55 protein-coding genes, 1 other RNA gene and 1 riboswitch (2 of these 57 cut by a window edge) are annotated in these 56,360 nt (G+C 58.3%); of the genes, 31 read left to right on the top strand and 25 right to left on the bottom strand.

The genetic code is table 11. The features are described 5' to 3' along the window. The 7 genes from AC2FFP_RS15260 to rarD all read left to right on the top strand — a co-directional run. Positions 1-1,493: the 3' portion of a GcvT family protein gene (locus AC2FFP_RS15260; RefSeq protein WP_496768521.1), read on the top strand. Its footprint begins 958 nt before the window's first position; 1,493 of the gene's 2,451 nt are visible here — the last part of the coding sequence; its start codon lies off the left edge, out of view; its stop codon occupies positions 1,491-1,493. Positions 1,494-1,511: 18 nt separating this feature from the next. After that, a complete protein-coding gene (locus AC2FFP_RS15265; RefSeq protein WP_496768517.1) occupies positions 1,512-1,988 on the top strand; it encodes a cupin domain-containing protein in 477 nt (158 codons plus the stop codon). A gap of 2 nt (positions 1,989-1,990) precedes the next feature. Further along, the gene (locus AC2FFP_RS15270) at positions 1,991-3,043 is read left to right on the top strand and encodes a zinc-binding dehydrogenase (protein WP_496768515.1); all 1,053 of its coding nucleotides are present in this window, start codon (positions 1,991-1,993) and stop codon (positions 3,041-3,043) included. Positions 3,044-3,055: 12 nt separating this feature from the next. After that, positions 3,056-3,949, top strand: coding sequence for a homocysteine S-methyltransferase family protein (locus AC2FFP_RS15275; protein ID WP_496768513.1), 894 nt, complete (start codon positions 3,056-3,058; stop codon positions 3,947-3,949). Positions 3,950-3,959: 10 nt separating this feature from the next. After that, on the top strand, positions 3,960-4,934 hold the full coding sequence (locus AC2FFP_RS15280; RefSeq protein WP_496768511.1) for a GlxA family transcriptional regulator: 975 nt from the start codon (positions 3,960-3,962) through the stop codon (positions 4,932-4,934). An 89-nt stretch (positions 4,935-5,023) separates the two neighbouring features. Then, positions 5,024-7,477, top strand: coding sequence for a GcvT family protein (locus AC2FFP_RS15285; protein ID WP_496881218.1), 2,454 nt, complete (start codon positions 5,024-5,026; stop codon positions 7,475-7,477). Between the two features lie 145 nt (positions 7,478-7,622). Further along, on the top strand, positions 7,623-8,528 hold the full coding sequence (gene rarD, locus AC2FFP_RS15290; protein ID WP_496881219.1) for an EamA family transporter RarD: 906 nt from the start codon (positions 7,623-7,625) through the stop codon (positions 8,526-8,528). On the opposite strand, the gene AC2FFP_RS15295 is transcribed toward rarD, so the two are convergent. Then, positions 8,519-9,229, bottom strand: coding sequence for an SGNH/GDSL hydrolase family protein (locus tag AC2FFP_RS15295; protein ID WP_496768505.1), 711 nt, complete (start codon positions 9,227-9,229; stop codon positions 8,519-8,521). The genes rarD and AC2FFP_RS15295 overlap by 10 nt on opposite strands. Positions 9,230-9,231: 2 nt before the next feature. Next, positions 9,232-9,642 carry a nuclear transport factor 2 family protein gene (locus AC2FFP_RS15300; RefSeq protein ID WP_058279776.1) on the bottom strand — a complete coding sequence of 137 codons (411 nt, stop codon included), beginning with the start codon at positions 9,640-9,642 and terminating at the stop codon, positions 9,232-9,234. A 97-nt stretch (positions 9,643-9,739) separates the two neighbouring features. On the opposite strand from AC2FFP_RS15300, the gene AC2FFP_RS15305 reads away from it, so the two are divergent. Then, a complete protein-coding gene (locus AC2FFP_RS15305; RefSeq protein ID WP_496768502.1) occupies positions 9,740-10,387 on the top strand; it encodes an RluA family pseudouridine synthase in 648 nt (215 codons plus the stop codon). A 2-nt stretch (positions 10,388-10,389) separates the two neighbouring features. Here AC2FFP_RS15305 and AC2FFP_RS15310 read toward each other — a convergent pair whose 3' ends face one another. Continuing rightward, positions 10,390-10,575: a hypothetical protein gene (locus AC2FFP_RS15310; protein WP_058272537.1), complete on the bottom strand. Its 186-nt coding sequence runs from the start codon at positions 10,573-10,575 to the stop codon at positions 10,390-10,392. 103 nt (positions 10,576-10,678) lie between these two features. On the opposite strand from AC2FFP_RS15310, the gene AC2FFP_RS15315 reads away from it, so the two are divergent. From AC2FFP_RS15315 to AC2FFP_RS15330, 4 genes are all read left to right on the top strand, one after another. After that, positions 10,679-11,368 (top strand): helix-turn-helix transcriptional regulator, encoded by a 690-nt coding sequence (locus AC2FFP_RS15315; RefSeq protein ID WP_282152998.1) that lies wholly within the window; start codon positions 10,679-10,681, stop codon positions 11,366-11,368. A gap of 108 nt (positions 11,369-11,476) precedes the next feature. Next, positions 11,477-12,148: a YiaD family glycine zipper/OmpA-like lipoprotein gene (locus AC2FFP_RS15320; RefSeq protein WP_058272535.1), complete on the top strand. Its 672-nt coding sequence runs from the start codon at positions 11,477-11,479 to the stop codon at positions 12,146-12,148. A gap of 114 nt (positions 12,149-12,262) precedes the next feature. Further along, positions 12,263-12,805, top strand: coding sequence for an NADPH-dependent FMN reductase (locus tag AC2FFP_RS15325; RefSeq protein ID WP_496768498.1), 543 nt, complete (start codon positions 12,263-12,265; stop codon positions 12,803-12,805). 49 nt (positions 12,806-12,854) lie between these two features. Then, entirely contained in the window at positions 12,855-13,655 is an 801-nt protein-coding gene (locus AC2FFP_RS15330) for an HTD2 family dehydratase (RefSeq protein ID WP_496881220.1), read from the top strand. Here AC2FFP_RS15330 and AC2FFP_RS15335 read toward each other — a convergent pair. Continuing rightward, positions 13,647-14,687 (bottom strand): NAD(P)/FAD-dependent oxidoreductase, encoded by a 1,041-nt coding sequence (locus tag AC2FFP_RS15335; RefSeq protein WP_496768495.1) that lies wholly within the window; start codon positions 14,685-14,687, stop codon positions 13,647-13,649. The genes AC2FFP_RS15330 and AC2FFP_RS15335 overlap by 9 nt on opposite strands. Positions 14,688-14,736: 49 nt before the next feature. Here AC2FFP_RS15335 and mnmC2 point away from each other — a divergent pair, with 49 nt between their 5' ends. Further along, positions 14,737-15,399: a tRNA (5-methylaminomethyl-2-thiouridine)(34)-methyltransferase MnmC2 gene (mnmC2, locus tag AC2FFP_RS15340; protein ID WP_496768493.1), complete on the top strand. Its 663-nt coding sequence runs from the start codon at positions 14,737-14,739 to the stop codon at positions 15,397-15,399. Continuing rightward, entirely contained in the window at positions 15,399-16,268 is an 870-nt protein-coding gene (locus tag AC2FFP_RS15345; protein WP_496768491.1) for a DMT family transporter, read from the top strand. The genes mnmC2 and AC2FFP_RS15345 overlap by 1 nt, the downstream gene beginning before the upstream one ends. Here the strand turns inward: AC2FFP_RS15345 and AC2FFP_RS15350 are convergent. Beyond that, a complete protein-coding gene (locus AC2FFP_RS15350) occupies positions 16,242-18,206 on the bottom strand; it encodes a lytic transglycosylase domain-containing protein (RefSeq protein WP_496782802.1) in 1,965 nt (654 codons plus the stop codon). The two genes, AC2FFP_RS15345 and AC2FFP_RS15350, sit on opposite strands and share 27 nt — an antisense overlap. A gap of 133 nt (positions 18,207-18,339) precedes the next feature. Here AC2FFP_RS15350 and dapA point away from each other — a divergent pair, with 133 nt between their 5' ends. Further along, the gene (dapA, locus tag AC2FFP_RS15355) at positions 18,340-19,212 is read left to right on the top strand and encodes a 4-hydroxy-tetrahydrodipicolinate synthase (RefSeq protein ID WP_496782800.1); all 873 of its coding nucleotides are present in this window, start codon (positions 18,340-18,342) and stop codon (positions 19,210-19,212) included. A gap of 131 nt (positions 19,213-19,343) precedes the next feature. Here dapA and AC2FFP_RS15360 read toward each other — a convergent pair whose 3' ends face one another. From AC2FFP_RS15360 to pdxR, 6 genes are all read right to left on the bottom strand, one after another. Beyond that, complete coding sequence (locus AC2FFP_RS15360) at positions 19,344-20,216, bottom strand: dimethyl sulfoxide reductase anchor subunit family protein (protein ID WP_496782798.1); 873 nt, start codon at positions 20,214-20,216, stop codon at positions 19,344-19,346. After that, positions 20,216-20,965 carry a 4Fe-4S dicluster domain-containing protein gene (locus AC2FFP_RS15365; RefSeq protein ID WP_058279787.1) on the bottom strand — a complete coding sequence of 250 codons (750 nt, stop codon included), beginning with the start codon at positions 20,963-20,965 and terminating at the stop codon, positions 20,216-20,218. Before AC2FFP_RS15365 ends, AC2FFP_RS15360 begins: the two co-directional genes overlap by 1 nt. Before the next feature lie 91 nt (positions 20,966-21,056). Continuing rightward, entirely contained in the window at positions 21,057-23,870 is a 2,814-nt protein-coding gene (locus tag AC2FFP_RS15370; RefSeq protein WP_496881221.1) for a molybdopterin oxidoreductase family protein, read from the bottom strand. Between the two features lie 78 nt (positions 23,871-23,948). Further along, positions 23,949-24,971, bottom strand: a complete 1,023-nt coding sequence (gene pta, locus AC2FFP_RS15375) for a phosphate acetyltransferase (RefSeq protein ID WP_496844643.1) — start codon at positions 24,969-24,971, stop codon at positions 23,949-23,951. A gap of 4 nt (positions 24,972-24,975) precedes the next feature. Next, entirely contained in the window at positions 24,976-26,751 is a 1,776-nt protein-coding gene (gene xsc / locus AC2FFP_RS15380) for a sulfoacetaldehyde acetyltransferase (protein ID WP_496768485.1), read from the bottom strand. A 124-nt stretch (positions 26,752-26,875) separates the two neighbouring features. Beyond that, a complete protein-coding gene (pdxR, locus tag AC2FFP_RS15385) occupies positions 26,876-28,336 on the bottom strand; it encodes a MocR-like pyridoxine biosynthesis transcription factor PdxR (RefSeq protein WP_496726604.1) in 1,461 nt (486 codons plus the stop codon). A gap of 134 nt (positions 28,337-28,470) precedes the next feature. Between pdxR and AC2FFP_RS15390 the strand changes: the two genes are divergently transcribed. Beyond that, complete coding sequence (locus tag AC2FFP_RS15390) at positions 28,471-28,779, top strand: ArsR/SmtB family transcription factor (RefSeq protein ID WP_058272522.1); 309 nt, start codon at positions 28,471-28,473, stop codon at positions 28,777-28,779. Then, positions 28,772-29,800, top strand: coding sequence for a permease (locus tag AC2FFP_RS15395; protein WP_496844642.1), 1,029 nt, complete (start codon positions 28,772-28,774; stop codon positions 29,798-29,800). The genes AC2FFP_RS15390 and AC2FFP_RS15395 overlap by 8 nt, the downstream gene beginning before the upstream one ends. A 38-nt stretch (positions 29,801-29,838) precedes the next feature. Here the strand turns inward: AC2FFP_RS15395 and AC2FFP_RS15400 are convergent, their stop codons facing one another. After that, positions 29,839-30,228, bottom strand: a complete 390-nt coding sequence (locus tag AC2FFP_RS15400) for a hypothetical protein (protein ID WP_496768480.1) — start codon at positions 30,226-30,228, stop codon at positions 29,839-29,841. Positions 30,229-30,279: 51 nt separating this feature from the next. After that, positions 30,280-31,041 carry a DUF1013 domain-containing protein gene (locus tag AC2FFP_RS15405; protein ID WP_496844641.1) on the bottom strand — a complete coding sequence of 254 codons (762 nt, stop codon included), beginning with the start codon at positions 31,039-31,041 and terminating at the stop codon, positions 30,280-30,282. A 129-nt stretch (positions 31,042-31,170) separates the two neighbouring features. Between AC2FFP_RS15405 and AC2FFP_RS15410 the strand changes: the two genes are divergently transcribed. Continuing rightward, a complete protein-coding gene (locus tag AC2FFP_RS15410; protein WP_496881222.1) occupies positions 31,171-31,812 on the top strand; it encodes a ribonuclease T2 family protein in 642 nt (213 codons plus the stop codon). On the opposite strand, the gene AC2FFP_RS15415 is transcribed toward AC2FFP_RS15410, so the two are convergent. After that, positions 31,809-32,297 (bottom strand): hypothetical protein, encoded by a 489-nt coding sequence (locus tag AC2FFP_RS15415; RefSeq protein ID WP_496768476.1) that lies wholly within the window; start codon positions 32,295-32,297, stop codon positions 31,809-31,811. The genes AC2FFP_RS15410 and AC2FFP_RS15415 overlap by 4 nt on opposite strands. A 198-nt stretch (positions 32,298-32,495) precedes the next feature. On the opposite strand from AC2FFP_RS15415, the gene AC2FFP_RS15420 reads away from it, so the two are divergent. Continuing rightward, positions 32,496-32,993 (top strand): lactoylglutathione lyase family protein, encoded by a 498-nt coding sequence (locus tag AC2FFP_RS15420; protein WP_496726608.1) that lies wholly within the window; start codon positions 32,496-32,498, stop codon positions 32,991-32,993. A 70-nt stretch (positions 32,994-33,063) separates the two neighbouring features. On the opposite strand, the gene recR is transcribed toward AC2FFP_RS15420, so the two are convergent. From recR to AC2FFP_RS15435, 3 genes are all read right to left on the bottom strand, one after another. Beyond that, positions 33,064-33,657, bottom strand: coding sequence for a recombination mediator RecR (recR, locus tag AC2FFP_RS15425; RefSeq protein ID WP_496726609.1), 594 nt, complete (start codon positions 33,655-33,657; stop codon positions 33,064-33,066). A gap of 64 nt (positions 33,658-33,721) precedes the next feature. Further along, positions 33,722-34,066 (bottom strand): YbaB/EbfC family nucleoid-associated protein, encoded by a 345-nt coding sequence (locus tag AC2FFP_RS15430; RefSeq protein WP_496726610.1) that lies wholly within the window; start codon positions 34,064-34,066, stop codon positions 33,722-33,724. Positions 34,067-34,453: 387 nt separating this feature from the next. Beyond that, a complete protein-coding gene (locus tag AC2FFP_RS15435; RefSeq protein ID WP_496768474.1) occupies positions 34,454-36,205 on the bottom strand; it encodes a DNA polymerase III subunit gamma/tau in 1,752 nt (583 codons plus the stop codon). Positions 36,206-36,362: 157 nt separating this feature from the next. On the opposite strand from AC2FFP_RS15435, the gene AC2FFP_RS15440 reads away from it, so the two are divergent. Continuing rightward, positions 36,363-36,860: a protein-tyrosine phosphatase family protein gene (locus AC2FFP_RS15440; protein ID WP_496838296.1), complete on the top strand. Its 498-nt coding sequence runs from the start codon at positions 36,363-36,365 to the stop codon at positions 36,858-36,860. A gap of 7 nt (positions 36,861-36,867) precedes the next feature. On the opposite strand, the gene AC2FFP_RS15445 is transcribed toward AC2FFP_RS15440, so the two are convergent. Beyond that, positions 36,868-37,275: a hypothetical protein gene (locus tag AC2FFP_RS15445; protein ID WP_496881223.1), complete on the bottom strand. Its 408-nt coding sequence runs from the start codon at positions 37,273-37,275 to the stop codon at positions 36,868-36,870. A gap of 84 nt (positions 37,276-37,359) precedes the next feature. Further along, positions 37,360-37,579, bottom strand: a riboswitch (cobalamin riboswitch). A 144-nt stretch (positions 37,580-37,723) separates the two neighbouring features. Here AC2FFP_RS15445 and AC2FFP_RS15450 point away from each other — a divergent pair. After that, a complete protein-coding gene (locus AC2FFP_RS15450) occupies positions 37,724-38,581 on the top strand; it encodes an alpha/beta hydrolase family protein (protein ID WP_496881224.1) in 858 nt (285 codons plus the stop codon). 8 nt (positions 38,582-38,589) lie between these two features. Here AC2FFP_RS15450 and rsgA read toward each other — a convergent pair whose 3' ends face one another. The 3 genes from rsgA to AC2FFP_RS15465 form a co-directional block, all read right to left on the bottom strand. Further along, positions 38,590-39,618 carry a ribosome small subunit-dependent GTPase A gene (gene rsgA, locus AC2FFP_RS15455; protein WP_496881225.1) on the bottom strand — a complete coding sequence of 343 codons (1,029 nt, stop codon included), beginning with the start codon at positions 39,616-39,618 and terminating at the stop codon, positions 38,590-38,592. 158 nt (positions 39,619-39,776) lie between these two features. After that, an RNA gene (ffs, locus tag AC2FFP_RS15460) (signal recognition particle sRNA small type) lies at positions 39,777-39,875 on the bottom strand. A gap of 39 nt (positions 39,876-39,914) precedes the next feature. After that, positions 39,915-41,744: a bifunctional 2',3'-cyclic-nucleotide 2'-phosphodiesterase/3'-nucleotidase gene (locus AC2FFP_RS15465; RefSeq protein ID WP_496768464.1), complete on the bottom strand. Its 1,830-nt coding sequence runs from the start codon at positions 41,742-41,744 to the stop codon at positions 39,915-39,917. Positions 41,745-41,952: 208 nt separating this feature from the next. Between AC2FFP_RS15465 and nudC the strand changes: the two genes are divergently transcribed. From nudC to AC2FFP_RS15480, 3 genes are read left to right on the top strand one after another with little or no spacing between them, the layout of a single operon-like run. Further along, on the top strand, positions 41,953-42,933 hold the full coding sequence (gene nudC, locus AC2FFP_RS15470; protein WP_496768462.1) for an NAD(+) diphosphatase: 981 nt from the start codon (positions 41,953-41,955) through the stop codon (positions 42,931-42,933). Positions 42,934-42,973: 40 nt separating this feature from the next. Further along, positions 42,974-43,441 (top strand): SRPBCC family protein, encoded by a 468-nt coding sequence (locus AC2FFP_RS15475; RefSeq protein ID WP_496726619.1) that lies wholly within the window; start codon positions 42,974-42,976, stop codon positions 43,439-43,441. A gap of 26 nt (positions 43,442-43,467) precedes the next feature. Then, on the top strand, positions 43,468-43,935 hold the full coding sequence (locus AC2FFP_RS15480) for a GNAT family N-acetyltransferase (protein ID WP_496768460.1): 468 nt from the start codon (positions 43,468-43,470) through the stop codon (positions 43,933-43,935). 12 nt (positions 43,936-43,947) lie between these two features. Here AC2FFP_RS15480 and AC2FFP_RS15485 read toward each other — a convergent pair whose 3' ends face one another. Further along, the gene (locus AC2FFP_RS15485) at positions 43,948-44,781 is read right to left on the bottom strand and encodes a prephenate dehydratase (protein ID WP_058279807.1); all 834 of its coding nucleotides are present in this window, start codon (positions 44,779-44,781) and stop codon (positions 43,948-43,950) included. 119 nt (positions 44,782-44,900) lie between these two features. On the opposite strand from AC2FFP_RS15485, the gene AC2FFP_RS15490 reads away from it, so the two are divergent. The 5 genes from AC2FFP_RS15490 to AC2FFP_RS15510 all read left to right on the top strand — a co-directional run bounded on the left by AC2FFP_RS15490 (position 44,901) and on the right by AC2FFP_RS15510 (position 51,262). Beyond that, a complete protein-coding gene (locus AC2FFP_RS15490) occupies positions 44,901-45,407 on the top strand; it encodes a c-type cytochrome (RefSeq protein ID WP_058272647.1) in 507 nt (168 codons plus the stop codon). Positions 45,408-45,581: 174 nt separating this feature from the next. Next, entirely contained in the window at positions 45,582-47,486 is a 1,905-nt protein-coding gene (locus AC2FFP_RS15495; protein ID WP_496768458.1) for an extracellular solute-binding protein, read from the top strand. A gap of 9 nt (positions 47,487-47,495) precedes the next feature. Next, on the top strand, positions 47,496-48,581 hold the full coding sequence (locus tag AC2FFP_RS15500) for a microcin C ABC transporter permease YejB (protein ID WP_496881226.1): 1,086 nt from the start codon (positions 47,496-47,498) through the stop codon (positions 48,579-48,581). After that, positions 48,582-49,688, top strand: a complete 1,107-nt coding sequence (locus AC2FFP_RS15505; RefSeq protein ID WP_108861177.1) for an ABC transporter permease — start codon at positions 48,582-48,584, stop codon at positions 49,686-49,688. Next, a complete protein-coding gene (locus AC2FFP_RS15510; protein WP_496768455.1) occupies positions 49,685-51,262 on the top strand; it encodes an ABC transporter ATP-binding protein in 1,578 nt (525 codons plus the stop codon). The genes AC2FFP_RS15505 and AC2FFP_RS15510 overlap by 4 nt, the downstream gene beginning before the upstream one ends. 20 nt (positions 51,263-51,282) lie before the next feature. On the opposite strand, the gene AC2FFP_RS15515 is transcribed toward AC2FFP_RS15510, so the two are convergent. Next, on the bottom strand, positions 51,283-53,211 hold the full coding sequence (locus AC2FFP_RS15515; protein WP_496768453.1) for an elongation factor G: 1,929 nt from the start codon (positions 53,209-53,211) through the stop codon (positions 51,283-51,285). Between the two features lie 177 nt (positions 53,212-53,388). After that, positions 53,389-54,744: an oxygen-independent coproporphyrinogen III oxidase gene (gene hemN, locus AC2FFP_RS15520; RefSeq protein ID WP_496768451.1), complete on the bottom strand. Its 1,356-nt coding sequence runs from the start codon at positions 54,742-54,744 to the stop codon at positions 53,389-53,391. A gap of 64 nt (positions 54,745-54,808) precedes the next feature. On the opposite strand from hemN, the gene fnrL reads away from it, so the two are divergent. Next, on the top strand, positions 54,809-55,549 hold the full coding sequence (gene fnrL / locus AC2FFP_RS15525; protein ID WP_496739441.1) for a transcriptional regulator FnrL: 741 nt from the start codon (positions 54,809-54,811) through the stop codon (positions 55,547-55,549). Between the two features lie 64 nt (positions 55,550-55,613). Next, the gene (locus AC2FFP_RS15530; RefSeq protein ID WP_496768449.1) at positions 55,614-55,868 is read left to right on the top strand and encodes a GlsB/YeaQ/YmgE family stress response membrane protein; all 255 of its coding nucleotides are present in this window, start codon (positions 55,614-55,616) and stop codon (positions 55,866-55,868) included. 46 nt (positions 55,869-55,914) lie between these two features. Here the strand turns inward: AC2FFP_RS15530 and AC2FFP_RS15535 are convergent, their stop codons facing one another. After that, positions 55,915-56,360, bottom strand: the 3' portion of a protein-coding gene (locus AC2FFP_RS15535) for a universal stress protein (RefSeq protein ID WP_496768447.1). Its footprint extends 394 nt past the window's final position; only the last 446 of its 840 coding nucleotides appear in the window; the start codon falls outside the window, past its right edge — the gene reads right to left on this strand; the stop codon is at positions 55,915-55,917.

Here is a 56,360-nt window from a genome sequence, read left to right on the forward strand (position 1 = left end):
GGGTGCCGTTGATGGCGACCTCCGGCGTTGGCCGTGTGATCAACGGCCCGATCCCCTATGCGCCGGACGGGCTGCCGCTGATCGGCCCAATGCCCGGTGTGAAAAACGCGTTCGAGGCACACACATTCACCTTCGGCATCGCTCAGGGCGGTGGTGCAGGCAAGGTGCTGGCCGAATGGATCGTCGATGGCGCGACCGAATGGGATATGTGGGCCGTCGACCCGCGTCGCTACACCGATTACACAGATCAGGACTACTGCAACCAGAAAGGTCTGGAAGTTTACGGCAACGAATACGCCATGCATTTCCCTCATCATGAATGGCCCGCGGCGCGCGACAAGAAACTGTCACCGGTGCATGACAAGGTCAAAGCGCTGGGCGGCGTGATGGGTGCCTATAACGGATGGGAGCGGGCCAACTGGTTCGCGAAGCCGGGCGATGACACGTCGCTTGATGCAACCCATACCTGGGGTCGGTCCGGCCCGTGGGAGCAACGAATCCAAGAAGAATGCGAGGCCGTGCGAGACCATTGTGGCGTACTAGATCTGCCAGGCTTCTCGCGCTTCATGGTCAAGGGAGAGGGCGCCGCTGAGGCGCTGCGCGGCCTCGCAACCGGTGGGTTGCCAAAGGTCGGCCGGATGAACCTCATCTATATCTCTGACGACCGTGGCCGCATTCTGACCGAGATGTCCTGTATCCGTCTTGGTGAGGATGAGTTCATCATGATCACCGCCGCAACTGCACAGTGGCATGATCGGGACATCCTGATGAACGCGATGCCTGCGAGTGTTTCGATTGAAGACGTGACCACGACACGGGATACACTGATCGTCACTGGTCCGAAGTCGCGCGATATACTGTCGACTATGACGGATGCGGATCTGACCTCGGGGTGGCTGACTCATCAGTCTGCGACCGTTGCAGGCCAGCCCGCCTATCTGATCCGCGTCTCCTTCGCGGGTGAGCTAGGATGGGAAGTCCACGCTCTGAACGAGCATATGCCCGCGATCTATGATGCGATCATCGATGCCGGTGCCAAACCGTTCGGCATGTATGCCCTGAACTCGCTGCGTATCGAAAAGGGATACCGTGCATGGAAGGGGGACCTATCGACCGACTACTCTCTGCTGGAAGGCGGTCTTGGGCGGTTCGTCAAACTCGACAAGCCGCAGGATTTCCCCGGCAAGGCTGCAATCCTGAACGAAAAGCAGCAGGGCGTGAAGAAGTCGTTTGTCACGCTGACAGTGGATGCGGGCGATTGCGACGCGCCGTATATGTCGTGTATCTGGCAGGGCGATCAAATCGTGGGCGAAACCACGTCAGGCGCATGGGGATACCGCGTTGGCAAATCCATCGCGCTGGGCATGATCAAGGCCGAGCTTGCCAACCCCGGCACCGAGCTTGAGGTCGAAATCTACGGCCAAAAGTGCCGCGCTGTGGTAGAGCAGGATCAGCCGCTCTGGGATCCCGAGAACGAGCGGTTACGCGCTTAACTTCTCACGGAGACCGCCATGAGCAAACGATACGCCAAACTGGGACCCGGCGAGGGCCCCAACTATGACTGGGAAAATGACCACACCTTTGTGAAGGTGTCTGGTCAGGATACAGATGGCGCATACACGCTCATGGAAGACAATCTGAAGGCCAGCTTCGCGCTTGGTCTTCATCGCCATGATACCCACGCCGAGACTTTTTACTTTCTGGAAGGCGCAGTGGATTTCTACGTTGATGGCAACTGGCATCGATGTACTCCGGGCACAACCATGCATGTCCCGCCGGGAGTACCCCACGCGTGTCGCGTCGCCGATGGCACACCCGCCAGAATGCTGATGATCTTTCAACCCTCGGGGTTCGACGGGTTTCTGGCCGAACTGGCGACAATGACCGAGGCTGACTTTGCAGATGAGGCGAAAATGGCCGAACTGAACGCGCGTTACGACATTGTGCCGATGGGACCGGTTCCAGCCCATCCGGAAGACAGGGTCTGAAGATGACCACGCCCACAAAAATGTCTGGTGTTTACCTGACGCGCCACGGCGGCCCCGAAGCGCTGGAATGGCGCGAGGATATTCCGGTTCCAACGCCTGGACCGAGGCAGGTTCTGGTTCGGGTCGCGGCCGCAGGGGTAAACAACACGGACATAAATACACGGGTCGGTTGGTATTCCTCGGACGTGACCGGGGCAACGGACGCCGTTGATCAGGATGTTGATGCCGGAGGCTGGGGAGGCGCGTTGGCGTTTCCGCGCATTCAGGGTGGCGATCTGTGTGGGATAGTCGAATTGGCAGGGCAAGAGACCGGGTTTCAAGCCGGGCAACGGGTGACCTGCCCGATCAACTTGCCGCGCCCACGTCCCGGCAATCCGACTGGCTTTATCGCATTAGGCTCTGAAATCGACGGAGCATTTGCGCAATACTGTCTAGTTCAGGCCGACGACCTGTATGACGTGACGGCCTCACCCCAGTCAGATGTCGAAATCGCCGCCATCCCCTGTGCATTTGGCACGGCCGAGAACCTGTTAACCCGTGCTGGCGTGGCCGCTGGGCATAAGGTGCTGATTACCGGTGCCTCGGGTGGCGTGGGCCTTGCCGCTGTGCAACTGGCGTCTCTACGCGGGGCGACAGTTTGGGGCGTTACGGGTTCAGCCAAAGCCGAGGTGGTCAAAGCGCAGGGGGCCATGGACACCTTTGACCGCAACGCGCCGCTGCCCAAGGACATGTTCGACGTCGTGATCGACGTTGTCGGAGGCCGGGCTTGGCCCGGCCTGATCCTGGCCCTGAAACCCGGCGGTCATTATGCCGTTTCCGGGGCAATCGCAGGACCAATCGTTTCGGCTGACCTGCGTGAGATCTACCTGCGCGACATCACGATTCACGGCTGCACACATCAGGCATTTGAAGTCTTTGGCCGCCTTGTCGAGATGATGAATGCAGGCCGCATCAAGCCTTTGGTTTCCAAGACCTATCCACTAAGAGACATCGCCAAGGCGCAAGAGGACTTCCAGTCCAAGGTGCTGCCGGGAAAACTCGTTCTGATTCCTTAGGAAGGTTGGCAAATGGCAGAAATCACGCTTCTGGATGGCTCGATTGGGCAAGAACTGGTCAAACGCAGTGGGGACAAACCCACTCCGCTGTGGTCGACGCGCGTTATGATCGACCATCCCGAATTGGTGCAAGAGGTCCACGCCGAATATTTCCGCCGTGGCGCGACGGTTGCAACGACCAACACCTACGCGGTCCATCGTTCTCGGCTGGAGCGTCTGGATATGGAGGATCAACTGCCCGACCTGGTCCATGCTGCGGTTGCTCAGGCGAACCGTGCGCGCACGGGCGGTTCCGGGCGCATCGCCGGGGCGCTGGGTCCTTTGCTGGCGTCTTATCGCCCCGATCTGAATCCTGATGTGGAAGACGCCGCCGAAAAGTTTGCCGAGTTGGTTAACCTCATGTCCGATGACGTCGACCTTTTCCTGATCGAAACCGTTTCCTCGGTGCAAGAGGCCGAAGGGGCCCTGCGTGGTACGGCGGAGGCAGGCAAACCGGTTTGGCTGGCGCTTTCTGTGATGGATGATGACGGAACACGGCTGCGATCCGGTGAACCGCTTGCCGATATTGCGCCTCTTGTGGATCGGTTTAACCCTGACGCTGTTCTGATAAACTGTTCGCGCCCCGAGGCCGTCCCCGCCGCGCTGAAGGTCATCGCCACGATGGGGCGGCCATTTGGGGCCTATGCAAATGGGTTCACCGGGATTGCACAGGATTTCCTGAAAGACGCGCCGACTGTCGACGTGTTGACACAGCGCCACGATCTTGGACCCGAGGCTTATGCCGATCATGCGATGGAATGGGTAGCACAGGGGGCAACAATAGTTGGCGGATGCTGCGAAGTCGGGCCGGACCACATTGAGGTCCTTGCCGATCGATTGCGGTCCGCCGGGCACCGGATTGTCTGAAAGGAAAGTGATGCCATCGCCGTCGAACATCCCGGCTTCTAACGCGCAGCGACATTTCGACATCGTTGTCGCACCGGGCTATGTGCTGCTGGAACTGGCGTCATTGGTTGAGGTGCTGCGGCTGGCCAACCGCGTATGCCCGAGCCCGCCATTCACCTATGCCTATCGCTCTCTGAGGGGTGGCCCGGTCGCCAGCAGCAGCGAGGCGACGATCCAGACTGAGCGCATTCCGTCGCAGCCCAACGCGGACTATTTGTTCGTCATCGGAAATTCCGACCCCGATCATCCTGATCTATCGCTGGGGCGTGTTGTGTCGGATTATACTTTCCGCGGTGCACAGGTCTTTTTGTTGTCCGAAGCTGCAAGCCGGTATATCGACGAGCAGGGGACCGAGGACATGTCGACCCACTGGGAAAACGCGTCCTTCCTGCGTGAACGTCGCGCCCAGTTCGAGGCCAAACTGTCGATTGCAACAGAACAGGGCGCCGTGGTGACCTGCGCCGGGATGGAGGCCACTACCGATGTCGCGCTGGCTGTGATCGGGCGTCATGTTTCCGGGCCAACAAGAATGACCGTGGCCGACATCATGCTGCACGAAAACATTCGGGATTTCTCGTCTCTCCAGCCATTTTCCGGATCAAAGACCACCGCTACAGGTGACGCCAAACTGGACCAGTGCATCAAGGTGATGCAGGCCAATATCGAAGACCCGCTGCCGATTAACGAAATCGTCGAAGCGCTAAAGCTTTCGAACCGATCGCTGGAACGGAAGTTCAAGAACTATTTCGGAACCACACCAAACGGCTTTTACCGCGAAATGCGGCTGGCCAAGGCCAATAACCTGCTGCTGAACACAACGATGAGTGTTCGCGAAATTGGTCTTGCCTGCGGGTTTCCCAACGGTTTCTCGTCAGTCTACAAAAGCTTTTTCGGCGTAACCCCCTTTGTGCTGAGACGTGAAAAACGGCAAGTCAAACAACGTTGATTTTTGCAAATGGTCTGACGTTTTTCGTGCATTCTGTGTCGCTCTTCCGTGTCATTTTGGGTGGAAACTCATAAAGCGGAATCATGAGAATGGCTGATCTTCCAAACAAGGCCCGTGTTGTCATTATCGGTGGTGGTGTCATCGGATGTTCGGTGGCGTATCACCTGACCAAGAAAGGCTGGAAAGACGTTGTCCTGCTGGAGCGTAAGCAGCTGACCAGCGGCACGACCTGGCATGCGGCGGGTCTGATCGCCCAGCTGCGCGCAACGGCGAACATGACAAAGCTGGCGAAGTACAGCCAGGAACTCTATGGTTCGCTCGAAGAAGAAACCGGTGTGGCCACAGGCTTTAAACGCTGTGGATCAATCACTGTTGCGCTAACCGAAGAGCGCAAAGAAGAGATCTACCGTCAGGCGGCCATGGCGCGCGCTTTCGGCGTCGAGGTCGAAGAAATCGAGAATGAACGTGTTCAGGAGCTGTATCCCCACATCAACCTCGAAGGCGTGAAGGGTGCTGTTTACTTACCGCTGGACGGTCAGGGTGACCCGGCCAACATCGCCTTGGCATTGGCCAAGGGCGCCCGTCAGCGTGGCGGTATCGTCAAGGAACGCGTGAAGGTCACCGACATCGTCAAACAAGACCGCAAGGTGAGCGGTGTTGACTGGGTCGCAGATGACGGCAGCGCATCTGGTCATATCGAATGCGACATGGTGGTGAACTGTGCCGGTATGTGGGGGCATGAGGTCGGCAAGATGGCTGGCGTCAATGTTCCGTTGCACGCTTGCGAACACTTCTACATCGTTACCGAAAATATCGACGGTTTAACTCAGTTGCCGGTTCTGCGCGTTCCCGATGAATGCGCGTATTACAAAGAGGACGCAGGCAAAATCCTGTTGGGTGCATTTGAACCGAATGCCAAGCCCTGGGCGATGGACGGTATTCCTGACACCTTTGAATTCGACCAGCTGCCCGAGGATTTCGACCATTTCGAACCGATTCTCGAAGCCGCGTGTGAACGTATGCCGATGCTGGCCGAGGCCGGTATCCATACCTTCTTCAACGGGCCCGAATCGTTTACCCCTGATGACGCCTATCATCTGGGTCTGGCACCCGAGATGGACAACGTCTGGGTCGCAGCGGGCTTCAACTCGATCGGCATCCAGTCCGCCGGTGGCGCTGGCATGGCGCTGGCCGAATGGATGGACAGCGGTGAAAAGCCTTTCGATCTGGGCGACGTGGACATCAGCCGGATGCAGCCGTTCCAGGGCAATAAGCAGTACCTTTTCGAGCGCTCGAAAGAGACGTTAGGCTTGCTCTACGCCGACCATTATCCCTATCGCCAAAAGGCCACCGCACGTGGCGTGCGCCGGACGCCGTTCCACCATCACCTGCTGGAACAGGGCGCGGTCATGGGCGAGTTGGCGGGTTGGGAACGTGCCAACTGGTTCGCGAACGAGGGGCAGGAGCGCGAGTACCAGTACAGCTGGAAACGCCAGAACTGGTTCGAGAACTCGGCTGCCGAGCATAAAGCCGTGCGCGAGAATGTCGGCATGTATGACATGTCGTCCTTTGGCAAAATCCGCGTTGACGGCCCGGATGCCGAAGCATTCATGAACTATATCGGTGGCGGCGATTACTCGGTCCCGAATGGCAAGATCGTCTATACTCAGTTCCTTAACCGCGCAGGCGGGATTGAGGCGGACGTGACCGTTACCCGCCTGACCGAGACCGCTTATCTGGTGGTGACCCCGGCAGCGACCCGCTTGGCTGACCAGACCTGGATGCAGCGCCATGCGGGCAACTTCAACGTCGTTGTCACCGATGTTACTGCGGGTGAGGGCGTTCTGGCCATTATGGGTCCAAATGCGCGTACGCTGCTTGAAAAGGTCTCGCCCAACGATTTCACCAACGCGACCAACCCGTTTGGCACCGCGCAGGATATCGAGATCGGCATGGGTCTGGCTCGAGCCCACCGTGTGACCTATGTCGGTGAGCTTGGTTGGGAAATCTATGTCTCGTCCGACATGGCGGGACATGTGTTCGAAACCCTGCACGAGGCCGGACGGGACATGGGGCTAAAACTATGCGGCATGCATATGATGGACAGCGCCCGGATAGAAAAAGGCTTCCGCCACTTCGGCCACGACATCACTTGCGAGGACCACGTCGTCGATGCCGGTCTTGGTTTTGCGGTCAAGGTCGATAAGGGCAGCGATTTCATCGGGCGCGAAGCGGTGATTACGCGTAAGGAAAGCGGACCGCATAACCGCTTGGTTCAGTTCAAGCTGACCGATCCGGAACCGCTGCTGTTCCACAATGAGCCGATCATTCGGGATGGCGAGTATGTGGGATACCTCTCCTCGGGCAACTATGGCCACACGCTGGGCGGTGCGATCGGTCTGGGTTATGTGCCCTGCGAAGGCGAAAAAGCGGCTGACGTTTTGGCTTCGACCTACGAGATCGATGTCTGCGGTGTGAAGGTGAAAGCCGAGGCATCACTCAAGCCGATGTACGATCCAAAATCCGAGCGCGTTAAAGTTTAGCGCCAAGGTTCGACACACGGGGCGCTGCGGCGCCCCGTTTTCTTGGTACATATCAATTTTCTTGATGCGACCGTTCACGGTTTTCGCAGTTTCCAAACCCTCCGGAACAGCCGTATAGACAAACGGTATCACCCGGAGATCCATGATGGCGGACGTCGCAACATCACCCCACAATGAGGACACGCCAAAAGGATTGGCTCTGGCGGCGACCGCCTACGTTCTATGGGGTTTCCTGCCGCTGTACATGAAAGCTCTGGCGCATATCGGGCCGGTCGAGATCGTGGCGCATCGGATTGTATGGTCGGTGCCTGTGGCCGGGCTGTTGCTGGTGGCGCTAGGGCGAACCGGGGATTTGAAGGCTGCCTTACAAAACCCGAAGATGCTGGGCATGGCCTGTCTAACAGCGGCTTTGATCTCGGTGAATTGGGCCATTTACGTCTGGGCGATTGCCAGCGGTAACGCATTGGACGCAGCGTTGGGCTATTACATCAACCCGCTGTTCAGCATTGCGCTAGGGGCGATCCTGTTACGTGAGCCTTTGAATCGTACGCAATTGGCGGCAGTGGGGTTAGCTGCTTTGGGTGTGCTGGTATTGATCGTCGAAGCGGGTCGGCTGCCGTGGGCCGCGCTGGCCCTGACGGTCAGTTGGGGGTTTTATGCTTTCTTCAAACGCTCGCTGCCCATCGGCCCCAATCAGGGCTTTCTGCTAGAGGTTCTGATCCTGCTGATCCCAGCCTTGGTCTACATCACCTGGTTGGGGGCAAAAGGAACCGGCCACTTTGGCGCAGCCGCTGGGGACACCATGCTGCTGGCCTGTGCCGGCATTGTCACCGCTGTTCCGCTGCTGGTCTATGCCAACGGGGCCAAATTGGTGCGGTTGTCCACAATGGGAATCCTGCAGTACATCGCGCCGACGATGATCTTTATCACTGCGATTACCGTGTTCGGGGAACAGATCGATCGGGGCCGGATGATCGCCTTCCCACTGATCTGGGCGGCTTTGGTGGTCTATACGATCCCGATGATTCGTCAGATGCGGGGTCAGCGCTGATGCAATAAGTCGGCCGCGGCCTCTGCCCACAAGCGATAGGCTTTGGGGCTTGGGTGATATCCGTCCGGAGCAGCCAGCGCCGGGTCATCCGGAAACTCCAATGACAGGTGCCGGGCTTGCGGGAATGTCGCAGCGGCCTTTTGCAAACCCCGATCCAGCCGGGCCGCCTGTCGCCCCAGTGCCCAGGCCAGCGGTTGGGGCAGGGCCGGAAAACGGTTCATTTGTGGCACGGCGGTAACCACGACACGTCGAACACCCAGATTGCTCGTCAGATGATCCAGAAGCTGGGTCTGCAAACCCGTGAACTTTTGCCGGGATACTCCACGCGTGACGTCGTTTACACCCAAGGCAGTCACGGCGGCGTCATAGCTGCCTTCAAGGCGGTTCAATCGTTCCAGCGTATCCTGTGTTGTGTGACCCGTCGTCGCTTCCAGCCGCCACTCCACGCTGTAATGGCGGGCCAACCGCGCCACGAGAAACCCCGATAGTGCCTGTTGCTGTCGCCCAGCCCCCACACCCGCGGCCGAGCTGTCACCAGCGATGAGCAGCCGCAATCGGGGGCCGCGCCCTTCGCGCCCTTGGCGCGGGCCGGACGGTTCGGGCAGCAGCTGAGCGTTACGACGCACGGAAATCGCCTGTGCTGCCAGAACCGGCAACAGCGGGACGCGCAATATCTGATCGGCGGCAATCGGGGCAGTCATGGTTAGCTGAGCGCGTTTTTGTATTCGAGGAAGCGGGCGTCCGTCATAACCCGAGCCATCATCGCCTCGCGCAGGGCACCGATGGTCTTGTAAGGGCGCATGACGACCTCGAATTCCTGTATCAAACCCTCATCGTTCAACGTGATCAGATCGACGCCGACCGCGTCCAGATCCCCGACCTTGCATTGAAACTCCAGCGCCCAATCCTTGCCTTCACCCATAATCCGGCGATAGCGGAAGTCGGAAAACACCTGTCCCACGTGACCCAGAACAGCCGCCACCGGTTCGCGTCCGGTCCAGGTGCTGTAGTAAGTTGGCGGGGAAAACCGTACGTCTTCGGCCAGCAATTCGTGGATCAGGGTTTCATCGCCCTTGGCGACAACGTCTTGCATGCGCGCGATTGTGGGGTGCATGGGTTCTCCTCCGCTTTGGGTCTGAGAGTTGCTGAACCGTTTCGTTCAGGCAAGCCCGACGTTGCGGGAACCTACGCGGTGCGATAGGCAGGCGCGCATGAGCGAGACCTATGATCCCCCGAATACGCCGTTGGATGTGCTGCATGAGGATGCGCAGCTTATCGTGGTCAACAAGCCCTCGGGTCTGCTGTCCGTGCCTGGGAGGGGAGAGCATCTAGCCGATTGCCTGCTGACCCGCGTGCAGGCGGCATTTCCGCAAGCTTTGCTGGTGCATCGGTTGGATCGGGATACGTCGGGTGTCATGGTGTTTGCCCAGTCACCGCACGCACAGCGGCATCTGAGCATGCAGTTTGAAAAACGCCAGACCCGCAAGACCTATGTTGCGCGTGTTTGGGGGCGCATCGAGCAAAAGTCCGGAACCGTCGATCTGCCGTTGATCGTGGATTGGCCCAACCGCCCTCGCCAGATGGTCTGTCACGAGACTGGCAAACCCGCCGTCACTGATTGGCGGTTTGTAAAACACGAGGGTGAGACGACGCGCGTCCGATTGTTCCCCAAAACAGGTAGGTCTCATCAGCTACGCGTTCATATGCAAGCGCTGGGCCACCCGATTCTGGGCGATCCGTTCTACGCCGACGGACCTGCGCTCGAATTCCCGCGTCTGATGCTGCATTCTGAGGAACTGCGCCTAAAAAGCCCCGAGGGCGGAGTTTCAATGAAATTCCGCGCCCCGGCTGATTTCTGACCTCAGGCCGTGCTTGTCCACAGCATCTTGAGGTTGCCCAACGAGAACCGCTTGGTCCGTTTGCGCGGTGCGCAGGGCTGACGGGCAGCCATAATTTCACGTTCGATCTCGAACGCGCGCAAAGTGTGATCCTGCGCCCAGCGGTCCAGTTTCAATGTCATCATCACGTGATTGTCGAGGTATGGCATGGTCGACCTCCTTTGGTTTGTTTCCCAAAGATCGCAGATCACTCCTGACACCACCCTGTCAGTGGGGTGTGCTAGGATGTCAGCAGACCGCCCGGAGAACCTTATGCGCCGCTCAACCCGCCTTTTTGAAATCATCCAGATCCTGCGTTCGGCCGAAATGCCTGTGACGGCGGAGGCACTGGCAGAAAAGCTGGAAGTGTCAGCGCGTACCGTCTATCGCGATATCGCCGCTTTGCAGGCACAGCGAACCCCGATCGAGGGTGAAGCCGGCGTGGGATACTTGATGCGGCGGGGATATGACCTGCCACCGTTGAATTTCGACGCTGAAGAGGTCGAGGCGCTGTGGGTCGGGTTGTCGATGCTGGCGCGCACCGGGGATAGCACCCTGCAACAAGCTGCGGACCGTGTTTGCCGCAAGATCGACGCTTTGCGCGCGCCTGCAGATTGGCTGCAAGTCGCCCCATGGGGTGCACCGATGGATGATCCGGCCAAGGGGTGCGTGCCTGTCGTAAACTATCGCGAGGCTATCCGCTCTGAACGCAAAATTCGCATCACCTATGTGAATGCCGAAGGTGAGCGAACCGAGCGGATCGTCAGGCCCGTCGCCCTTATCTACCACATTGAATGCACGATGTTGGCGGCGTGGTGTGAGCTGAGGAATGGGTTTCGCCATTTTCGTACGGATCGCATTTGGGCCTGCGACGTTACAGACGATCATTTCTGCGGGCAGGGGGAGCCTCTGCGAGCGATCTGGCAAGACCAGAACCAATTGGATCCTGTTGAACGGCGGTAATTTGCCGACTTCACCCGATTGTTGCTTGAGCCTAAGATAAGGTAACGCGATATACTGCGCCAAACAAAGCGGGTTCGGTGAACGGGCCCCAGAGCAGAAGGTGATTACATGACGATTTCCAAGAGTGTTCTTGCCGCAGGGCTGTGTTCGGCCATGTTTTTGGGGGCCTGTACGGACCCTGGCACATTGAACCTGCCCTCGGACCCGAACCAGAACGCCAAGCAGGGTGCACTCCTTGGCGGTCTGATCGGCGCAGGTGTCGGCGCGATTGCCAATGGATCTGATCCGCTTTTGGGGGCCGTAGCAGGCGGAGCAATCGGTGCAGCAGGAGGCGGCCTGATAGGCAACCAACTAGACAAACAAGCAGCAGAACTGCGTCAGCAACTGGCCAATCAGGGCATCATCGTTACCAACGCGGGCGACCGACTGATTGTGACCGTCCCGAATGATATCACCTTTGACACCGACAGCGCGACCGTGCGCCCGGCACTGCGGGCCGATCTGGTCCGGGTGGGGCAGAATCTGGTGAATTACCCCAACTCGAACGTGCAGGTCATCGGCAATACCGATAGCGACGGCGACGCTGCGTATAATCAGGGCCTGTCCGAACGCCGGGCGCGCTCTGTCGCCGATATTCTTCAAGCCAATGGTGTAAGTGGTGCACGCATCTCGACCATCGGCCAGGGCGAAAACCGCCCGATTGCCTCTAACCTGACGCCCGAGGGGAAGGCCCAGAACCGCCGGGTCGACATCGAGATCATTCCGAACGGAAACACATAATGATATGGGCACTTTCGGGTGCCCATTTTTCGCACATTGACTGCGCGTCATCCGGTCTTTGGTGCGCGCGAAAGTTACGCTAGCTATTGGGCAACACCAAAGCGGAGTTTCCCAATGTCTGAACCCATCCTTCTGAGCCTGTCCGGCTCATTGCGCCAAAGCGCGACCAACCGCAAACTGCTGCGCGAAGCGGCCCGGTTGTTCGAGCCGGGAACGCATATCGAAGCTGATCTGAACCTGCCGCTTTATGATGGTGATCTTGAAGATGGCGAGGGCATCCCCGAAGCCGTACAAACCCTTTCCGATCAGATCGCCCAAGCCCATGCCGTGATCATTTCGACCCCGGAATACAACAAAGGCCCGTCGGGTGTTCTGAAAAACGCTTTGGACTGGGTCAGCCGAACAGATGACCGCCCCTGGGCCGACAAACCGGTTGCCGTGATGTCCGCCGCCGCAGGGCGTGCGGGTGGTGAGCGGGCGCAGATGGTTCTGCGCGGCTATATGGTTCCCTTCCAACCGCGCATCCTGCAGGGGCCAGAGATTCATCTCGCCAGCAGTTCGAACGAGTTTGACGAGCACGGCAAATTGCTGAGCGACCGTTACGAAAGTTCTCTGCGGACACTCATGCAGAAACTGCGTGCTGAGGCTGGGTTCTAAGATCGAGAGGCTGCTTGCCGGGTCTGGTCGGTCTGCATAGTCTGCCGCCATGACTGACGAAATACTGACCGATGTGATGGACCCGGCCCGCGCCTCTGCGCTATTGGTAGCGCTTGGATCCAACGACAGGGTCGCAGCAGGCGATCAACTGCCGCTGTTCTTTCACCAGCTGTATTTTTGGTCGCCTCAGCCGTCTGCCAATTTGGGGCGGGACGGGCATCCAAAGGTTGGGGACGGTCTGATTCCCGATATGGGCTTGCAACGTCGGATGTGGGCCGGGGGACGGTTGCAGTTTCACGCGCCGCTGGTCGCGGGCTCAAAAGCCGTGCGCCGGTCTGTTCTTGAAAGTGAGGCGGCAAAAAACGGACGGACGGGACCGCTGGGGTTTGTTACACTGCGACACGAGATTTCTCAGGACGGTCAATTGTGTCTGAGCGAATGGCAGGATCTGGTTTATCGACCAGACCCTTCGAGTTCCGACATAAAGCCCAAGCCACCTATGGCCCGTACCGATGAAACCGACAGGCGAGACGTCACCTTCGACAGCACATTGCTGTTTCGATACTCGGCGCTGACCTTCAATGGGCACCGTATCCATTACGATCTGGACTACGCGCGGGATGTCGAAGGGTATGACGGTCTGGTCGTTCATGGCCCGCTGCTGGCACAACTATTGATGCTGTTTGCTGAGGATCTGGCAGGTCCATTGGCTCAGTTCTCCTTTCGCGCGTCATCGCCGCTGATGCACTTTGAGACGGCAACCTTGTGCCGGTATGGCCAGGCGATGTGGGTGCGCGGACCCGATGGGCGGCAATGCATGTCCGCCGAGTTTGTCCCGCGATCAGAGTGATGCTTCGGGTCTGAAGTCACCCGGGATCGCATCCCGGTCCTCAAGAACCAGATCCGCCATGACCTCGGCCACTTTCGGGGCCATGCCAAAGCCGATTTTGAAGCCACCATTGGCGATGAACTGCCCTTCGTACAGCGGGTGCGCGCCCAGCATTGGTGCGCGGCTTTTGCTGCGCGGCCGTACACCCGCCCATCGTTCGATGACCTCTGCGCCATGCAGGACGGGAACGGCCCGCATCGCCCGGTCCAGAACGTCATCCAGAGCTGCATCCGTGCTGGTCGGGTCGTCATAGCCACGCTCCGAGGTCGAACCGATTGCCAACGTCCCGTCCGCATGCGGTATGAAGTGGATTGTGTCCGCAAACAGTTGTGGAACCTCTCCCGCATCAAACCGCAGAAGTGCGGCTTGACCCTTGACGCCGTTGCCAACGGTTTTGCCAAAAGCCTCGCTCAGTTCCTGCAGTCCGGCAAGCCCGGTGGCATGGACAACCTGTCCGCGATCTGGTGCGTCGGCTACGACCTCGACGCCAATCACAGCCAATGCCGCAACCAAGGCCGCACAGGCCCGGCGCGGATGCATGCGAGCGCTCAGCGTATCATGGATGACAAAACCGGTAGGACTGGGCGGACACCATGTACCGACCGCGGCTGTTTCGACGACCCACCATTCAGCGCGACCCTGCCACAGTTCCGCTGCTGTGATGGCGCGGGCATGGGCAAGTTCCAGCGTTCGGGTGTCGATGATAGGTTGCAACCGTCCCAGCCGCGCATATCCGGGTGAGACGCCGCCTGTGGCCTCGACCTGTTTCCAGAATGGTTCGGCCATGATCAGGCTGTCGAACTGAAACGCCTTCTTGGCATTCCAGTTTTCAGGCACATGCGGTGCCAGTGCGCCAACCAGGCCACCGCTGGAACCAGCGCCGGGGCCAAAGGGATCGACGATCTGCACCTTTGCGCCGCGCCGGGCACAGATCCAGGCGATAGACAGGCCGAAAATCCCTGCACCGCGCACCGTCACATCGACCATTGCCATTCCCCTTTACCTTGTTCAGTGTCGCGCCGCTTAGCTACAGGATTCCCCGATGGCAGACCAGCGCGCCGAACTGACATGGACTGAGGATCAGATCCCGGTCTCGGATCGTTTCGACGATCCGTATTACTCGTTGCAGAACGGGCTGGAAGAGACGCGGCATGTGTTTCTGGCGGGTAATGAGCTGCCTGCGCGGTTCGCATCTGGTTTCCACATTGCTGAATTGGGCTTTGGCACCGGCTTGAACATGCTGACTGTCTGGTCAGAGTGGGAGAATTCCGGCCAGACGACGCCCCTGTCCTTTACCAGTTTTGAGGCCTATCCGATGGCACCCGTGGACATGTCCCGAGCGCTGGCAGCCTTTCCTGAACTTGCGCCTTGGTCTGACCGGTTCCTTGCGCAATGGGAGGGAGGCACATGTGATTTGGGCACCCTGCGGCTTGAGGTTGTTGAAGGCGATGCACGTCAAACCCTGCAAGAATGGGAAGGTGCCGCCGATGCGTGGTTCTTGGATGGGTTCTCTCCGGCTAAAAACCCCGAATTATGGGGCGCAGACCTGATGCAGCAGGTCGCCGACCACACGGCCACTGGTGGGACGGCGGCGACGTATACAGCCGCCGGGTTCGTGCGACGGGGGCTTGAGGATGCCGGTTTCATAGTTACACGCGCACCCGGTTATGGCCGCAAGCGCCACATGACCTGCGCTGTCAAATAATGACGCAACAGAACAATACGCGCGCCGGGATTGCGTTGATGATCGGGGCGACCATCGTCTTTGCACTGCAGGACGGTATCTCGCGCCATCTGGCAGGAACCTACAACACCTACATGGTAGTGATGATCCGGTATTGGTTCTTTGCGGCCTTTGTCATCGCTTTGGCCGCACGTGCGCCCGGCGGATTGAAAGCCACCACCCAGACAAGCCAACTTAAGCTGCAAATATTTCGTGGCCTGCTGTTGGCGGCCGAGATCTGCGTCGCTGTGTTCAGTTTCACTGTTCTGGGCCTGATTGACGCGATGGCCGTATTCATCTGCTACCCGTTGTTGATCGCTGCTCTCAGCGGGCCGGTATTGGGCGAACAGTTCGGCTGGCGACGCTGGGCCGCAATCGGCGTTGGGTGCATCGGTGTTCTGATCATCCTGCAGCCCGGTGTAGGGGTCTTTAACCCTTGGGCCATTGTACCGCTGATCTCGGCTTTCATGTTTGCAGTCTATGGTTTGCTGACCCGTTACGTATCCCGCCGGGACAATTCCGCCACCAGCTTTTTCTGGACAGGCGTCAGCGGTGCCGTCGCCATGACGCTCGTGGGAATGTGGTTCTGGGAGCCGATGGCCCAGACGGACTGGGCCTGGATGGCGCTGCTATGCGTGAGCGGCGTTCTGGGGCATTGGTTGCTGATCAAATGCTATGAGATGGCCGAGGCCAGCGCGGTGCAGCCCTTCGCCTATTTCCACCTGGTCTGGAGCGCGATCCTGGGAATCTCGGTCTTTGGTGAAACGCTGCGCCCCGAAGTGGTCATAGGCGCAGCGCTGGTTGTCGCCGCCGGGCTGTTCACCCTATGGCGCGAAAGACGCCAGCGTTGACCCGACCAGTTCCTGCGAGAACGGGATCGGCAAGGCAGGTTGGCCAAGACGGGCGCGATAGACCGGCAGGCTTTCCGACACACGCATCACGTAGTTGCGGGTCTCGCTGAACGGGATCGTCTCAATCCAGTCGACCACGTCGATCTCACCTGCGCGCGGGTCGCCATAGCGATCCATCCACGACATCGGCCGACGTGGACCTGCGTTGTATCCTGCAGCCATCATCACAACGTTTCCGTTGAAATCAGCGGCCAGACCGGACAGGTAATTGGCACCCAGCTTGGCGTTGTATTGCCAGTCCGAAGTCAGCTTGATCGTCTTGTGGCCGCTTAGGATACCCAATTCCTTGGCAACAAGCTTTGCCGTGGCCGGCATGACCTGCATCAGCCCGCGCGCGCCGGCTCCACTGATCACAACGGGGTCAAACTCACTTTCCCGACGGGCAATGGCCAGCGTCATTTCCTTAGCCATGGGCAAACCCATGTCGGCCACCGGATGCACCGGGTAATAGGCGGCTGGCAAAACCAGGCCGACTGTTGCAGCGCGTTTGGCGATCATCACGGCCAGATGCGGCTGCTTTAACTCGATCACCAAATCGCCCAACTGATTGGCCTGAACCGGGTCCAACCCTTCAACCAGATGGGTCAGGAACCGTTCAGACAGGGTGTCTTCGTCAGCCTTCAGCAGCAGTAGCCCGGCTTCCAGTACGCTTGAATTGGAGAACTCAGCTTGCTTCCAGTGTGGCGCCCGGCGGGGGGTGGCCAACTCACTATCGAAAGGACGCCCGATCTGTTCCGCCGCCAGCAAGCCGTAGAAAGAGGATTGATAATCTGCACCCATTGCATAGGCGTCATAGGCTTTTTCGGCGTCACCATGGGCCGCATAGGCACGACCCAACCAATACCCGGCGCGTCCTTTCGAGATCGGCGATTTCACCGCGTCCGAGAAGTTCTGGAAATGCCGGATCGCGGTCGCAGGATCATTCAGCTTCCGCAAGGCCAGAAACCCGGAAAGCCACTCCAGATCCGCATAGCCATAGCCCATTTCTGGCGTCATGTGGTGATTGGCAGCAATCTGATAAGCGCGGTTCTGGTCCCCATTTCGCATCTCAAGTCGGGCCAACCGACGGCGGCCTTCGGCCCATTTGTCAGGTTCCCCCAACGCATCAGGGCCGGAAGAACGCGCCAGCATCAAGTCAATCGCGCTGTCGTCCAACTCTTTCTTGTCACGCCAGACGAACCTGTCAAAAGCCAAGCCCGGTGAATCACCCAGCGATTTCGGAACTGCCGCCACCTTGCCGTCGACGCCGGGTTGCCGTTTCTGAAGGCCGATCCGCGCCTCAGCCAGTTTACGCTGATCAGCGCTGACCAGCGGCAGCATCTGACCTGCGCTGACAAGGTGGTTGTCCCATAGCATCCGGTCCAGACGGGCGGCGTGATGGGGTTTCAGCAGCTTGCCAAAATTCTCAAGATAGTCTTTTTGCAGACCCGAGCCCATTGGCATCGTCCGCCAGGCCGCGACGATATCGGCTTCAGCATCTCCCTGACGCCCCTTTGCCTTCAATGCGACTGCATAGTTCAATGCACCCTCTGCGGTTTGCGGCGGCTGTTCGGCATAGAATTTAAGAACGCGGTCTGGATCGGCGCCAGTAAAGGCGGGCTCACTTTTGCGCCGCAACCAAGCCAGACCAGGCCAGTCTGGACGACGATCCAAGAACACCAGAACGTCACCCGAACTGCCAAACCCTTCGCGAAGCCAGTGCCAGACGATGATGTCCCGAGACACTGAACCCCGCGCACCAGAAACACGCAGGGCTTCATTCCAGTCCCCCTTGCGCATTTCATTCATACCGGCCCGCAGATCACCGGCGGCGTCGGCCCGCACTTGTGTGCCCGAAATCAGAATTACGACCGTCAAAAACGCCAGAAAGCGTGTCATCCCTTGCATTTCCCAACCAACCAAGGATACAGCCATTCAGGATAAAGCTTGCGCCGTCGGGTTCAACTCAAGAAAGACAGATTTCTGGCAAACCGAGGCGTAAAAATTACAAACTGCACCTAAGGAGCGTGTCATGTTCAAAGGCTCTATGCCAGCCCTCGTCACACCGTTTAGCAACGGCGAGTTGGACCTGAAGACGCTCAAACACTTGGTGGAATGGCAGATTCAGGAAGGCTCCACCGGGTTGGTTCCCGTTGGCACCACCGGCGAAAGCCCCACCCTGAGCCACGAAGAGCATGAAACGGTTGTCGACGAGGTTGTCAAAGCCTCGGCTGGTCGTGTTCCTGTGATCGCAGGTGCTGGGTCAAACAACACTGTCGAGGCCATCCGGTTTGTGCGATTCGCGCAGAAAGTAGGCGCCGATGCAGCTCTGGTCGTGACGCCATATTACAACAAGCCCACGCAAAAGGGTCTGCTGATGCATTTTCGCGCGCTGCATGATTGCGCGGATATTCCGATCATCATCTACAACATTCCCGGCCGTTCGATCATCGACATGACCCCTGAAACCATGGGTGAGTTGGCGAAACTGCCGCGCATCGTCGGTGTAAAGGACGCGACCGGCGATCTGGCACGTGTCAGCCAGCAGCGTGCCTCCTGCGGCCCGGACTTCTGTCAGTTGTCTGGCGAGGACGCGACTGCGCTAGGGTTCAACGCGCATGGCGGTGTGGGCTGTATCTCGGTCACCGCGAACGTCGCGCCCAAACTGTGTGCCGAATTCCAGCAGGCGACGCTGAACGGCGATTACACCAAGGCGTTAGAGTATCAGGACCGCCTGATGCCCCTGCACGAAGCGATCTTTATCGAGCCCGGCCTCGTGGGTGCCAAATACGCGCTCAGCAAATTGGGTCTGTGCAGCGAGGAAGTCCGCTCGCCCCTATCCGGGCTGGAAAGCAGCACCAAATCCGCGATAGACGCGGCGCTTCAGCACGCAGGTCTCATCTAGAACGAATTCAAAAGTGAAAAAAGGCGGCCTCGAACTTCGAGCGCCGCCTTTTTTTTGTTCCGGATCCAGGCTTCATCTGGACCAAAATATCCCGGGGGAGTCGCGGCTTGTCGCGACGGGGGGCAGAGCCCCTATCGTTTTCCGTAATACAGTCCGACGACATGCTCGGCCTGTGCGAAGAACAACCAGCGTGACGTCGCTACACCGGCCAGATGGGAGAGCACTGCCAGCAGCGCGAAGAAATGGCCGAATGGCAACAGCAGCAGGACAACCGGTAGGACAAACGCCAACACAAACGAGATGATGCGCAGCTTTTCGGCATGTTTGCGGCCAACGACGTGAACGAATTCACGCAGCAAATAGTTGGTGCCGGTATGAGGAGGCTCGAATGCACGCACGGTGCCGCGATCGCCCAATCCTGTTGCGGTGCCCAGATTTGTGCCGGACTCCTCCAGAGCTTTGTCGCCCTTTTTCCAGTACAGGATCTGCACCAAAGCAGCGATCAGCAATAGCGGCAGCGCAACACGTGCCTGTCCGGCCAGCAGGGCACCGCCTGCCAGGCTGAAGCTGAGGAACATGGCCGGAGTCAGGTTCATATTCCAGCGGGGAATGGTTTTGAGCTGCGTGTAGATCATCGACGTGGTGAATACGGTCAGTAGCGAAAACAGCGCACCGATCCAGCCAAGAAGGCTCCAGCGCTGGCCTAGGAAGATCACGCCAATCGCATAAAGCCCCATGACGATCAGAGCGATGACCGCGCACCAGCCTTCGCGGCTGAGCCAGCTGGTCTTCCATTGCGTAAACGCCTTCCAGGCCCGCTCGGGGTGGCCAAGGTGAAAGGTGGACGCCATCAACCCGCCAACGGACAGGGCGTAGGCGATCGCGAAAAAGACAAAAGCGACCCAGCCAGAGACGTCAGGCAGACCAAGCCCCAGAAAGAGCAACAGTCCAAAGCCAAGGCCCGACAGTGTCGTGAAGATGATAACGGAAGGTGCTGGATGCATCAGAGCTTCTCCAAAGTCTTGTCGAGCCAGCCAAGGAACCCTTTGGGTTCTTCAGCGACCGGGGCCAGCAGCGGGGCCAGGATGTCGATCTGATCTTCGACATTATCCTTGGGCCGGGGCGGCAGGTATTTGTTGACGGGCTTGGTGCCCATTTCCGGCATCAGGTCCATGCCACCGCGTTCGGCGACCAGTTTGCTGACATCGCTGTCCGCATCGCCCAGATCACCGAAGTGGCGCGCGCCTGCGGGGCAGGTGCGTACGCAGGATGGGACTCGGTCCACTTCCGGCAGGTTCTCGTTATAGATCCGGTCAACGCAGAGGGTGCATTTCTTCATCACACCTTCGGCTTGATCCAGTTCACGTGCGCCGTAGGGGCAGGACCAAGCGCACAGGCCGCAACCGATGCAGTCGCTTTCATTGACTAAAACGATGCCATCCTCGACCCGCTTGTAGCTGGCCCCTGTGGGGCAAACGGTGACGCAAGGTGCGTCCTCGCAGTGCAGGCAGGATTTGGGGAAGTGGATCAGCTGGGCATGACCTTCCGCAGGCTGCACCTCGTAAGAGTGCACCCGGTTCAGGAACGTGCCGGACGGGTTGGCGCCGTACGCGTCCTGATCGGATAGCGGCGCGCCGTAGTTTTCCGTGTTCCAGCCTTTGCATGAGATGACGCAGGCGTGGCAGCCAACGCAGGTGTCCAGGTCGATGACCAGACCCATCTTGCGGTCGGTGGATGTGGGGAGCTGGGTCATGACTACCTTGCCTCCGCTTTTGTGGTGATGGCGGGCTGGGGCGCTGCCCCAGACCCGGGGATATTTTTAGCCAGATGAAGCAGGGATCGGATCATTTGCCTACCTTCCACGCCAAATCTTTCGGTCCAGTTCCGACCGGAGATTCAATCGGTGGGAATTCCGGTTGGCTTTCCGCATCCATTGGTGGGTCAGCTTTTTCGATCTTCACTTTCAGGTCGAACCATGCGGCCTGACCGGTGATCGGGTCAGAGTTCGCCCACCGCAGACCATCGCCCTTGGGCGGCAGCAGCTCGTGAATCAGGTGGTTCAGCAAGAAGCCCTTGGTGGCTTCTGGTGCGTCGTCCTGCAAAGCCCAGGCACCTTTGCGTTTGCCAATCGCGTTCCAGGTCCAGACGGTGTTTTCGTTCAGCGCCGCCATTTCCATGACCGGTACCGTGATTTCGCCATGCGGCGAGGTCACCTTGGCCCAATCACCGTCGCTCAGGCCATTCTCGCGCATCAGCTTGGTCGGAACATAAAGTGGGTTACGCCCGTGCAACTGGCGCAGCCATGCGTTCTGGGTTCCCCAGCTGTGATACATTGCCATGGGGCGCTGGGTCAGAGCGTTGACAGTGAAGCCTTCGTTGCCGGTCTGGTCGGTTTCGTACCAGATGGGCATCGGGTCCAATGTCTCTTTGATGCGTTCCCGTAGGTGTTCCGGGGGCTGACGTTCGCCATGGCCTTCGGCGGCAAGCTGGAACTTGCGCATCGGCTCGGAATAGAGCTGGAACAGGTATGGCTGTGGGCTGTCATAAATGCCCATGCCGACCGCCCAATCCTGATAAGCAGTGTTCCATGGTTTGTAGTAATCCGCGCCTTCGGGGATATGGGCCACGTAGAAGCCGCCGTTTTCGATATAGCGGTTCAGCTGGTCAGGGTTGACCTCGCCGCGGCCTTCCTTGTCGCCGTTTTCACCACGGAAACCGGCAAGCGGGCCGATGCCGGGCTTGCGCTCGTGGTTGACGATATAGTCGGCGTAATCTGTCCATTTGGCGCTGCCGTCTTCGTTGGTGAAGCCCGGCAGGCCCATGCGGTTGGCCAGTTCGACCAGCGCTGATTGGAAACCTTTGACATCCCGGTCGGGCTCAATCACCGGCCAGCGAATTGCGTCGGCTGCGGCATCCGCTTCGCAGATCGGGCGATCAAGCAGCGAGATACAGTCATGCCGTTCCAGATACGTGGTATCCGGCAGGATCAGGTCGGCATAGGCCACCATCTCCGACGAATAAGCGTCGGAATAGATGATATGCGGGATTACGTAATCGCCGTTTTCATCTTTGTCCGTCAGCATTTCCATGACACCTTTGGTGTTCATGGATGAGTTCCAGGACATGTTGGCCATGTACATGAACAGCGTGTCGATCTTGTAGGGATCGCCCGCATGTGCGTTCGAGATCACCATATGCATCAGCCCGTGGCTGGACATCGGGTTGTCCCACGTAAATGCCTTGTCGATCCGCGCCGGGCTGCCGTCTGCCTTCAGCGCCAGATCCTCTGGCCCTTGAACAAAGCCCAGATGCGGGCCGTCCAGCGGCGTGTTCGGGGTCACCTTGCAGTGCGGTCTCGGGTGCGCCTCGACCGGTTTGGGATAGGGCGGTTTGAAGCGGAAGCCGCCGGGGACTTCGACTGTGCCAAGGATGATCTGCAACACGTGCAGTGCGCGGCAGGTCTGGAAACCGTTGGCATGAGCCGAGACACCGCGCATCGAGTGCATTGCAACCGGGCGACCGATCATCTTGGTGTGTTTTTCGCCGCGGAAATCAGTCCATTCGCGCTCCAACTCGAACGCCTCGTCAAAGGCAACGCGGGCCAACTCGCCCGCGATGGCGCGGATACGGGTGGCGGGGATGCCACACTGCTCGGCGATGTTCTCGGGCGCGTATTCGTCGCTGAGGTAGCGTTCGGCCATCAGATGGAACACGGGCCGGTGGGTGACGCCATCCTTCTCAAAGGTCGCCGACAGGTCGGGGCGGACCCCCGGTTTGTCAAACGCCGTCAGTTCGCCCGTGTTGCGATCAACAACCAGCGGTTTGCCGTTCTCATCGCGCAGGAACAGACCTTTTGTGGGGCCTTCGGACGCGTCGACCAGAACCGGCGCGTTGGTGTAACGGCTGAGATAGTCCAGATCGATCTTGCCGGCCTTCATCAGCACGTGGATCATCGACAGGATGAACAACCCATCAGTACCAGGAGTGATCCCGACCCAATCGTCAGCAACCGCGTTATAGCCCGAGCGGATCGGGTTGACGCCGATCACCCGTGCGCCACGGGCTTTGATCTTGCCGATGCCCATCTTGATCGGGTTGCTGTCGTGGTCTTCGGCAACACCGAACAGCATGAACAGCTTGGTGTGATCCCAGTCGGGCTGGCCGAATTCCCAGAATGCTCCACCCATCGTGTAGATGCCGCCTGCGGCCATATTGACCGAGCAAAAACCACCATGGGCCGCATAGTTGCAGGTGCCAAAGTTTTGCGCCCAGAAGCTGGTGAAGCTCTGGCTCTGGTCCCGGCCGGTGAAAAACGCCAATTTTTCGGGGTTATCCTCGCGGATCGGCTTGAGCCAGCCAACGGCGATGTCCAGCGCCTCGTCCCAGCTGATCTCTTCGAACTTGCCCGAGCCACGCGGCCCGACGCGTTTCAGTGGGGCGCGCAAGCGGGACGGGGCATTGACCTGCATGATCCCTGCCGAGCCCTTGGCGCACAGGACGCCCTTGTTAACCGGGTGATCGCGGTTGCCTTCGATATAGGCAACCTTGCCGTCCTTCATGTGTACGTTGATGCCGCAGCGGCAGGCGCACATGTAGCACGTTGTTTTTCTGACCTCGTCAGAGACCTTGGGAGAGGTATTAATGATTGGCTGGTTCATTTCTGGTCCCTGTGGCTTTTGATCCGATTATTCTCATGAGCAGAGATCAATCGAAACAGTATTTCGCTTTAGCCGGATTTACGAGGCGTCTGTCCGGGTTTTGGATGTTTCTGCTTGCACGGCCGTAACCGCGATCATGTGCAGAACGTCCTCGGCGGAGCATCCGCGTGAAAGGTCGTTGGCCGGTTTCGCCAGTCCCTGAAGGACCGGGCCGATTGCTTCGGCACCCCCAATACGTTGCGCGATCTTGTAGCCAAGGTTGCCTGCGTCGAGGTTCGGGAACACAAAGACATTTGCCTCGCCGCGCAGGGGCGAATCCTTGGCTTTCTTTGCAGCCACCTCGGGGACGAATGCGGCGTCAAACTGCAGCTCGCCGTCGATCAACAGATCGGGGTCAGCCGATTTTGCAATCTGCGTGGCTTCGCTGACCTTCGTGACTTTCGGATGATTGGCGCTGCCGCCGGTGGAAAAGGACAGCATCGCAACGCGGGGTGTCTCATGCGTCAGCGCCTTGAAAGACGCGGCAGATGCCCGGGCGATTTCGGCCAATTCCTGTTCGTTCGGATCAACAACCAGGCCGCAATCGGCAAAGATGTGCGCTCCGCGGACCGTGTGGTGATCGCGGCAGTAGAGCATCAGGAAAAAGCTGGAAACCATGGCCGCGTCGGGGGCTTTGCCGATGATCTGCAAAGCGGCGCGCACTGTGGCCGACGTGGTCTCAACAGCTCCGCCGACAGTTCCGTCGGCATTACCGGTATGAACCAGCATCGCGGCATAGTTCAGGCGGCGTTTGATTTCGTCAGCGGCCTTTTCAGGCGTCATGCCCTTGTGCTTGCGCCGCTCGAAAAGCTCAGCTGCAAACGCTTCGGCAAGGGGAGAGTCCGATGGATCGTGGATTTCGATGCCGTCGACATCCTGACCAGCCTGTTCGGCCAGCAGGGCAGTTACTTTGGCTTTGTCACCAACCAGAATGATGCGCGCGACACCTTCCTTGCGGGCCTTCAAAGCACCTTCAACAACACGTGGATCATCGCCCTCAGCGAGGGCGATGATCTTGTCGGAGCTGCTAGCAGCTCCGAGAATTGTGCGTAGTGGCTTCACGCGATTATGCCCCGGCCGACGTATTCATGTCAGCCGCGTCGATACCGGCAACACGGACCGGCTTTTTCATGGCGTCGCGACGGAAGGGATCGCCCAGTTCCTGGTTGATCATGGCTTCGATCAGAGTGGTGATGCCATTTTTCTGGTCGATGATCGCCTGGTTCAGGGCCGCGGTCAGCTCGTCCTGAGTGCGTGCAACGACGCCTTTCAGACCACATGCGGTTGCGATACCGGCATAAGAGACCTGTTGGTCCAGTTCGGTGCCAACGAAGTTGTCGTCGAACCACAGGGTCGAGTTACGCTTTTCAGCGCCCCACTGGTAGTTGCGGAAAACGATCTGGGTCACGGCGGGCCATTCTTCGCGGCCAATCGCGGTCAGTTCGTTCACAGCGATACCAAATGCGCCGTCACCCGAGAAACCGACAACCGGAACGTCCGGGCAACCAATTTTCGCGCCAACAACGGCAGGCAGGCCGTAACCACAGGGGCCAAACAGACCAGGTGCCAGGTACTTGCGGCCTTCTTCGAAGGACGGGTACGCGTTACCGATGGCGCAGTTGTTGCCGATATCGGACGAGATGATTGCCTCGGTCGGCAGCGCCGCTTGAATTGCGCGCCATGCCATGCGGGGGCTCATCCAGTCTGGCTTAGCGGCACGTGCACGCTCGTTCCAGGTGGTGCCCGGATCGTCGTTCTCGTGGGTCAGCGAGCTCAGTTCTTGCGCCCAAGCCGATTTGGTTGTGGCGATCAGGTTCTTGCGGTCTTCGCGACCTGCTTCACCGGCGTTGTCGCCCAGACGTTCCAGCAGACCTTCGGCCACTTTCTTGGCGTCGCCGACGATGCCAACGGTCACGTCTTTGGTCAGGCCGATACGATCAGGGTTCAGGTCAACCTGAATGATCTTGGCATCGGTCGGCCAGTAGTTGATGCCGTAACCAGGCAAGGTCGAGAACGGGTTCAGACGAGTGCCCAGAGCCAGAACAACGTCCGCTTTGGCGATCAGCTCCATACCGGCTTTCGAGCCGTTATAGCCCAGCGGACCGGCAAACAGCGGGTGCGAGCCGGGGAAGGCGTCGTTGTGCTGATAGCCAACGCAGACCGGTGCGGTCAGACGTTCGGCCAATTCGGCTGACGCAGGGATCGCGCCGGACAGAACAACACCAGCACCGTTCAGGATGACCGGGAATTTGGCGTCGGACAACAGGGCTGCGGCTTCGTCCAGTGCTTCGTTGCCGCCAGCAGTCGCGGCGAATTCGACGATCTTGGGCAGCTCGATGTCGATGACCTGAGTCCACATGTCGCGCGGGATGTTCATCTGAGCAGGTGCCGAGGCACGCTTGGCTTGCAGGATGACGCGGTTCAGAACTTCGGCGACACGGCTGGGGTCACGCAGTTCTTCCTGGTAGGCAACACAGTCCGCAAACATGCGCATCTGTTCCATTTCCTGGAAGCCACCCTGACCGATGGTCTTGTTGGCAGCCTGCGGAGTGATCAGCAGAACAGGGGTGTGGTTCCAGTATGCGGTTTTGACGGCGGTGACGAAGTTGGTGATGCCGGGGCCGTTCTGCGCGATCATCATCGACATCTTGCCGGTGGCACGGGTGTAGCCGTCCGCCATCATGCCGCCGGAACCTTCGTGGGCGCAGTCCCAGAAATTGATGCCTGCAGCCGGGAAGATATCCGAGATCGGCATCATCGCCGAGCCGATGATACCGAACGCATGTTCGATACCGTGCATTTGCAGAACCTTAACAAAGGCCTCTTCAGTGGTCATTTTCATCTGAGTGTTCTCCGCACAATTGAAGAAAGGTTCGGGCACAGCACCCGCCTTTGATACGGTTTTGGCGCAAGGGGCGAAGCGGCGTTAGGGCCAGAACGTTAGGCGGGATATGTCCAGAGTCGTGCTAGGCGGATCGGATGGCATCCGCGATCAGTTTCACCCCCGGCCCGATGCGGTCCCGGCCAATGGACGAGTATCCAAGGCGATAGAAGTTGTGCGGTCGGTGCAACCCATTGAAGAACGGGGCACCTGGTTCGATATGGACGCCCTGGCTCTGCAGCTTTTGGGCAAGTTTCGTCGTGTCCACACGCTCGGGGGCCGACATCCAAAGAGACGAGCCGCCCATGATTCCGCGTCCGGCAGCGGTAAGCCCGTACTGTTCGACTGCAGCATCCAACGCTTCGCGGCGCCGGGCAAGGGTCTTGGACATACGCCGAATCTGAGCATCGTAATGGCCCAGTGACAGGAAATAGGCCGCAGTGCGCTGGATATGGCCCGGCGGGTGGCGCAGCACCAAAGAACGCAAGGCTCGTGCCTCGCGGATAAAGGGCTCGGACCCAACAATGTAGCCTAGCCGCAATCCGGGAAACAGCGACTTCGAGAAGCTGCCCACATAGATCACCCGTCCGTCGCGATCCATTGACTTGAGGGCCGGGGACGGGGATCCCAGAAAGGCCATTTCAAACTCGTAATCGTCCTCGACCACCATGGCGTCCAGTTCGCGGGCGCGTTTCAGCAGCTCGTAGCGGCGTTCAACGGGCATGGTTGCCGTTGTCGGGCTTTGATGGCTGGGGGTGGTGAAAATTACGTCTGTTTCGTCAGGTAGCGCATCCGGGGTCAGGCCGTCGCTGTCGACGGCCAGTGGCGACACCTTGCAATCGGAGTGATTCAACAGATCCCGCAGCGCATAGTAACAGGGGTCTTCAATCACCGCTGTGCGGTTGCGGTTCAAAAGAATGCGTGAGGCCAGCCACAGTGCGTTTTGCGCGCCCATAGTGATCAAGATCTCTTCGGGGCGGGCGGCGATTCCACGGCGCGGCAACGTGTGACGGGCGATGAATTCGATCAGCAGCGGATCATCCTGATCCATGTAGTCCCCGGTCAGGGATGCAAAATCCTTGTGACCCAACGCGCGGACCGCGCAGAGACGCCAGTTGGCGTGGTCAAACAATTTCCGATCTGCCTGACCATAGATGAAAGGGTATTTGTAATCGCGCCAATTACTGGGCTTGGGCAGCACGTCCCCGTCCGAGAACCTGCGTGCGAGTGCCGTGTCCCAGTCGACATTTTCATCGCGTTTTTGCACAGGCGAATACTTGGGTGGCACGGGCGCGTTTTGCGAGACGAAATACCCCGACCGGCCTTTGGCAGTCAGGTAGTCATTGGCCAGAAGTTCCGTATACGCCAATGTCACCGTGATCCGGCTAACACCTAGGTGTGCCGCCAGTTTACGAGACGAGGGCAGCTTTTCCCCAACGTGGAACCGGCCAGACAGGATGCCTTCGGCAATCATCTGCTGGATCTGCGCCTGCAGCGTGCCCTGTCCGTTCAATTCCAGAAAGAATGTGTCGACCGATATTCCCATAGCGCCTTATAGGGTGGACTTAAGGCGAGGGCAATCTGGACTTAATCTCGTCTCGAGAATTCGTGAACAAGGCGCTTGACGAAAAAGAACGACTCACCTAAATAACTAGAAATTTAGTTTAATGGAGAAGTCAGATGTGGGAAACAGCTGCAGCAGGATTCTCGGCCATGGGCTCTGAAGCGCGACTGAAGGTTCTCAAGACATTGGTTCGGGCTGGTGAGGCGGGGTTGACCGTTGGGGAAATCCAGAACCGCACAGGCATTGCGCCTTCGACATTGGCCCATCACCTGCGGTTTCTCGCGGCCGGCGGTGTTGTCGAGCAAGAGAAAATCGGGCGCGCCACCATCAACCGCGCAAATTATGAAGAATTGAGAGGCCTCGCGCAGTTCATTCTTAGCGAATGCTGCGCGGACGAAGTGGGAAAGGCTGCGAACGATGGCTGAGCTGACACAAAACCCAAAGGCACCGGCAAAGGTGGCCGTTGATCTGATCAAAACCCCATGGGCGGTGATCGTGGCCATTCTGGCGCTTGTGGCTGTCCTTGACCCCGGCAATTGGGGAGAGGTTGTAACCTTTGCGGGTAAAGCCCTTGCCCATACGGGCCAGTACATTCTGTTCGCCGTCTTGCTGCTGTCTTACCTCAAGGCGACAGGTGCCGAAGTGATGGTTGCGCGCGCCTTTGAGGGGCGCGAGACGCGGATGATCTTTCTGGCCGCAGTCTTCGGCGGCCTCGCACCGTTCTGTTCTTGCGAAGTCATTCCGTTTATTGCTGGTCTGCTGGCGCTTGGTGCGCCATTGTCGGCTGTCATGGCGTTCTGGCTCAGCTCGCCCTTGATTGATCCACCTACCCTGTTGATCACGGCAGGCGCATTGGGTTGGCCATTTGCAATCGGCAAGGCCATTGCAGCTGTCGCATTGGGTCTGTTTGGGGGCTTTGCCGTCCGTGCCCTGATGCGAGGTGGTGCGTTTGCCCAGCCTCTGCGCGAATACAAACCGGCTGGCTGCGGATGCGGACCTAAAACAGAGGACAAACCTGTCTGGAAGTTCTGGCAGGTACCCGAGCGTCGTCAGCGCTTCCGGTCCGAGTTCATTCACAACAGCCTGTTTCTGTTGAAATGGTTGGCTCTGGCCTATGTGCTTGAGGCGCTGTTGGTCAGCTATGTGCCCGCCGATCTGATCGCGCGCGTTGTCGGCGGTGACGGTGTTGTACCCATTGTCATTGCCGCGTTGGTCGGGATGCCCGCTTACCTGAACTCCTACGTCGCGCCGCCGCTGCTGGCAGGCCTGATGGAACAGGGGATGAGCGCTGGGGCCGCGATGTCATTCATGGTCGCGGGTGCCGTCAGTTCGATCCCAGCGATGGCCGCCGTCTGGTCATTGGTCAAACCGAGGGTTTTTGCGACCTATTTGGGACTGGGGATTATCGGGGCCATCACCGCCGGCATCCTGTTCCAGATGATCTGAAACCAAAGCCGTCCGGTGTTCTTATCGGGCGGCTTTTCTTATCCTGCTTCGCAGTGGCGTGGCAGTTTGAACCGATACCGGGCCTCGCCACTGTCCACGTACACACGTTTCTCGATGCAGGCTGTCGTGCCAACGGTTTGTGAGACCGGAGCGTCGGTTGAAGTGATCGAGGTCGCAGACCCGTCCGGCAGCCGGACCGAAGCAATGACGCCGTTCTTGAGGTCCCCGTTGATGGGTGTCGCTGACAAGACGTTGACGGTCATGAATGCCTCATGCTCGTGCTCGCCGCTGTCGTTGAAGATCAGCAAACCAGCAGCGACGGCAACAAGACCAACACCGCCTGCCATGGGCAAACCCCAGGTCTTCAGGAAGGCATAGATCGAAACGGCGCGATGCGGTCCAAATAGTTTGGAAAGAACGTTCAGCATGGTTTTCTCGTAAAAAAGCCCCGGTCCGTTCAGGCCGGGGCTGTCTGTGCTTTAGGCGCGCGGATCGTCTTCGTCTTCGTCGTCGGCACCGCCTTTGGGCAGGTTGAAGAAGCTGTCCGCGTCGAGGATTGGTTCTTCTTCTTTCTCTTCCGCAGGCTCGTCCGACAGCGAGAAGGTTTCCAGACCTTCGATGGCAGTCGGGATCTTCGGCGCCGCGTCCATTTCCAGCGACTGTTCGGTCGAAACCAGCTTGCGGCGCTCGTCATCGCTCATGACGCCACCTTCGGCAGCTTTCTTGGCTGCGGCCTTCTGCACGATCGCGTCCAACTCGGACTGTTTGCACAGGCCCAGGGCAACGGGGTCGATCGGCTGCATGTTGGAAATGTTCCAGTGGGTCCGTTCACGGATCGACTGGATGGTCGGCTTAGTGGTGCCCACCAGCTTGGCGATCTGACCGTCGCTGAGTTCCGGGTGGAACTTGACCAGCCACAGGATCGAGTTCGGACGGTCCTGACGCTTGGACAGCGGGGTATAGCGCGGACCGCGACGCTTTTCCTCGCCGCTTGCAGCGGGGTTGAACTTGAGCTTCAGCTTGTGCAGCGGGTTGTTCTGCGCGGTGTCGATCTCGTCCTGGGTCAGCTGGTTGTTGGCGATGGGGTCAAAGCCTTTCACGCCAGCGGCCACATCGCCGTCCGCGATGCCCTGCACCTCAAGCTCGTGCATGCCTACGAAATCCGCGATCTGCTTGAAGCTGATCGTGGTGTTGTCCACCAGCCATACGGCTGTTGCCTTGGCCATAAGCGGTTTTGCCATCAGCCCGTCTCCTATAAATACATCTTTCCCGTCGCCGGAATTCGGCGGCCCCTTTTTTTGGGGCAGGTTTCCGTTGTCGGGGAACTTGGTCCGTATATAGTCGCGCCAAGGCAAGAAGGGAAGAGGCGAATGCGCTGGGTTGTTTTGGGGCTGGTTTCGTGGATTTTCGGTGCAATGGCGGCGCTGGGCGATGGCGAAAAGGCAGGCGAGTTTGACTACTACGTCTTGTCGCTTAGCTGGTCGCCAAACTGGTGCGCCCGCGAAGGCGACGCGCGCGGATCGGATCAATGCGACACCCGGCATGACCATGGCTGGATCCTGCATGGTCTGTGGCCTCAGTACCATCAGGGCTGGCCCGCCTTCTGCCGTACGCCCGAGGCGCCGCCATCGCGGGCTATGTCACGCAAAATGACCGATATTCAGGGCAGTTCCGGTCTGGCGTGGCATCAATGGAAAAAGCATGGAACCTGCTCGGGCCTCAGTGCGTCCGACTATTATGCGCTGTCCCGGCAGGCGTATGAGGCGGTTGAGCGTCCTCAGGTATTCCGCAAGCTGGACGCCTCGGTCAAACTGCCTGCATCGGTCGTGGAAGAAGCCTTTCTGAAAGCCAACCCCGGCCTTGAGCGCGATATGATCACAGTGACCTGCAAGCAGGGCTATATAGAAGAGGTCCGACTGTGCCTGTCGCGCGACCTTGAACCCGTTCCCTGTGGTCGTGACGTGATCCGCGATTGTACGGCCAAAGACGCGCGTTTCGATCCGATTCGTTAGAGTTTCCTGTTCTGGCACTCTCGCGCATATTCCAGCGCTTTGGCCGTACCTTTCAGATCAATCGCCATCACCGTCTCACCCGCAGGGTTGTAAACCGTCATGGTCTTGTTCTGGGCAATTGCGTTGACGAAGCTGCGGTCGGTGAAAAACACAGTCGCGCCAGGCACGTCACGCTGATTGAAGCCGATGGCCGTGGCGTCATAGCTTTTGCCGTCCAGATCGAACCGGATCGGATAACTCTCGCCCTGTTTGATATCGCCCCACGCCTTGTTGTAGACGGCGAAATACCCGCGATTATCCAGCGCATCATAGCCCAACCGCACGACCGAGAGGTCTTGGTAGATCGTTTGAATCAGACAGCCGTTTCCGAGCGCTGGGTCCATCATAATGTTCCAGCCCTCGACAAAGCCTTTGTCGATCAGTTCCTGCGAAAACGCGGCGGTGGCTGTAAAGGCGGCAAGCGCGAGGGCAAATAGGCGTTTCATAACAGTTTCCAATATCAAATGGATAAGGTCGCAGCCATAGTACACGCCGCGTGCAAGAGGCAAAGGCCATTCTTGATTAATGCGGCCGCGAACAAAGACCTATGTGCACAGCGGAACCCGGCTATGCCTCACAGGGCAAACGCTTGAAACTCGGCTGTGGCACAATAGTTTTCGCCCCATAAAATTAAGGAGCGTGCCATGCCGCAACATCCAAGAACATTTTCTCACATCGGATTGTCCGTCCCAAACGTTGACGAGGCTGTAAAGTTCTACTCTGAAGTCCTTGGTTTTTACGTAATCATGCCACCAACGGACGTGGTAGAGGATGACACGGATATCGGTGTCATGTGCACTGATGTGTTTGGTCCGGAATGGAAAAAACTGCGTATTGCGCATCTCGCGACCGCTGATCGCGTTGGTTTTGAACTTTTCGAGTTTCACGGGAACTATGTGCCTGAAAACAATATCGACTTTCGCCAGAACGGTACGTTTCATTTTTGCGTCCAGGACCCGGATGTCGAAGGCTTGGTAGAAAAAATCGTGGCGGCTGGCGGCAAACAACGGATGCCGATCCGATACTATTATCCCGGTGAGAAACCCTATCGCATGGTCTACGTCGAAGACCCATTTGGTATCGTCTTCGAGATATACAGCCATTCCTATGAATTGACGTATTCGTCGGGTGCTTACACCTGACAATCGGAACAGACCTTGGTGTGCAACCGGAAGAGGCGAATCCTTTCCGGTTGTCGCCGTATCGCAAGACTCAGAGTTCTTTTCGTGCCCTCAGCGCCGCCGTAATCGTCCCGTCGTCCAGATAATCAAGCTCGCCCCCAATCGGAACACCCTGCGCCAGTGAGGTCAGGCGGACCTGTCCCTCCAACTGATCCGCGATGTAGTGGGCGGTGGTCTGGCCATCGACAGTGGCATTTAGGGCCAGAATGACCTCAGAAATCCCTTCGGCCATCACCCGATCCTTGAGTCGGGGAATGCGCAGTTCGTCCGGTCCGACCCCATCCAGAGCCGACAATGTGCCGCCCAAAACGTGATAGCGACCCTTGAAAACTGCAGCGCGTTCCATCGCCCAGAGATCAGCCACATCTTCGACCACGCACAACTCTCCGGTCGCGCGATCCTCGCTATCGCAGATGTCGCAGATATCGGTGGTGCCCACGTTGCCGCAATTCAGGCATTCGCGGGCGGTGGCAGCCACCTGCTGCATTACGTCCGACAGGGGCGTCAGCAGCAGGGCGCGCTTTCGGATCAGGTGCAGCACTGCGCGGCGGGCCGAGCGGGGCCCGAGGCCGGGCAGTTTGGCCATCAGGTCGATCAGATTGTCGATATCGCTGTTCGAACTCACGGCGTGCGCTCCTGCAAAAGGGCCGGACAGGGGTGCCCGGCCTTTGGGTCGTCAGGAGTGTCTATCAGAACGGCAGCTTGATGTCTGCGGGCAGACCCATGCTTTCGGTCAGCCTTGCCATCTCGGCCTGAGAGCGCTCGGCCGCTTTGGTTTGCGCGTCCTTGATAGCGGCCAGAATCAGATCTTCGACAACTTCCTTATCGTCGCCGTTGAAGATCGACGGATCGATGTCCAAACCCTTCAGCTCGCCTTTTGCGGTGGCGGTGGCCTTCACCAGCCCCGCACCGGATTCGCCCACAACCATCATGTTGTTCAGCTCTTCCTGCATATCCGTCATCTTGGTCTGCAAATCCTGTGCGGATTTCATCATCTTGGCCATATCGCCCAGACCGCCGAGTCCTTTGAGCATTTACTGTCTCCTAAATTGTGATCGCCTTAGGCGAACATATACAGCGTAAAGTGTCATCGACGCACATAGCGCAATTGTCAGCCCTATGAACAGGCTGGAATGACCGATGCACCCGATGTCTGCCGCCGATCTACGCGAGTCATCCATCAAGTCGTCGACAAAAATGTGAGCCGCCCAAATCGCCCAAGCGAAGGACGTCGCCAATGCGGTCCATAGGTTTCCGCGCCAGATTGCTATAGCAGACAACACCAGCAAGACCATGGATACCGGATGCAAGGTGAGAGCGACTGCTTCGACCAATTCGCTAACCGGTTCGCCATCCCAGCCAGGGTTAAATGCTTCGCATGCTTCGTAGTAGACCGCATCGATGTGTGCAAAGTGCAGCTGTTAATCCTCCTCGAACGGGTCCCATTCGTCTTCGACCTCAGGCAGGGCTTCGGTTTCTACCTTGGCGGCGCGTTCTTCCGGGGTTTCGATCCGTTTGATGCGCGCTTTGGGAAACTGCATCAGAACGGCTTGAACCAATGGGTGTTGTTCGGCCTGCGCTTTCAACGCCAGATCAGCCGCGTCTCGAACCTCGGCGATTGTTGCTGCGTCCCCGTCGGCCACGATTGAGACAGCCCATCGGTTTCCGGTCCAGCGTTGCAAGGCTGAACCAAGCCTTTGCGCCAGATCGGTCGGCGCTTTGTCCGTTGGCGTGAACTCGATCCGTCCCGGGGAATACGAGACGAGACGCACACCGTTTTCGACCTCAACCAACAGTTTTACGTCCCGGTTGGTGCGGATCAACTCGACCACGTGTTCGAAGGTTGGATAGCGTGCCAGCGCGGTCTGGATGTCCTGAGCAAGCGCTGCGGTGGGTGCCCCTGCCGGCCCGCGCTGGGCCGAGAGATGCGTAGAGGAAGTCGCCTGCGTAGGTGCATGAGTTGGCACAGCCACACCACCGCCAGGTCCCCCGTTCGGTGGGGGTGGAGGCGCATCCTGTAGTCGTTTGATAAGTTCTTCGGGGCTTGGCAAATCGGCCACATGAGTCAGACGAATGATTGCCATTTCGGCGGCCATCATCGCGTTGGGTGCTGCAGAGACCTCCTCCAGCGCTTTCAGCAACATCTGCCACATCCGCGTCAACACCCGCATCGGCAGCGCCTCGGCCATCTGTTGACCGCGCGCACGTTCATCCGGTGAGACGGTGGGGTCATCGGCGGCATCGGGCGTGATTTTGACCACGGAAACCCAATGGGTGATCTCGGCCAGATCGCGCAGCACGGCCAGCGGGTCGGCCCCTTCGGCATACTGGCCGCTCAACTCAGTCAATGCCCCAGCCGCATCGCCACGCAGGATCATGTCCATCAGATCCAGCACGCGCCCGCGATCTGCAAGGCCCAACATTGCCCGAACCTGATCGGCGCTGGTTTCCCCTGCACCATGTGAGATCGCCTGATCCAACAGCGAGGTCGCATCGCGGGCAGAGCCTTCGGCCGCACGTGTGATCAAAGCAAGCGCGTCTTCGGCGATCTGTGCGTTTTCCGCCGCGGCGATCTTGTTGAGCAGACCGATCATATCTTCGGGTTCGATCCGCCGCAGGTCAAACCGCTGGCAGCGCGACAGCACTGTCACCGGGACCTTGCGGATTTCGGTCGTCGCAAAGATGAACTTCACATGCTCAGGCGGTTCCTCGAGCGTTTTGAGCAGCGCATTGAAGGCGCTGGTCGACAGCATGTGAACTTCGTCGATGATGTAAATCTTATAACGCGCACTGGCGGCACGATATCGGACACTGTCGATAATCTCGCGAATGTCGTTCACACCGGTCCGGCTGGCGGCGTCCATCTCCATCACGTCGACATGGCGTCCTTCCATGATGGCCACACAATGTTCGCACTGGCCGCAAGGTTCGGTCGTTGGCTTGCCTTCGCCATCGGGGCCGATGCAGTTCATACCTTTGGCGATAATCCGGGCAGTGGTGGTTTTGCCGGTGCCGCGAATACCGGTCATGATAAAGGCCTGCGCGATCCGATCCGCTTCGAACGCGTTTTTCAGCGTGCGTACCATTGCGTCCTGTCCAACCAGATCAGCAAAGGTTTCGGGGCGGTACTTGCGGGCAAGAACCTGATAGGCGGGGCTGGGCGTTTCGGTCATGTCTGCTCTGTCAGATTCGTGTCAGAAATGCAGCGTAGAGACCCGGGCCGCCCACGTCCACAGCAGGCTTTGTGGAATTTCGGTTTGGACAGCGTCTGTAAGCGGGATAAACCAGCTGTCAAAATTTGGTGGGCCGGTGGCAGTAGGAGCATTAGCTTTGGCAAAATTTGCGATCTACGCGCTGCCTGTTGGCTCAGGCATCTTGGCGCTGTCCCCCTTGCCGGGCGGCGGCGGTGGGTATGTCGACGATCTGAGGGTGATACAGGACTGGAACCCTGATCTGGTGATTTCAATGACCACCGAGGCCGAGATGCGGCAGGTCGGCGCAGGCGGTTTTGGTCGAGACGTTCAAAGCAGGTCCGCGACCTGGGTGCATCTTCCGGTCGAGGATTTTGGCACACCGCCCCTGCCAATCGAAACTCTTTGGCCCCAAGCCAGCGCAGCCGCCCGGCAGGTTCTGTCCGACGGTGGACGCGTGCTGGTGCATTGCCGGGGCGGTTGTGGGCGGTCGGGGATGGTCGCGCTGAGGCTCATGGTGGAAAGCGGCGAAGATCCAAACCACGCGCTAAACCGGCTGCGCTTGGCCCGACCATGCGCGGTGGAAACGGATGAGCAGATGGCTTGGGCCATGAAACCGGCCCAGAGCGATCAGTGAACTAGGATCAGGCCGTGGCTTGTTGAACAACCTGATGCGATGGACGCGGTGCAAGGGCCGATGCCTGAAGCATGGCGCAAGGCAAGGCCGCCAAAACACCAGCAGGCAGAGTGGAAAAGTCAGGGCCGAACATCATATCGGCGTATTCGTCCAGCGTGTCGGCTGAGTCGCCTGTGTTTGCCCCGCAATAGACCCTGATCCGGGCCGGGCTGGCGCGAAACCGTGCGGTGCAACCCTCATCGCAATGGGTCAGTTCGCTGGAGCCGTCCACCTCAAATTCGCTGGTCGTCATTGGTCGTGCTGTTGCCATCGCCTCGGCCAATGACCGAGCCATTTGGGCCAATGCGGGGCAGGTTTTCCCCGTTTTCTGGCACAGGGTGGCGGTGAATTCGTGGGTCGTTGTCTTCCAGATCATAATGCGCCCTCCGCGCGGTGAGCGGGGGACGTGGAACAGGGAACTCAGCGTACTGAAGGCCTGCCCGGACACCCCGCCCGAGTTTCGGTTTTTACTTTGATGGCAGGTCTCCTGACTTGCGGGTCATTGCTTTGCCGACCTTCCCAGCCTTTCGGCCAGTGGTATTTCGGCATTGCTTACCGCTTACAGTTGCGGGGGCAGTCGCGGCCTTGGTCCGTTCCGGCTTTGCCGGGCTGGACCGCACCGAGTTCCCTTTTCATCCCGCCCCAATATAAGGACGAGAACCATCACCTCATCGCTAGCGGTTGTAGGTGGCTTGAGTCAAGCGGGCTGTTTTCCATCGTTCAAGTGGACGCTTGGTCACTTTGAAAATCTGTTGACTCTAGTCGCGCAAAAGCGCCGATATGCCATATGTGAACCGAATAGTTCAGATGCTTGCGAGGGCACCATGTTGGACAACACTCCGGTCGTTTTGACCGAAGACTTCACGTTTTCTGCCGGAGAGGCCGAACTGTCGGCACGGCTGTATATGCCTGCCTCGGCACCTGATGTGGCGGTTGTAGTCCATGCAGCCACAGGCGTACCGCGCGACTATTACCAGCATTTTGCGCGGTGGTTGGTGGAAGAACAGGGTATGGCCTGTCTGACCTATGACTATCGCGATTTTGGCCACTCTCTACACGGGCGCCTGCGCGATTCGCAGGCCACGATGGCTGACTGGGCGTTGATCGACATGCCCGCTGCTCGCGCTGAAATGCGACGCAGATTTCCCGCCGCCCAGCAGTGGAGCATTGGCCATTCGGTGGGTGGAATGCTGGGGCCAATTCAGCCCGATATTGAGCAGATCGACCGGATGATCTGTGTCTGTTCAGGTTTGGTGACGGTATCCGACCACCCCTGGCCGTATCGCGCACTGGCGACAATGTTCTGGTATGCCCACCCGCCATTGCTGGTTAAGGCATTGGGATACCTGCCGGGCAAGGCACTTGGGTTCGGCTCGGACCTTCCGGCACGTGTCTACTGGCAGTGGCGTAAATGGTGCACCGCTGCGCTGAGCTACGTGCCGGATATCGGCAAAAGCCTTCCAGACGCCCGTTGGTCCGCGTCGGAAACACCTGTTGATCTGTTCACAATGGACGATGATCAGGTGGTGCCCCCGAACGCGGTTTGGCGCCTGGCCGATCTTTACGGTCCCAAAGCCCGCCGGCATCAGTTGTCGCCGAAAGACTTTGGATTGGCCGAGGTCGGTCACATCGGCGCATTTGCGCGCCGAAATGCAAACATATGGCCCCGGTTGATCGCCTGAGTCGGTATTTACAGATTTTTGCGGGATTTCTTGTCCTGCATCACCGATCGTACCATCTTACCAAAGGCCTTGTCGCGCGCACGAGACTGCGCCACGGTTTCCGAGTTCCTTTCATCCTCGCGCCGCAGTTTTCGCCAACGCTCTAGCCGCTCTGTGTCAAGGGATCCGGTGGAAATCGCATCCTGCACAGCGCATCCCGGCTCGGCCTGATGCTGACAATCGGAAAAGCGGCAGGTTTGGGCCAATTCCAGAATGTCGGAAAAGACCTCATCGACGCCATCTTGTGCATCCAGCAACCGCAAAGCCCGCATGCCGGGTGTATCGACCAGCCAGCCTCCGTTCCGCATCGGATGCAACGCGCGGGCAGTTGTCGTGTGCCGCCCGCGCGCGTCGTCCTCGCGAATACCGGACGTTGCCTCATCCAGACCAGTCATGGCGTTGACCAATGTTGTCTTGCCGACACCGGATGAGCCGACCATTGCGGCAGTCTGCCCGGTGGAGCACCAGGACAGAACTTGCTGCACGTCCAGGGCATCCAAAGCATTGATAGCCAGCACGGTCAAAAACGGAGCCAGCGACTCGGCTGCTTTGGAGAAATTATCAGGATCGGCGCAGGTATCGGCCTTGGTTAGAACGATCACCGGATAGCACCCGGCCTGGTGTGCCAAAGCCAAATACCGTTCCAGTCGGGCCAGATTGAAGTCAGCATTGCAGGAACTGACGATGAACAGCACATCCACATTAGCAGCAATCAACTGAGCCTGGGCCCCGGTTCCGGCGGCGCGGCGTTTCAAAAGGCTGCGGCGTTCCAGCAGCTGTTGAACGCGGTTATGATCATCCGCCAATACCCAGTCGCCGACGGCGAAGTCGCCCGTCGGCTGGGCCAGGGTGAGCAGAGGTGTTTCACCGTTGATGTTTGCACCGATCAGACGATCACGGTGAACGGCTGTGATGCGAAAGGGAACGCACGAAGGATTGGCCGCATGTTGGGCGGCAAAGTGTGAGGACCATCCCAGGTCCGAAAGTGTAAAAGACATTGTTCTGCCTGTGTTCAGGTACAGCAATCCGTCTGGATGGCGGTCGCGCATCCAGCGGTAATGTGTTCAGGCAGGTGTGAGGGTCGGCCTCAGAAACGCTTTGCCTGAAGGGTTTTTGCTACAATCATAAAAGCCCTCCTGCGGCTAGCGGTTCAAGTAAGTGAGAGGTTGGACATCGACCCAAGCGGGGCTCGTTGTGGCTGCTTCCTTCCGGACCTGACCAGGTTGGCGAGGCGCTCGCCCGCGCCAACCTCTCGAATTTTGATATAGGGAAGACACGCAGAGATGACAACCCGTCACAGTGACAGTTGTATGTGCAAAAACCCCTCGGCATCCGTGCCAGCCAGCTTTGGGCTGAACTCTGCGATGTCCGCGAGATGACGCTGTGCCTTTGGACCGGTCTTCAACAGGACAGTGGACCCTGGCATGGGCGCAAAACGGAATGGGCAGGGACCTTGTTCCAGCGATTCTGTGGGCATTGCACCGGTCAGGTAGCCCTTCAACGCGTGTTGGATCGGCAAGGCTGGAACGTTGATGACTTCGGCGTCTTGTATGAACGGAAAATGTCCACCGCCGCTGGCGCGGTAATTGTTCAGTGCAACGACAAAGCGGTGTTCGGCCGTCACTGCGTGGCCCTGGAAACGAAGATCTGAGATGCGCCGGTATGCCGGATTTACCAGTCGCCCTTCCGCATCGAACCGAGGCGGTACGCTGAGGTCGATCACGTAGCTTAGCCCGAACAGAACATCGAAATTGTGTCCGGCTCGATCAGGATTGACCAATTCAGTTTGCGCGCCGGGTTTCACCTGATTGAAAACGCCCGCAGACATTTCAAGCCAATCTCTGATGTGCTCTCCTGACACCGCGACCGAACGAAGTTCGTTTGGAAAGATGTTCAGATCGGCCACGTGGCGCATGCGCATTACGCCCGCAGGAATGTCCGAGTAAAAGCGAGGCCCGGCGCGACCGCCGAATTTCGAAGGCGCTACGGCAGACAGCAATGGTGTCGCTTCATGGGGTGTGCCCTTCAGGATCTGGCGCACGGCCGAAGCCTGTGCTGCGGCCACCATCGCAAGCCCTCGATCCTTGGCGCAAAAGCTGAAATAGCTGTGCAGGTGCTGATCCGTATGCCCAATCGGTTCGTCGGCCCGTTTTCGTGTTGCGGAATGCACATCCGAAAATAGCGCCACCAACAGCGTGTCTTCGGCCGAAGGTTCAGCACCTGAGACCGGGCGCAGTTCAGTGCGATGAGCCGCGACCGACCAGCCCTTTTCTGCCGAGGCAAACAGCGTCAGATCAATCACGCCAAGATGAGATCCGGCAGATCCCGGCATGACAACAGGTGTGCCATGCACCATACCGCCAGTGGCATCGACGTGTTCCAGCCCAGCGTGTGACTTCCCCGGCAAGGTCAGATGCGTGTGCCCGGCGATGATGGCGTCAATGCCTTCAATCGCGGCAAGGGGGATTATCGCGTTTTCAAGATCGGGCGCGGGGTCGACGGACCCCAGCCCCGTATGGGCAAGCGCGATGATCACGTCGCAGCCGTGGGATCGAAGCTCTGACACTTTAATGCGCGCGCAGGTCAGAATGTCGTCTATCCGGACGTCATTACCCAGCCGATGAGATTCCCAATTCCGGGTCTGCGGCGGAACGACCGAGAAGACGCCGACGGTTAGCGAGGCTTGGTGCCCCGCGACCTCAACCCGGCGGGTTAGAACTGCCTGATCCTGCCAGACCTCGTTGGCACCCGGGCGATGAACATTGCTGCAAACCACCGGACAGGGGGCCTGCGAAAGGATGCGGTCCAGTATATCTTGACCGAACCCGAAATCATGATTGCCCAACCCGATCGCATCATACTCTAACGCGCCAAAGGCCTGCATCAGCGCATGCGGCTTATCAGCCTGCTCGGCGGCCAGGTCCCCAACCGGAGTTCCCTGCAGCGAATCGCCGTTGTCAAAAAGCAGCACGGTTGAGCCTTCCGCCTGCGCCTCAGTTCGGGCTTCACGGATCAGGCTGGCGGTTCGAGTCAGGCCGATTGTGGGTTCAGGGGTGTCAGAATAGTAATCAAAACCCCTCAAGTTCATATGAAGATCCGTGGTGGCCAGTATTCGGATCTGCACGGTCTGCGATGGCAGAGAAGGGGAAGGTTTCAAATTTCTACTTTTGGCAGTTTTGTCTTAGTCATTTTCAACAAAAAGATTAATCACAGTGAATTGCAAGGCTTAGCTGTGTTCATTCGATGGCGACCTGTGATTTTGGGGGTGAAACACCGTTGCAACTGATTGACCGACATGGCAGCCCTATGCGGAGCAAGCCTAAGGATAACTTATGAAAAACGCGGAATATGTGACGTTTGGTAGCTCGGGGCTGGATCGTGCGGCGCATATTCGTGGAGATGCTGATGCGGTCGCGCGGGCGCGAACGCATCCCGATGCAAAATGCCTGCTGTTGTGGCGCGGTAAGGTTTTGGTTCAGGGTGGGGCGCTGGATCAGTTGGGGCTGATCGCGATGTCACATAAGCTGGTCGAAACCGGGCCAGGAGGTTCTGTCGAGCAGCCTGTATTCCTGGGGCTGTCAGACAACGCGCCTGTGTTTGCCTTTGATATTTCGGACTGGACGGCTGATGGGTTGGACGTGTCCGGTGTCGGAGGCTTTATTGATAAGTCAGAGCAACAGCACCCGGACTTGCCCCACGGCCATGTCTTTGCCGAACTGCGTCGGATCATGACCCGTTTGTCGACGCGTGACGCCGAACTGGCGGCCTCGGCCAAGGCGGTGACTGCATGGCACGAAACGCATCGGTTTTGCGCCCGGTGCGGCGCAGCCAGTGAACTTGCGCAGGCGGGGTGGCAGCGCAGTTGTCCGTCCTGTGGTGGACAGCATTTTCCACGTACCGATCCGGTCGTCATCATGTTGATTACCCATGGCGATTCAGTTCTGATGGGGCGTTCGCCGGGCTGGCCAGAAGGGATGTATTCGCTGTTGGCAGGGTTTGTTGAGCCGGGTGAAACGCTTGAGGCTGCAGTCCGACGCGAAGTGATGGAAGAAGCCGGGGTGCCCGTGGGTGAGGTCCGTTATCTGTCCAGCCAGCCCTGGCCGTTTCCGGCCTCGTTGATGTTCGGCTGCGCCGGTGAGGCGCTGTCGCGCGCCATCACCATCGATCCAGTCGAAATCGAAGATGCGATGTGGGTTACCAAATCCGAGATGATGCAGGCCTTTGCCGGCGAACACCCCGTTTTGCTGCCAGCCCGCAAGGGAGCGATTGCGCATTTTCTTTTGCAGAACTGGCTTGCGGATACGTTGGACTGACAAAATACTGTTCTGAAAAGCGAGAGAACCCCGAACCACAATGCAGTTTACAGTGCGCGAAGATATCGAAGCTCCCATCAACTCGGTGTTCGAAATGGTGGCCGACTTTGACCGATTCGAACGGATCGCAATGCGGCGTGGGATCGAGGTTCGGCGGATTTCGGGCGAATTGGGCGTTGTTCCGGGCACCAGTTGGGAAACAGAATTCAGGTTGCGCGGAAAGCCACGTCAGATTTCCGTGCAGATGGCCGAATGCGACCCGCCTTCGCTGATGCGGTTCGAAGCGGCAAGCAAGGGGATGAACGGCATCACCACGATCGAGCTTTTGGCCCTGTCGCAGCGTCGCACGCGTCTTAGTGTTGATATGTCCCTGTCAGCCAAATCCCTGCCTGCGCGGCTGCTGTTACAATCGCTCCGGCTTGGGCAATCCCGGTTTCGCCGACAATTTCAGTTGCGCCTGACCGAGTTCGCACGGGAATTGGAACAACGCCACATTCATGGTGGCTGATTACCCAATGCCTTGGTGAGAACGAGATGGATAGCTTTAGTGTTCGTGAGGCGGTGTTGACGGATGCCCAAGGTATCTCAGAGGTACTGCAGGACATCGCAGCGGCCGGAAAGCGTAATAAGCGCTGCGACGTTGATTTTGCTCGCGAGCATTACGTGGCCGACCCCGACCGGATCAGATGTTCAGTCGCTGTTCAAGGGGAACAGATCCTGGGGTTTCAATCACTGAAATGGGCGGTCGATAACAACCCATATGGTGCTCCGGTCGGATGGGGCGTCATTGGAACGCATATTCGCCCGTCTGCCGCCCGGCGCGGTGTCGGGCGCGCCCTGTTTCGTGCAACGCTCTTGGAGGCACGGCAGAGTGGCCTACCGGCCATTGATGCAACCATTTCGGCCACAAACGCCGAAGGACTGGCCTATTATTCGGCGATGGGATTTGTGGATTACCGGCGGCACGAGGTTGCTCTGTGCAAAAGCTTCACCGTGACTTGAGCCGGGGTCGCTTCAGCCGCGCGGTTGAGCCGCTGGGTAGACGCCCAAAATCTCGACATTCGTGGTGAAGTGTTCCAGTTCTTCCATCGCCAACTGTACGTTCCGGTCGTCCGGGTGGCCCACGATATCGGCATAAAACTGGGTCGCAGTGAACGAGCCATCGACCATGTAGCTTTCCAGCTTGGTCATGTTGATGCCGTTGGTCGCAAACCCACCCATCGCCTTGTAAAGCGCAGCCGGAATGTTGCGCACCTGAAAAACAAAACTGGTGATCATGCCGTGTTCTCCGCGGCGTGACATGTCGGCCTGCTGTGACATCACCAGAAAGCGCGTGGTGTTGTTGTCGCGGTCTTCAATGTGTCGGGCCAGTACGTTCAAGCCGTAGATTTCGCCGGCCAACTCGCTGGCCAATGCTGCTGAATGCACCTCGCCTTGTTCCGAGACCTCGCGGGCCGCACGCGCGTTGTCGGGGCTGACACGTCCCTTGATGTTGTGTTCTTTCAAAAACCCGGCGCATTGCGGTAGCAGAACCAGGTGCGAGTGTGCCTCGGTGACATCCTCAATTTTGGCCCCTGGAACGGCAAGAAGGTTGATGTGAACGCGCACGAACGCTTCTTCGATGATGTGCAGCCCGCTGTGGGGAAGCAAACGGTGGATATCGGCGACCCGGCCATACGTGGTGTTTTCGACCGGCAGCATTGCCAATTCAGCCTCACCTGCGCGCACCGATTCGATCACATCTTCGAAAGTCCGGCAGGGCAGGGCCTCCATATCGGGGCGGGCATTACGGCAGGCCTCGTGGCTGTAGGCGCCGGGTTCTCCCTGAAATGCAATACGTTTGGTCATTTGGTCGATTCCGTGCAACAAGTTCGATAATTGGGCGTTTAGTCGCGGTGTCTATACCTTGCCTCTTGTAAGGGGAAGCCTTAGACACCCCGCAGACAGCTGAAATGGACTCGCGATCAATGTTCGACACGATGACAGTTACCAAGGCCGCAGCAGGCCTGTTTGGCACCTTCCTGGTGCTGCTTTTGGCCAAATGGGGTGCCGAAGTGCTTTACCATGCGGATGGGCATGGTGAGACGGCCTCGTATATTATCGAAACCGAAAGCTCCGGTGAAAGCGCTGACGGCGAAGAAGTGGTGTTCGAAGATATGCTGGCCGCCGCAGACCCAGATAAGGGCGCGCGGGTTTTCCGTAAGTGTACTGCCTGCCACAAGCTGGAAGACGGCGCCAACGGCACTGGCCCCTACCTGTTTGCAATCGTGGATCGCCCGGTTGCTTCAGCCAAAGGTTTCACTGGCTACTCAGCTTCGATGCAAGCCCATGGCGGCAATTGGACACCCGAAGCGCTGGATGCGTTCCTGACCCGCCCCAGTGCCTATATCTCAGGTACATCGATGAGCTTTGCGGGTCTGAAAAAACCGCAGGAACGGGCCGACCTGATTGCCTATCTGCAGACCATCAACTGATCTTTCGCTCAGTTTTGACGCATTCAAAAGCCGCTGCCCCGTGCAGCGGCTTTATTTTTTGTCTAAGTAAATCTTCACAAAGTGTTCACGCACTCTAAACTTGAAACTGGCAGTGCTGGTCTTTTAGCTGGCGCAAACAATATTAAAGACGTCAACGAGCAGGGGATGAACCACATGAAATCCAATCGAGTTACCGCTTTAACGCGAACAAGGGATTTCGGACGCTTAGTTCACATTCTGGCTTTGGGGGCATTGCTCTGTGCAGCCGCTGCAACTCAACTTTTTGCTGAGGAAAAGATCATCAAATCACACGGGTTCTCGGAATTCGGTGATTTGAAGTATCCGGACGGCTTTGCGCATTTCGACTATGTGAATCCGGATGCGCCACGTGGTGGAGAGCTCTCCTATGCGGCGCAAGGCACGTTCGACAGCTTTAATCCCTATACCAGGCAGGGCCGGGCTGGTGCGCGGTCGGCAGATCACTACGAAAGCCTGCTGATTCCATCCTATGACGAACCAGCTGCCTATTATGGACTGCTCGCCGAAAGTCTCGAATACCCCGAAAGTTATGAGTGGGTGATCTTCAATATCCGCCCCGAGGCGCGGTTTTCCGACGGCACACCGGTGACGGCCGAGGATGTGGTGTTTTCCCATAATCTGCTGCTGGACCAAGGGCTGAAATCTTATGCCGACGCAATTCGCCAACGGATCCCCAAGGCCGAGGCGCTGGATACCCATCGTGTAAAGTTCTACTTCTCGCCGGACTTCCCTCGCCGAGGCCGGATTTCCCAAGTTGGGGCCACTTCGATTTTCTCAAAGAAATGGTTCGAGGAAGACCCTGAAAACCGCCGGTTGGACAAGTCGCGGCTGGATCCGGGTATTGGCTCGGGACCGTATGTTCTGGATGATTATGACATCAACCGGCGCATCGTGTACAACCGCAACCCCGATTATTGGGGCAACGACGTCAACGTCAATGTGGGCCGCAACAACTTTGACACCATCCGCGTTGAGTATTTCGCCGATTCCATCGCTGCGATGGAGGGGTTCAAGGCAGGCACATTTACGCTTCGACAGGAAAACAACTCAAAAAGCTGGGCAACGGCCTATGATTTCCCGGCAATTGCGAATGGCTCTGTCGTTCGGGCTGAACTGGCAGACGGAAATGTACCGTCGGCGTCGGGCTTCATCATGAACCTTGACCGGCCAAAGTTTCAGGACCCCCGTGTTCGCGAAGCTATTCAGCTGGCGTATAACTTCGAATGGACGAATGAGAGCCTGCAATATGGGTTATTCCAGCAGCGTAGTTCGTTCTGGGAAGGAACGCATCTTGAGGCGACCGGCCTGCCCGAAGGGCGCGAGCTTGAGGTGTTGCAAGAACTGGGCGACGCGCTGGACCCTGCCATCCTGACCGAGGAACCCGTCTCGGCGCATGAATCCCGGGCCGCCCGCCAAAATGACCGTGGCAACTTGCGCAAGGCGATGAAACTGCTGGACGAAGCTGGCTGGCTTGTTGGGGATGACGGCATTCGCCGAAACGACAAGGGCGAGGTGCTGTCCATTGCATTTCTGTCTGACCAGCCAACGCTGGACAGGCTCATTCAACCTTTCGTCGCCAATTTGCGGGCAATGGGGATTGATGCAAGTTACAATCGGGTGGACAACGCCCAGTTCACCTTGCGCCGCCGGGACCGCGATTTCGACATGATTGTTGGCGGGTACCCGCGGTCGTTGCAGCCGTCGACAGGGTTGTATCAGCAATTCGGAACCGAAGCGGCCTCATACTCGGTCTTCAACCCGTCGGGTGTGCATGGTCCGGACATCGAACCGCTGATCGACAACATCGCATCCGCCGAAGACAGCGAAGAGCTGTTCGCCAACGTTCGGGCGCTGGACCGCGTCCTGCGCGCCAAGCGGATCATGGTTCCCACTTGGTATCTGGGCAAGCACTGGGTTGCCTACTGGGACATGTATGAATATCCGGAAAATCTGCCGCCTTATGCATTGGGTGTTGAAGACCTCTGGTGGATCAACGAAGAGAAAGAAGCCGAGTTGAAATCCTCCGGCGCCTTGAGGTAATCCGCCCCCATGGGAGCATATATTCTTAGACGACTGTTGCTGGTCATCCCAACCCTGCTTGGGATTATGATCGTCAACTTCACGCTGGTTCAGTTCGTTCCTGGCGGACCGATTGAACAGATCATCGCCCAGTTGGAAGGTGGCGGTGATGTGTTCGAAGGAATCGCTGGCGGCGGCAGTGACATCGAGCAGCAAACCGGCGGCACGAATAATCGCTACATCGGTGCGCGTGGCCTTCCGCCCGAGTTTATCGAAGAGCTGGAAAAGGAATTCGGGTTCGACAAACCTCCGGTTGAGCGGTTCCTCAACATGATGGGCAATTACCTGACACTGGATTTCGGTGAGAGCTATTTTCGGTCGATCAGCGTAACCGATCTGGTGCTGGAGAAGATGCCGGTGTCGATCTCGCTGGGACTGTGGTCCACGCTGATCGCGTATCTGGTGTCGATCCCGCTGGGTATTCGCAAGGCGATTAAGGACGGGTCACAGTTTGATACCTGGACCAGTGGCGCGATCATCGTAGCCTATGCTATTCCCGGCTTCTTGTTTGCGATCCTGCTGTTGGTTCTGTTTGCTGGGGGATCTTATTGGCAGATATTCCCGCTCCGGGGGCTGACCTCGGACAACTGGGACAGCCTCAGCCTGTTTGGCAAAGTCGTTGATTACTTCTGGCACATTGCCCTGCCGATTATCGCGCTGACGATTTCGGCCTTTGCGACGCTGACTCTGCTGACCAAGAACTCGTTCCTGGACGAGATCAAAAAACAATATGTCATGACCGCCCGCGCCAAGGGTTTGAGCGAAAGTCAGGTTCTGTACGGCCATGTTTTCCGCAACGCGATGCTGATCGTAATCGCCGGATTTCCTGCGGTTTTCATCGGCGTCTTCTTCGGGGGGTCGATCATCATCGAAACGATCTTCTCGCTTGACGGTCTGGGCCGTCTGGGTTTTGAGGCAGCCGTTGCACGCGACTATCCAGTGATTTTCGGCACACTTTTCATATTTGGCTTGATGGGGTTGGTTGTCGGCATCATCAGTGACCTGATGTATGTGCTGGTCGACCCGCGCATCGATTTCGAAAAGCGGGAGGGGTAAATGGCACTTTCCCCACTCAACCAGCGCCGCTGGCGCAATTTTCGTCGTAACGGGCGTGCATTCTGGTCGCTGATGGTCTTTTCCGTCCTTTTCGGCCTTTCTCTGTTCGCCGAGTTCATCGCCAACGACAAACCAATCCTCGTTAAATACCGCGGTGAGTTTTATACGCCGATCTTCAATTTCTACGCGGAAACCGAATTCGGCGGCGATTTCCAGACCGAGGCGATCTATCGCGACCCCGAGGTTCAGTGTTTGATCGACAGCGGTGGCATCGAAGACTGTTTTGACGATCCCGAGGGGATTATCGACGAAATCAAGGCCGGTACATTCCAGGCAGAGGGGTACGAGCGTGGCTGGGCCGTCTGGCCGTTGATCCCGTATTCCTTCAACACCAGCGTTGATCGCCCCGGTGCAGCGCCGCTGCCACCCAACGGGCAAAACCTGCTGGGCACGGATGACACCAAGCGCGACGTGTTGGCCCGTGTAATTTATGGCTTCCGACTGTCGATTTTGTTCACGCTTATGGTCACGGGTGTGGCCAGTCTTGTGGGAATTTTTGCCGGGGCTATTCAAGGATTTTTTGGCGGCTGGCTGGACCTGATCTTCCAACGGATCATCGAAATCTGGTCAGCGACGCCTTCGCTTTACGTCATCATCATCATGTTCGCCATTCTGGGTCGAAGTTTCTGGCTGCTTGTCGCGCTGATGATCCTGTTCAGCTGGACCGGGCTTGTGGGAGTTGTGCGCGCCGAGTTCCTGCGGGCGAGAAATCTGGAATATGTGCGCGCTGCGCGGGCACTGGGTGTGGGCAATATGACAATCATGTTCCGCCACATGCTGCCCAACGCGATGGTCGCAACGCTGACCTTCATGCCCTTTATCGTGACGGGCACCATCGGCGGCCTGGCCTCACTGGATTTTCTGGGCTTCGGCCTGCCGTCTTCCGCCCCGTCTTTGGGTGAGTTGACTTTGCAGGCTAAACAGAACCTTCAGGCACCCTGGCTGGCATTCACCGCCTTTTTCACCTTTGCCATCATGCTGTCGCTACTGGTCTTCATCTTCGAAGGCGTGCGCGATGCATTTGATCCCAGAAAGACCTTTTCATGAGCCTGCTGGATGTGAACAACCTCAAGGTCTCGTTCCGTCAGGACGGGCAGGTGAGCGCAGCAGTCAAGGGCGTGTCCTTTACTGTGGATCGGGGTGAAACGGTTGCGCTGGTGGGCGAATCCGGATCCGGCAAATCAGTCACTGCGCTGTCGACAGTGTCTTTGCTGGGTGACAGTGCAATTGTCGAAGGTTCGGTCACCTATGAAGGGCAAGAGATGATCGGCGCGTCTGACCAGCGCCTGATGGATGTGCGCGGCAACGATATCAGCTTCATCTTTCAGGAGCCGATGACCTCGCTCAACCCCCTGCACACGATCCAGAAACAAATGGCCGAGTCACTGGCCCTGCACCAGGGTCTGACAGGTGATGCAGCACGGGCCCGGATCGTCGAACTGCTGACCAAGGTTGGCATTCGCGATCCCGAGGAGCGCCTGGACAGCTATCCGCATCAATTGTCAGGTGGCCAACGCCAGCGCGTCATGATCGCCCTGGCACTTGCCAACAAACCCGATATCCTGATCGCGGATGAGCCGACAACGGCCCTGGATGTAACCATTCAGGCGCAGATCCTCGAACTGCTGGCCGAGCTTCAGAAATCTGAGAATATGGGGATGCTTTTCATCACCCACGACCTTGGGATCGTGCGCCGTATCGCCGATCGGGTCTGCGTGATGAAGGATGGCGAGATTGTCGAGACTGGCGCGACCCAGGAGATATTCGACAACCCCCAGCACCCTTATACGCGCAAGCTGCTGGCGGCGGAACCATCCGGTCATCCCGATCCTGTGGCTCCCGACGCCGAAGAAGTGGCGCGCACCGATCATCTGAAGGTCTGGTTCCCGATCCAGCGCGGGTTCCTGAAACGTACCGTTGGCTATGTGAAGGCAGTGAATGATGCCACGCTCAGCGTGCGCGCCGGTGAAACCTTAGGGATTGTGGGCGAAAGCGGGTCGGGCAAGACAACGCTGGCGTTGGCGATCATGCGATTGATTGCGTCCGAAGGTGCGATAACCTTCCGAGATCAGGACGTGCGCCGCTGGTCCACGCGCGAGTTGCGGCGTTTGCGCAAGGACATGCAGATTGTGTTTCAGGACCCGTTCGGCAGCCTCAGCCCGCGGATGACCTGCCAGCAGATCATTGCCGAGGGGCTGGCGATCCACAAGGTCGACCCGCACCGCTCGCCACGGGAGCTGGTGACCGAAGTAATGACCGAAGTGGGCTTGGACCCGGCTGCGATGGACCGCTATCCGCACGAATTCTCGGGCGGGCAGCGTCAGCGTATTGCCATTGCACGAGCCATGGTCCTCAGGCCCAAATTGCTGGTTCTGGATGAACCGACCAGCGCCCTGGACATGACTGTGCAGGTTCAGATCGTCGACCTGTTGCGCGATTTGCAGCGTAAGTATGGACTGGCCTACCTATTTATCAGCCACGATCTGAAAGTCGTGCGTGCGATGTCCCACAATGTGATTGTCATGCGAAACGGTGACGTCATCGAAATGGGCGCGGCCGAAGACCTTTTTGAAAACGCCCAGACAGACTATACCCGCGAACTGATAGCGGCGGCGGGCTGAAACCAGCCCGCCCGGGGCTTTCAGGCATTCGCTGTTTCACGCGCCGCGGATTTTGGAACCGGGCCGCGAAGCTCTTCGTAATGATCGAATTGCAGTTTTACCCACCCGGTGCCGCGTGTCGCGCTGGCGAGGGTACGGTGTAACTCGTCTTCGGCCACAGCAGGCAGTTGGGCATTGAAAATCTCCCATCCAGACGCGTTGGGATTGCCTTCAAAGCCCAGAACCTGACCCTGCAGCGAACTGATTGTAGGCACCAGGTCGCCCACGAAATCCGAGGGCAAGTGGATTTCGGCGTTCAGGATGGGTTGCAGGACCACCGGTTTCGCCTGCGGCAAAGCCTCTCGAACCGCGTTCTTGCCCGCAGTGCGGAACGCATAGTCAGAACTGTCGACGTTGTGATGCTTGCCGTCGCTGAGCGTGACTTTGACATCCACAACCGGGAACCCTTCAGGCCCTTGAACCAGCGCATCCTTGGCCCCGTGTTCGACCGATGGGATATAGTTTCTGGGCACAGCGCCCCCTTTGACGATCTCTTCGAATTCGAACCCGGCCCCACGTGGGGTCGGTGCGATCGAGATCACCACATCGGCAAATTGTCCTGCGCCGCCGGATTGTTTGCGGTGGCGATGACGATGTTCGATCGGTGCGCGGATGGTCTCGCGATAGGCCGTCTCAACCGTCTGGGTCTCAATCTCGATACCGAAGTCTTCAGCCAGCTTGGCGCTGACCCGGCGCATATGCTGAGGCCCTTGCGATCCCAGAACCGCATGGCCGCTCAGTTCATCGTGCTGCAGGTGCAGTCCGGGGTCGATCTCGACCAGTCGGGATAACGCGTTGGACAGGCGTACATCGTCGCGTTCATGTGCCGGCGACACAATTTGCCGATGGGCGGCCGGATGGGCCTCGGCCCATTCCGGTAACGGTGTGGTTCCGGTGCTGTCGTACAGGTTGCCAGGGTTGAGGTGGTCGGATTTCACGGCTAGCCCGATTTGACCAGCTTCCAATTCCGAAATCTGGGTTTTGGCATCCAGCGTCGTCAGGTTGCCAACCGTTTCCCCGCCCAGGGCTTCATGCGCTTTGACACCTTTGCCCAGACCACGCAGCACGATGATTTTTCCGATGTGCTTTTTGACATCCGCGAACCCGGCAATTGCGCGCACGTCTTCGGCTGCTTCGTCCCGCCCGGCGGCGATATTGAATTCTGGAGCTTCGTGACGAAGCGCTTTCATCAAACGGGTCAGCCCGTTGCCGTGGCTGGCAGACCCCAGGCAGGCCGGTATCAACTGGTGGTTTTGCAGAACCTGTGCGGCCAGATCATAGATTTCTGCGCTGGGCGGCTGTTTGTCCTCGATCAGTTGTTCTAGCAGATGATCATCGAAATCGGAAAGCGTCTCCAGCAATTCGGTTCGGGCTTCCTGTTCCCGGTCTTCGACGGACTGCGGAAGTTCGATCAGGGCCGAGGGTTGCCCTTCCTGATACTTCCATGCCCGCTCCGAGATCAGGTCGACCGCGCCGATGATCGCCTCGCCATCGCGGATTGGAACCTGCCGCAATGCGATGTGGTGTGTGCAGTAGGTTTGCAGAGCGGCGATGATATCGCGGATACGTCCGTTTGGGGTGTCCATGCGATTGATGAACAGAAAGCAGGGAATACCCGCCTCTTCGACCAGCCGCAGATAAGGGGCGCAAAGCACGGCGGCGTCCGGGTCGGGCGGTACGACAACGACAGCAGCATCCGAGATAGCCATGGCAGGGCCGACATAAGCCATGGTGTCGCTGCCACCATTCACGTCGATGGCACACCAGGGTTCGTCCAAGTAAGAAAAACCGTGCAAATGCACGGTTCCGGAAACGTCGAATGTGGTTGGCCGGCCATCAAGGCGGCTGATGGCCTCGACCAGTGTTGTTTTGCCCGAGTGGCTGGGGCCGAGGACAGAAAAAACGCGCATGAATGCAGTCCCTCTTTCAAGTTGCAGAACGGCTGCACGAAAAAGGCGGTCGAGCGCGAACGCGTCGGCACATACTGTCTGGTACTCTGCCTGCCTCAGGCACGGGGCGGATTTCCACCCGCCTTACAAGTGTGGGGAAAACCCACCCTCCGCGTCAAGTCCTGTCCTGCGTCGGTATCAGATCGCCGAGCTGTGTCCCGCCTTGCTCAGATCATAGGCGTCAAAAGTGCGGGCGACCATTCGGGTCAGCGCGCGTGCCTCGGGCGGGATGAACAGGCCGTCTTCAGAGATGCTTAGCAACCCATCGAAGGTTGCGTTTGCGGTCTGGTACATCCCCTGCAATTCCGCGGCCGTGATGTCGTGGTCGCGCAGAATTTCGGCAGTATCTATACGGAAATCGCACATCAACGCTTCGATCAATCGGGCGCGCAAGACGTCTTGGCCTTTGAACAAGTGCCCACGGGATATTGAGAACCCGCCCTCGCGGATCGCTTTGGTATGTGCTGACGTCGCGGGTGCGTTCTGGGCGTATCCTTGCGGGAATCGTGAGATCGAGCTTGCACCAATTCCAATCAGAACGTCGGACTGATCGTCGGTGTAGCCCTGAAAGTTGCGTTTTAACCTTCCCGCGTTCAGTGCGTGCGTCAGCCCGTCATCCTGCGTGGCAAAGTGGTCAATGCCGATTTCGGCGTACTTGTCCCACAGGAACAGGCGCCGGGCCGTATCGAACAGATCCAGGCGGTCTTCAGGTGTGGGCAGGGCATCCGTTGGGATCAGCTGCTGCCGCTTTGCCATCCACGGCACATGCGCATAGCCGTACAACGCCACCCGGTCTGGGTTGAGCGACAGCAATTTCTGCACGCTTTCAGTCATCCGTGTCTTGGTCTGGTGCGGCAGACCATACAGAATATCGGCATTCAGGCTGGCGATACCGCGCGCACGGATCATTTCGATGGCGTTGCGGGTGGTGTCGTAACTTTGGATGCGTCCGATGGTTTTCTGGATTTCGTCGTCGAAATCCTGCACGCCGATAGACGCACGGTTCATGCCGGCCTCGGCCAATGCATCGAGCCGACCCTCGTCAATCTCATTCGGGTCGATTTCGACCGAGAACTCTGCATCCGGCCCCAGCGGGACAATTTCAAGAATCCGGGCGGCCAGATCGCGAATCAGATCGGGGTTCAGCAGGGTGGGTGTACCACCGCCCCAATGCAGGCGCGAAAGGGTTACTCCCGCAGGTAGGTGAGCGGCCAGCAGGTCCAACTCGGCCTTGAGGACATCTACATAGGCGATCACCGGGTTGTCGGTTTGGGTGCCTTGCGTCCGGCAGGCGCAGAACCAGCACAGTCTGCGACAGAACGGGACGTGGACGTACAGCGACACAGAACTGCCCGGCTTGATCCCGGAAATCCAGTCGCCAAAAAGACTTGGCCCCACATCGTTGCTGAAATGCGGGGCGGTGGGATAGCTTGTGTAACGCGGGACTTTCGCGTCAAATAGTCCAAGCTTTGATAATTGCGGTTTCACTATCATAGCGATACCGTTAAGGCACGGCCGTCTACGAAACCTTGACTGAGATCAAGTGAAAGCGCGAACGATGCTAAAAGCACAGATTGATCATACCAATTGTTCCGAATGCCCCATTCGGCATCGCGCCGTCTGTGCGCATTGTGATGCTGATGAGTTGGAAGAGCTTGAAGGCATTAAGTATTACCGTAGCTTCGAAGCGGGTCAGACAGTCATCTGGTCGGGCGATCAGATGAACTTTGTGGGCTCTGTCGTGTCGGGAATCGCCTCGTTGACCCAGACGATGGAAGATGGGCGAACCCAGATGGTTGGCCTGTTGCTGCCCAGCGATTTCGTCGGTCGGCCGGGCCGTGATTCTGCGCCTTATGATGTGCAGGCCACAACTGATCTGGTCATGTGCTGTTTTCGCAAGAAGCCATTCGAACAACTGATGAACGACACGCCCCATATTGCGCACCGGCTGCTTCAGATGACGCTGGATGAACTGGATGCCGCGCGCGAGTGGATGCTGGTGCTGGGGCGCAAGACTGCGCGTGAAAAGATTGCAAGCCTGCTGTCGATTATTGCACGGCGCGACGCTTCGATTGTGCCAAAAGCAAAACCTGGCCCGATTGTCTTTGACCTGCCGCTGACACGCGAGGCTATGGCAGATTATCTGGGATTGACCCTTGAAACCGTAAGTCGCCAGATTTCGGCCCTGAAGAAAGAGGGGGTCATCGAGTTGGAAGGCAAACGCCACGTGACAATCCCCGACATGCGGCGCCTGATGGACGAGGCCGGCGACGACTCCGATGGCGGCTTTCTGATTTAAGCCTATCCTGCTGCCTGCAGCCGTGATTTACTGAATACGTGAATGAACCACGCAGGAGTAAGGCATGGAATTCAGTAGCATTTTGGCAATGCTGGTCATCGGTGCGATTGCCGGGTGGCTTTCGGGAAAAATTATGGAAGGCCTCGGGTTCGGCCTGATCGGAAACATAATAGTAGGGATCGTGGGCGCCTTTCTTGCAGGTCTGATTTTCCCGGCGCTGGGCTTTTCGGTTGGCGGCGGCGTGTTTTCGTCAATACTCTTCGCAACCATCGGCGCGGTCATACTGTTGTTTGTGATTGGTCTCATAAAACGCGTTTAGGCCATCCGTTCGAACGGATGGCCCCCCTAATCGGAAACACTTACAGTCAGTGTGCCAGAAACACTGGTACCGAAGCTTGTTCCAACATGTTTCGGGTTGCCCCGCCCAGGATGGCTTCGCGGAACCTTGAGTGGCCGTAAGCGCCCATGACGATCATGTCCGCTTCGCTGTCGGCGGCGTGCCTGTTCAGGATGTCTGACACACGGGTCATGGTTTTGCTGAGTACGTCGATCTCACACTTGGTCCCGTGCCGGGCCAGCATCTGAGACAGCAGCCCACCGGGGTCAGAACGGTCGGGGCCGTGGCGCGGCGGGTCGATGACGACAATCCGGACCAGATCGGCTTGCGTCAGGAAAGGCAGGGCGCATCGGATGGCGCGCATGGCTTCGACACTTTCATTCCACCCGATCAGCACAGTACCGGGGCGCTCAAAGGGCGCTGCATTGTCGGGTGTGACCAGAATTGGCGCGTGACCCTCGAACATGGCGGCTT

Source organism: Ruegeria sp. YTSC004, assembly GCF_059609805.1.

Coding starts and splice junctions, on each gene's coding strand:
- hemN (WP_496768451.1), bottom strand. CDS start 54,744: ATGATAGTGAAACCGCAATTATCAAAGCTTGGACTATTTGACGCGAAA.
- AC2FFP_RS15500 (WP_496881226.1), top strand. CDS start 47,496: ATGGGAGCATATATTCTTAGACGACTGTTGCTGGTCATCCCAACCCTG.
- AC2FFP_RS15420 (WP_496726608.1), top strand. CDS start 32,496: ATGCCGCAACATCCAAGAACATTTTCTCACATCGGATTGTCCGTCCCA.
- AC2FFP_RS15300 (WP_058279776.1), bottom strand. CDS start 9,642: ATGCACCCCACAATCGCGCGCATGCAAGACGTTGTCGCCAAGGGCGAT.
- AC2FFP_RS15510 (WP_496768455.1), top strand. CDS start 49,685: ATGAGCCTGCTGGATGTGAACAACCTCAAGGTCTCGTTCCGTCAGGAC.
- AC2FFP_RS15285 (WP_496881218.1), top strand. CDS start 5,024: ATGGCTGATCTTCCAAACAAGGCCCGTGTTGTCATTATCGGTGGTGGT.
- AC2FFP_RS15325 (WP_496768498.1), top strand. CDS start 12,263: ATGTCTGAACCCATCCTTCTGAGCCTGTCCGGCTCATTGCGCCAAAGC.
- mnmC2 (WP_496768493.1), top strand. CDS start 14,737: ATGGCAGACCAGCGCGCCGAACTGACATGGACTGAGGATCAGATCCCG.
- AC2FFP_RS15370 (WP_496881221.1), bottom strand. CDS start 23,870: ATGAACCAGCCAATCATTAATACCTCTCCCAAGGTCTCTGACGAGGTC.
- AC2FFP_RS15270 (WP_496768515.1), top strand. CDS start 1,991: ATGACCACGCCCACAAAAATGTCTGGTGTTTACCTGACGCGCCACGGC.
- AC2FFP_RS15485 (WP_058279807.1), bottom strand. CDS start 44,781: ATGACCAAACGTATTGCATTTCAGGGAGAACCCGGCGCCTACAGCCAC.
- AC2FFP_RS15515 (WP_496768453.1), bottom strand. CDS start 53,211: ATGCGCGTTTTTTCTGTCCTCGGCCCCAGCCACTCGGGCAAAACAACA.
- AC2FFP_RS15490 (WP_058272647.1), top strand. CDS start 44,901: ATGTTCGACACGATGACAGTTACCAAGGCCGCAGCAGGCCTGTTTGGC.
- AC2FFP_RS15415 (WP_496768476.1), bottom strand. CDS start 32,297: ATGAAACGCCTATTTGCCCTCGCGCTTGCCGCCTTTACAGCCACCGCC.
- AC2FFP_RS15530 (WP_496768449.1), top strand. CDS start 55,614: ATGGAATTCAGTAGCATTTTGGCAATGCTGGTCATCGGTGCGATTGCC.
- AC2FFP_RS15450 (WP_496881224.1), top strand. CDS start 37,724: ATGTTGGACAACACTCCGGTCGTTTTGACCGAAGACTTCACGTTTTCT.
- rsgA (WP_496881225.1), bottom strand. CDS start 39,618: ATGTCTTTTACACTTTCGGACCTGGGATGGTCCTCACACTTTGCCGCC.
- AC2FFP_RS15345 (WP_496768491.1), top strand. CDS start 15,399: ATGACGCAACAGAACAATACGCGCGCCGGGATTGCGTTGATGATCGGG.
- AC2FFP_RS15335 (WP_496768495.1), bottom strand. CDS start 14,687: ATGGCAATGGTCGATGTGACGGTGCGCGGTGCAGGGATTTTCGGCCTG.
- AC2FFP_RS15350 (WP_496782802.1), bottom strand. CDS start 18,206: ATGACACGCTTTCTGGCGTTTTTGACGGTCGTAATTCTGATTTCGGGC.
- AC2FFP_RS15445 (WP_496881223.1), bottom strand. CDS start 37,275: ATGATCTGGAAGACAACGACCCACGAATTCACCGCCACCCTGTGCCAG.
- AC2FFP_RS15315 (WP_282152998.1), top strand. CDS start 10,679: ATGCGCCGCTCAACCCGCCTTTTTGAAATCATCCAGATCCTGCGTTCG.
- AC2FFP_RS15365 (WP_058279787.1), bottom strand. CDS start 20,965: ATGACCCAGCTCCCCACATCCACCGACCGCAAGATGGGTCTGGTCATC.
- AC2FFP_RS15360 (WP_496782798.1), bottom strand. CDS start 20,216: ATGCATCCAGCACCTTCCGTTATCATCTTCACGACACTGTCGGGCCTT.
- nudC (WP_496768462.1), top strand. CDS start 41,953: ATGAAAAACGCGGAATATGTGACGTTTGGTAGCTCGGGGCTGGATCGT.
- AC2FFP_RS15275 (WP_496768513.1), top strand. CDS start 3,056: ATGGCAGAAATCACGCTTCTGGATGGCTCGATTGGGCAAGAACTGGTC.
- AC2FFP_RS15410 (WP_496881222.1), top strand. CDS start 31,171: ATGCGCTGGGTTGTTTTGGGGCTGGTTTCGTGGATTTTCGGTGCAATG.
- AC2FFP_RS15495 (WP_496768458.1), top strand. CDS start 45,582: ATGAAATCCAATCGAGTTACCGCTTTAACGCGAACAAGGGATTTCGGA.
- AC2FFP_RS15390 (WP_058272522.1), top strand. CDS start 28,471: ATGTGGGAAACAGCTGCAGCAGGATTCTCGGCCATGGGCTCTGAAGCG.
- AC2FFP_RS15435 (WP_496768474.1), bottom strand. CDS start 36,205: ATGACCGAAACGCCCAGCCCCGCCTATCAGGTTCTTGCCCGCAAGTAC.
- fnrL (WP_496739441.1), top strand. CDS start 54,809: ATGCTAAAAGCACAGATTGATCATACCAATTGTTCCGAATGCCCCATT.
- AC2FFP_RS15400 (WP_496768480.1), bottom strand. CDS start 30,228: ATGCTGAACGTTCTTTCCAAACTATTTGGACCGCATCGCGCCGTTTCG.
- AC2FFP_RS15505 (WP_108861177.1), top strand. CDS start 48,582: ATGGCACTTTCCCCACTCAACCAGCGCCGCTGGCGCAATTTTCGTCGT.
- AC2FFP_RS15395 (WP_496844642.1), top strand. CDS start 28,772: ATGGCTGAGCTGACACAAAACCCAAAGGCACCGGCAAAGGTGGCCGTT.
- AC2FFP_RS15295 (WP_496768505.1), bottom strand. CDS start 9,229: ATGACTGCCCCGATTGCCGCCGATCAGATATTGCGCGTCCCGCTGTTG.
- AC2FFP_RS15280 (WP_496768511.1), top strand. CDS start 3,960: ATGCCATCGCCGTCGAACATCCCGGCTTCTAACGCGCAGCGACATTTC.
- AC2FFP_RS15305 (WP_496768502.1), top strand. CDS start 9,740: ATGAGCGAGACCTATGATCCCCCGAATACGCCGTTGGATGTGCTGCAT.
- AC2FFP_RS15330 (WP_496881220.1), top strand. CDS start 12,855: ATGACTGACGAAATACTGACCGATGTGATGGACCCGGCCCGCGCCTCT.
- AC2FFP_RS15310 (WP_058272537.1), bottom strand. CDS start 10,575: ATGCCATACCTCGACAATCACGTGATGATGACATTGAAACTGGACCGC.
- AC2FFP_RS15405 (WP_496844641.1), bottom strand. CDS start 31,041: ATGGCAAAACCGCTTATGGCCAAGGCAACAGCCGTATGGCTGGTGGAC.
- dapA (WP_496782800.1), top strand. CDS start 18,340: ATGTTCAAAGGCTCTATGCCAGCCCTCGTCACACCGTTTAGCAACGGC.
- AC2FFP_RS15265 (WP_496768517.1), top strand. CDS start 1,512: ATGAGCAAACGATACGCCAAACTGGGACCCGGCGAGGGCCCCAACTAT.
- pdxR (WP_496726604.1), bottom strand. CDS start 28,336: ATGGGAATATCGGTCGACACATTCTTTCTGGAATTGAACGGACAGGGC.
- AC2FFP_RS15430 (WP_496726610.1), bottom strand. CDS start 34,066: ATGCTCAAAGGACTCGGCGGTCTGGGCGATATGGCCAAGATGATGAAA.
- AC2FFP_RS15320 (WP_058272535.1), top strand. CDS start 11,477: ATGACGATTTCCAAGAGTGTTCTTGCCGCAGGGCTGTGTTCGGCCATG.
- AC2FFP_RS15480 (WP_496768460.1), top strand. CDS start 43,468: ATGGATAGCTTTAGTGTTCGTGAGGCGGTGTTGACGGATGCCCAAGGT.
- xsc (WP_496768485.1), bottom strand. CDS start 26,751: ATGAAAATGACCACTGAAGAGGCCTTTGTTAAGGTTCTGCAAATGCAC.
- rarD (WP_496881219.1), top strand. CDS start 7,623: ATGGCGGACGTCGCAACATCACCCCACAATGAGGACACGCCAAAAGGA.
- AC2FFP_RS15475 (WP_496726619.1), top strand. CDS start 42,974: ATGCAGTTTACAGTGCGCGAAGATATCGAAGCTCCCATCAACTCGGTG.